The sequence below is a fragment of the Streptomyces taklimakanensis genome, assembly GCF_009709575.1.
GTDB classification, from domain to species: domain Bacteria; phylum Actinomycetota; class Actinomycetes; order Streptomycetales; family Streptomycetaceae; genus Streptomyces; species Streptomyces taklimakanensis.
In genome coordinates this window covers 5,716,320-5,773,990 of sequence record NZ_WIXO01000001.1, presented here as the reverse complement: position 1 = coordinate 5,773,990, position 57,671 = coordinate 5,716,320, and the positions used below count along the sequence as shown (strand labels likewise).

31 protein-coding genes (2 of these 31 cut by a window edge) are annotated in these 57,671 nt (G+C 74.3%); 14 read left to right on the top strand and 17 right to left on the bottom strand.

What is annotated here, in order from left to right; translation table 11 throughout:
- On the top strand, nucleotides 1-1,280 hold the 3' portion of the coding sequence (locus F0L17_RS25320; RefSeq protein ID WP_162466681.1) for a phytase. It extends 37 nt beyond the left edge of the window; only the last 1,280 of its 1,317 coding nucleotides appear in the window; its start codon lies beyond the left edge, outside the window; the stop codon is at nucleotides 1,278-1,280.
- A 209-nt stretch (nucleotides 1,281-1,489) separates the two neighbouring features.
- A complete protein-coding gene (locus tag F0L17_RS25315) occupies nucleotides 1,490-2,344 on the top strand; it encodes an SCO6745 family protein (RefSeq protein WP_162466680.1) in 855 nt (284 codons plus the stop codon).
- Nucleotides 2,345-2,475: 131 nt separating this feature from the next.
- Here F0L17_RS25315 and F0L17_RS25310 read toward each other — a convergent pair whose 3' ends face one another.
- Entirely contained in the window at nucleotides 2,476-3,480 is a 1,005-nt protein-coding gene (locus tag F0L17_RS25310) for a MerR family transcriptional regulator (RefSeq protein ID WP_162466679.1), read from the bottom strand.
- Nucleotides 3,481-3,486: 6 nt separating this feature from the next.
- Entirely contained in the window at nucleotides 3,487-4,158 is a 672-nt protein-coding gene (locus F0L17_RS25305; RefSeq protein WP_155072847.1) for a HEAT repeat domain-containing protein, read from the bottom strand.
- A gap of 449 nt (nucleotides 4,159-4,607) precedes the next feature.
- Between F0L17_RS25305 and F0L17_RS25300 the strand changes: the two genes are divergently transcribed.
- Nucleotides 4,608-5,129 (top strand): DUF4396 domain-containing protein, encoded by a 522-nt coding sequence (locus F0L17_RS25300; RefSeq protein WP_155072846.1) that lies wholly within the window; start codon nucleotides 4,608-4,610, stop codon nucleotides 5,127-5,129.
- A 110-nt stretch (nucleotides 5,130-5,239) separates the two neighbouring features.
- Nucleotides 5,240-6,268 (top strand): DUF4232 domain-containing protein, encoded by a 1,029-nt coding sequence (locus F0L17_RS25295; RefSeq protein ID WP_155072845.1) that lies wholly within the window; start codon nucleotides 5,240-5,242, stop codon nucleotides 6,266-6,268.
- A 303-nt stretch (nucleotides 6,269-6,571) separates the two neighbouring features.
- Here the strand turns inward: F0L17_RS25295 and F0L17_RS25290 are convergent, their stop codons facing one another.
- The 3 genes from F0L17_RS25290 to F0L17_RS25280 are packed head-to-tail and all read right to left on the bottom strand — an operon-like array spanning nucleotide 6,572 to nucleotide 16,500.
- Nucleotides 6,572-7,735: a ferritin-like domain-containing protein gene (locus F0L17_RS25290; protein ID WP_155072844.1), complete on the bottom strand. Its 1,164-nt coding sequence runs from the start codon at nucleotides 7,733-7,735 to the stop codon at nucleotides 6,572-6,574.
- A gap of 21 nt (nucleotides 7,736-7,756) precedes the next feature.
- Nucleotides 7,757-9,130, bottom strand: coding sequence for a hypothetical protein (locus F0L17_RS25285; RefSeq protein ID WP_155072843.1), 1,374 nt, complete (start codon nucleotides 9,128-9,130; stop codon nucleotides 7,757-7,759).
- Nucleotides 9,127-16,500, bottom strand: a complete 7,374-nt coding sequence (locus tag F0L17_RS25280; RefSeq protein ID WP_155072842.1) for a type I polyketide synthase — start codon at nucleotides 16,498-16,500, stop codon at nucleotides 9,127-9,129. The genes F0L17_RS25285 and F0L17_RS25280 overlap by 4 nt, the downstream gene beginning before the upstream one ends.
- A 358-nt stretch (nucleotides 16,501-16,858) precedes the next feature.
- Between F0L17_RS25280 and F0L17_RS25275 the strand changes: the two genes are divergently transcribed.
- From F0L17_RS25275 to F0L17_RS25265, 3 genes are all read left to right on the top strand, one after another.
- Complete coding sequence (locus F0L17_RS25275; protein ID WP_338018216.1) at nucleotides 16,859-18,100, top strand: class I SAM-dependent methyltransferase; 1,242 nt, start codon at nucleotides 16,859-16,861, stop codon at nucleotides 18,098-18,100.
- Between the two features lie 184 nt (nucleotides 18,101-18,284).
- Nucleotides 18,285-19,109 carry an SDR family NAD(P)-dependent oxidoreductase gene (locus F0L17_RS25270; protein ID WP_155072840.1) on the top strand — a complete coding sequence of 275 codons (825 nt, stop codon included), beginning with the start codon at nucleotides 18,285-18,287 and terminating at the stop codon, nucleotides 19,107-19,109.
- Between the two features lie 299 nt (nucleotides 19,110-19,408).
- Nucleotides 19,409-20,533: a phosphatidylinositol-specific phospholipase C gene (locus F0L17_RS25265; RefSeq protein ID WP_155072839.1), complete on the top strand. Its 1,125-nt coding sequence runs from the start codon at nucleotides 19,409-19,411 to the stop codon at nucleotides 20,531-20,533.
- A gap of 140 nt (nucleotides 20,534-20,673) precedes the next feature.
- Here the strand turns inward: F0L17_RS25265 and F0L17_RS25260 are convergent, their stop codons facing one another.
- A complete protein-coding gene (locus F0L17_RS25260) occupies nucleotides 20,674-20,952 on the bottom strand; it encodes a hypothetical protein (protein ID WP_155072838.1) in 279 nt (92 codons plus the stop codon).
- A 209-nt stretch (nucleotides 20,953-21,161) separates the two neighbouring features.
- Here F0L17_RS25260 and F0L17_RS25255 point away from each other — a divergent pair, with 209 nt between their 5' ends.
- The 5 genes from F0L17_RS25255 to F0L17_RS27885 all read left to right on the top strand — a co-directional run bounded on the left by F0L17_RS25255 (nucleotide 21,162) and on the right by F0L17_RS27885 (nucleotide 25,699).
- Nucleotides 21,162-21,956 carry an SDR family oxidoreductase gene (locus F0L17_RS25255; RefSeq protein ID WP_162466678.1) on the top strand — a complete coding sequence of 265 codons (795 nt, stop codon included), beginning with the start codon at nucleotides 21,162-21,164 and terminating at the stop codon, nucleotides 21,954-21,956.
- 255 nt (nucleotides 21,957-22,211) lie between these two features.
- Entirely contained in the window at nucleotides 22,212-22,874 is a 663-nt protein-coding gene (locus tag F0L17_RS25250) for a helix-turn-helix domain-containing protein (RefSeq protein ID WP_155072837.1), read from the top strand.
- Complete coding sequence (locus tag F0L17_RS27190; protein WP_202917936.1) at nucleotides 22,864-23,004, top strand: DUF6126 family protein; 141 nt, start codon at nucleotides 22,864-22,866, stop codon at nucleotides 23,002-23,004. Before F0L17_RS25250 ends, F0L17_RS27190 begins: the two co-directional genes overlap by 11 nt.
- 813 nt (nucleotides 23,005-23,817) lie before the next feature.
- Nucleotides 23,818-25,551 carry a sodium:solute symporter family transporter gene (locus tag F0L17_RS25245; protein ID WP_162466677.1) on the top strand — a complete coding sequence of 578 codons (1,734 nt, stop codon included), beginning with the start codon at nucleotides 23,818-23,820 and terminating at the stop codon, nucleotides 25,549-25,551.
- A gap of 16 nt (nucleotides 25,552-25,567) precedes the next feature.
- Nucleotides 25,568-25,699 (top strand): putative transporter small subunit, encoded by a 132-nt coding sequence (locus F0L17_RS27885; protein ID WP_338018215.1) that lies wholly within the window; start codon nucleotides 25,568-25,570, stop codon nucleotides 25,697-25,699.
- 153 nt (nucleotides 25,700-25,852) lie between these two features.
- On the opposite strand, the gene F0L17_RS25240 is transcribed toward F0L17_RS27885, so the two are convergent.
- Nucleotides 25,853-26,254: a DUF5997 family protein gene (locus tag F0L17_RS25240; RefSeq protein ID WP_155072836.1), complete on the bottom strand. Its 402-nt coding sequence runs from the start codon at nucleotides 26,252-26,254 to the stop codon at nucleotides 25,853-25,855.
- 58 nt (nucleotides 26,255-26,312) lie between these two features.
- On the opposite strand from F0L17_RS25240, the gene F0L17_RS25235 reads away from it, so the two are divergent.
- Nucleotides 26,313-27,086: a LysR substrate-binding domain-containing protein gene (locus F0L17_RS25235; RefSeq protein ID WP_162466676.1), complete on the top strand. Its 774-nt coding sequence runs from the start codon at nucleotides 26,313-26,315 to the stop codon at nucleotides 27,084-27,086.
- 98 nt (nucleotides 27,087-27,184) lie between these two features.
- Here F0L17_RS25235 and F0L17_RS25230 read toward each other — a convergent pair whose 3' ends face one another.
- Genes F0L17_RS25230 through F0L17_RS25205 form a run of 6 tightly spaced genes read right to left on the bottom strand, consistent with a single transcriptional unit; the run spans nucleotide 27,185 to nucleotide 32,008 of the window.
- Nucleotides 27,185-28,228 (bottom strand): NAD(P)/FAD-dependent oxidoreductase, encoded by a 1,044-nt coding sequence (locus F0L17_RS25230; protein WP_155072835.1) that lies wholly within the window; start codon nucleotides 28,226-28,228, stop codon nucleotides 27,185-27,187.
- A gap of 10 nt (nucleotides 28,229-28,238) precedes the next feature.
- Nucleotides 28,239-28,757 (bottom strand): isoprenylcysteine carboxyl methyltransferase family protein, encoded by a 519-nt coding sequence (locus tag F0L17_RS25225; protein ID WP_155072834.1) that lies wholly within the window; start codon nucleotides 28,755-28,757, stop codon nucleotides 28,239-28,241.
- On the bottom strand, nucleotides 28,754-29,842 hold the full coding sequence (locus F0L17_RS25220) for a type III polyketide synthase (protein WP_155072833.1): 1,089 nt from the start codon (nucleotides 29,840-29,842) through the stop codon (nucleotides 28,754-28,756). The genes F0L17_RS25225 and F0L17_RS25220 overlap by 4 nt, the downstream gene beginning before the upstream one ends.
- On the bottom strand, nucleotides 29,839-31,020 hold the full coding sequence (locus F0L17_RS25215; RefSeq protein WP_155072832.1) for an NAD(P)/FAD-dependent oxidoreductase: 1,182 nt from the start codon (nucleotides 31,018-31,020) through the stop codon (nucleotides 29,839-29,841). Before F0L17_RS25215 ends, F0L17_RS25220 begins: the two co-directional genes overlap by 4 nt.
- On the bottom strand, nucleotides 31,020-31,859 hold the full coding sequence (locus F0L17_RS25210; protein ID WP_162466675.1) for a UbiA family prenyltransferase: 840 nt from the start codon (nucleotides 31,857-31,859) through the stop codon (nucleotides 31,020-31,022). Before F0L17_RS25210 ends, F0L17_RS25215 begins: the two co-directional genes overlap by 1 nt.
- A complete protein-coding gene (locus F0L17_RS25205; RefSeq protein ID WP_238419611.1) occupies nucleotides 31,856-32,008 on the bottom strand; it encodes a hypothetical protein in 153 nt (50 codons plus the stop codon). The genes F0L17_RS25210 and F0L17_RS25205 overlap by 4 nt, the downstream gene beginning before the upstream one ends.
- A gap of 343 nt (nucleotides 32,009-32,351) precedes the next feature.
- On the opposite strand from F0L17_RS25205, the gene F0L17_RS25200 reads away from it, so the two are divergent.
- Nucleotides 32,352-32,912, top strand: a complete 561-nt coding sequence (locus F0L17_RS25200; RefSeq protein WP_155072831.1) for an RICIN domain-containing protein — start codon at nucleotides 32,352-32,354, stop codon at nucleotides 32,910-32,912.
- Between the two features lie 119 nt (nucleotides 32,913-33,031).
- Here F0L17_RS25200 and F0L17_RS25195 read toward each other — a convergent pair whose 3' ends face one another.
- The 4 genes from F0L17_RS25195 to F0L17_RS25180 all read right to left on the bottom strand — a co-directional run.
- Nucleotides 33,032-33,544, bottom strand: coding sequence for a GNAT family N-acetyltransferase (locus F0L17_RS25195; protein ID WP_155072830.1), 513 nt, complete (start codon nucleotides 33,542-33,544; stop codon nucleotides 33,032-33,034).
- Nucleotides 33,545-33,698: 154 nt separating this feature from the next.
- On the bottom strand, nucleotides 33,699-33,902 hold the full coding sequence (locus F0L17_RS25190) for an MbtH family protein (protein ID WP_155072829.1): 204 nt from the start codon (nucleotides 33,900-33,902) through the stop codon (nucleotides 33,699-33,701).
- Nucleotides 33,903-34,094: 192 nt separating this feature from the next.
- A complete protein-coding gene (locus F0L17_RS25185; RefSeq protein WP_155072828.1) occupies nucleotides 34,095-54,152 on the bottom strand; it encodes a non-ribosomal peptide synthase/polyketide synthase in 20,058 nt (6,685 codons plus the stop codon).
- Between the two features lie 13 nt (nucleotides 54,153-54,165).
- On the bottom strand, nucleotides 54,166-57,671 hold the 3' portion of the coding sequence (locus tag F0L17_RS25180; RefSeq protein WP_155072827.1) for a non-ribosomal peptide synthetase. The gene runs 15,223 nt beyond the window's last position; the window shows 3,506 of its 18,729 coding nt (coding positions 15,224-18,729); its start codon lies beyond the right edge, outside the window — the gene reads right to left on this strand; its stop codon occupies nucleotides 54,166-54,168.

Below are 57,671 nucleotides of genomic sequence, written 5' to 3'. Positions count from 1 at the left end.
TACTGTGCGCGGCCCTCGTCGCGTCCGCCGTGCCCGCTCACGCGGATGACGCCCGCCCGTCCCCCGAAGGCTTCGGCCTGCCCTCCGTCACTCCCCGAGCCGAGACCGCGGCGCTCTTCGACGACGAGCGGGGCGGCCACGCGGACGCCGACGATCCCGCGATCTGGCGCGACGACACCTCCCCGGGGCGGAGCCTGGTCGTCGCCACCGCGAAGGAGGGCGGGTTGCGCGTCTACGACCTCGCCGCCCGCCGGATCCAGTCGGTCCCCGCGCCCCCGCCCCCCGCCTCCGGGGACGCCCCGGGCCGCTTCAACAACGTCGATCTCCTCCACGGGGTCCGCCTGCCGAACGGGCGGGCCGACCTCGCCGTCGTCAGCGACCGCGGCCACGACCGGCTGCGGTTCTACCGCATCGACCGCGACCGTCCCGGCGGCCCCCTGGTCGACGTCACCGACCCCGCGGCGGCTCCGATCTTCTCCGTCGACCAGGAGGAGATCAACGAGGGGAGGACGGCCTACGGTCTGGCGACCTGGACCGACCGCTCCACGGGCCGTTCCTACGCGCTGGCCAGCCGGAACGACAGCACGGCCGTCGCCCTGCTGGAGGTCGTCGTCCGTCCTGGCGGCACGGTCGGCTACCGCGCGGTCCGCACTCTGGAGCTGCCCGCCTCGTTCCGGTTGCCCGACGGCACCTCCTGGACACCGTGCGGTGAGCCGGGCGAACTGCCGCAGGTGGAGGGCATGGTGGTCGATCCGGCCAATGGCATGCTCTACGCCGGGCAGGAGGACGTGGGAATCTGGCGCGTGCGCTCCGACCTCACCGGCGCCCCCGTGCTGATCGACCGGGTCCGCGAGTACGGCGTCCCCGCCGCGTACGACGAGGAGAGCGACGAGTGCCTGCCCTCCGGCGCCGATCCCGGCTTCGGCGGCGAGCACCTGTCGGCCGACGTCGAGGGGCTGACGCTGTTGACGGAGCCCGACGGCGACGGATACGTGCTGGCCTCCAGCCAGGGCGACGATTCCTTCGCCCTCTACGACCGTGAACTGGGCGACGACAACGAGTACGAGGGCGGCTTCCGCGTCACGGCCGCCTCGCGGAGGCTCGACGGGTCCGAGGAGTGCGACGGCGCCGCCGTGCTGAACGCACCTCTGGGAGCCGCGTACCCGAACGGCCTGCTCGTGGTGCAGGACGGCCACGAGACGCCGGTGGAGGACGGCCGCGAGGCGACCGACTTCACGTTCGTCGATCTCGGCGAGGTCCTGGACGCGATCGACGACTGAATCCCGGCCGGGCTCCGGGGCTCCCCCGCGGCGGGTGGGCCCCGCGAGGGCCGGCGGGTGTCCCGGTGGCCGACGGCGGGACCGTCGCGTCGAGATCGGCGGTCCCCTCGCCATCCGACTCCCGGGTTTCCCGACCGCCCCGCCACGGGCAGCACAAGGGGGGTGAACCGGGCGGTCGAGGCCCGGTGGGACGGTGGGGAGGCGGAGGCGTGGAGGACGCGGAGCGGTCGGCCCGCACGCTGTGGACGCTGATCGAACCGGTGCACGCGGTGACCTACTTCGCGCCGCAGGCCCGGGCCGCCTTCGAGGAGGCGGGACTGCGCGGTTTCTGGCGGGGTTACTTCGCCGGACGTGCCGCGCCGTTGGGGGAGGTCGGCCCGGGGCCGGTCACGGCCGCGTTCTTCGGCTTCGCACCGGCCATGGTCGCGCGGGCGGTGCCCGACGTCTGGTCGATGGCGACGCCCCGACGCGTCCTGGAGGCCCGGCGGGTCGGAGCCGGCGCGGCTTTGGAGCACCTGCTGTCCGGATACGACCGCCAGGTGGAGCGGGCCGCCGCCGTCCTGATGCCCGTGGCCGAGGGGGCGGACTGTGCCGGGCGGGTGTTGGCCGCCGCCAACCAGGCCCTCCCCGTTCCCCAAAGCGCCGTCGACCGCCTGTGGCATGCGACGACCGTCCTGCGCGAACACCGCGGGGACGGCCATGTCGCGGCGTTGGTCGCGATGGGGATGGACGGCTGTGAGTCCCTGGTCCTGCGGGCGGGCATCGACCTGCCGCGCACCGAACTCCAGCCCTACCGGGGGTGGAGCGACGACCGGTGGCAGGCCGCCCGGGACCGGTTGGCCGCTCGTGGTTGGCTGGCGCCCGACGGAACGGCGACGTCAGAGGGGCGCCGGGCGCACCGCGCGCTGGAGGAGGCGACCGATCGGGCCGCCGCGCGCCCCTGGCAGGCCCTCGGTCCCGCCACCACGGACCGGCTGCGTGGGCTGCTCACCCCACTGGCTCGTGCGTGCGCCGCCGCGTTGCGGTTTCCCAATCCGATCGGGCTCCCGACCCCGACCGGGTGAGGGGCCGCGCGGTCCGTCGCCCCCGGGCGGGCGGAGGCCCGGACAGGACGGTGGTCTCCCTCCACCGGGGCGATCGCGGCGGAGTCGCCGGAGCGAGCCGGTACCCACCCGCGGCGCCCGGGGAGGGTCCGTCATCGGGCGTCGCGTATCCCGAGGACGTAGGTCGCGGTGAGCGCGACGGCGCGGTCTTCGTCGTGTGACAGATCGGTGAGGGCACGTGCCGCTGTGATTCCCGGGATGTCCGCGAGCGCCTGTGCCAGCCGTCGGCGCACGGACGGTCCGACGGTGCCGTGGGCGAGGCGGTCGACGAGCCCGGTGGCGATCCGGTCCGCCAACGCCGGATCACTCGCCAACGCGCTGAGGGCGTCGGCCGCGTCGGCGTCGTTCGCCTCCTCGACGATCATGTCGATGAGCGTCGGGACCGCATCGGCTGCTCCGCGTACTCCGAGCGCCAGAGCCGCATGCCTGCGGACCACGGTGTCGGAGGTCGCCAGGGCATCCCGCAGCAGGGTGGTCGCCGCACCGTCCGGAAACTCGGCGATGGACAGGACGGCACGTTTCCGCACCTCGGCCACCGGTGAGCCGAGGCCCTCCGCCAACAGCGCCAATCCGTCGTCACCCGATTGCGCCAGAGCCCATCGGAGGGCTCCGGCGACGTTCGGGTCCGTCTCGTTCAGCACTGCCTCGACCAGTGCTTCCACCGGCACCAAAACCTCCTCGGCCGAGGACAGGGCCGCGCGCTGGCGTCTCCCGGCGCTCTTCGATCCCAGGGCTTGGAGGAGCGCGACGACCTGGAGGACGTCTTTCCAGTCGGCGGGTTCCGCGGCACCGATCCGACGAAGCCGTGTGAGCAGTTCCGTCTCACCCGCGATGCGTTCCCGCGTCCGGCGGGCGAGGTCATCGACGACCTCCGAGGGGTCGAAGCCGGGGTCGTCGAGCGCGCGCCGGACTTCACGCAGCGACAGCCCCAGTGACCGCAGGCTCTCGATGTGGAGGATCCGCCGGATGTCCTCGCCGGAGTACTCCCGATAGCCGGCGTCGGTACGGCCCGTCGGCCGCACCAGGCCGAGCGAGTCGTAGTGCCTGAGCATACGGGCGCTGACCCCGGACCGTCGTGCCACATCACCGATCAACACCGTCCGTCACCCCTCCCGACCGGCCGTGCCGAGGGCCACGGCGCGCTTCGCCTCCTCGATCGCGAACTCGAATCCGGCATCCGGGTTGTGCGACAGCCGCTCCGTGGCGAGCGCGTGCCGGCGCACCCGAGGGTCGGGATCCGTCATCGCGGCGCGCAGGAGCGGTGTGATCACCTCACCACCGAGCGCGATCAGAGCCCGGCTGAGACTCAACCGCGTCGCACGCTCGCCGCGTCCGAGCTGCGTCGCCAACGCTCCGGCCAACTCGGGCTCTTCGCCCTCGGGCACGAGTGCGACCGCTGCCCGCCAGGCGCTCCGTGCCACCTCGTCGTCGGCGTCGGTCAGAAGCGCCCGTGTGATCGCCGGCCACGCTCGCCGGTCCCCGATCTTGGACAGTGTGTGCAGCGCCTGACTTCGTGCCTGCGCGGCCTCCGAACGGAGCTCGTCGACGAGCTTCGGCACCGTCGTCGACGGCGAGTGGCGGGTGAGTGCCCATGTGAGCGCTTCGCGCACGTGGAACTCGGGCTCGATCGCGCATCGGTCGACGAGCTTGTCGACGAACCGCGGTTCGGGGGCCGTGCCGACCGCCAGGGCCGTCCGCAACCGCACCGACGGGTTGCCGTCCTCCAGCCCCTGGAGCGTTCGCCTCGCGTCCGTGTCATTCGTCGGCATGGTCATCGGGACCACCTCCTTGGCCACAGTGAAGACCTTGTCACCGTGTCAGGGTCAAGCGGAGCCATTCCGCAAGATCACCGGGAACCCCCTGGCGACCGCGTTCGGTGTTCGTCGAGCCGGACGAGGCGTGCGCGGCGCATAAGGCACCTCCACGGGAGCGCCGACGTCACGCGAGGTCACGCGTCGCGAGCGGTGACACCGGCACTCGGCCGTCGGCTTCCTCACCGTCGACATCGACCGTGTCCGAGGCGCCCGGGGAACACGGGCCTGCGCATCCGTCGGAGGTTCCGCCGGCCCGGCCGGGCCGTGACCGGCTTCGGTGATCACCCGAGGCCGGCCACCGGTTCACCCGACGGCAACCGTGAACATATACCCCGCAGGGGTATATGATTCCGGAAGGGTGGTCACACGACGACCCACTCGCCGAACGAGACGGGAACGAGGTGACGACCATGGACCACAGCGGCACGCACCACGGCCACGGCCGGCACGGCGAGCACACCCGACAGGCGGGGTCCCGCCCGGAGCACGGAGCCGGCGGAGCGTCCTGGAGCACCGCGGCGAAGGCAACCCTGCACTGCCTGACCGGCTGCGTCATCGGCGAGATCCTCGGCATGGCCATCGGCACCGCCCTCCGGTGGGGCAATGTGCCCACCATGGCCCTGGCGATCACGTTGGCCTTTGTCTTCGGCTACTCCTTCACCCTGTTCGCCGTCCGCCGAGCCGGCCTGGGCCTCGCCTCCGCGATCAGGGCGGCGTTGGCCGCCGACACCGTCTCCATCACCGTGATGGAACTGGTCGACAACGGCATCATCGCCCTCACCCCCGGTGCGATGGACGCCCACCTGGACGAGGGACTGTTCTGGGCCGCGCTACTGGGCGGATTCGCCGTCGCCTTCCTGGTCACCACCCCGGTGAACAAGTGGATGATCGGTCGCGGCAAGGGACACGCCGTCGTCCACGCCTACCACTGAGCTCCACCGAGCCGTCCCGAGCGCGAAGCCGCCCACATGTGACACGCCTGTGACCGGAAGTATGGCTTCCATCACGGTCCGAATCAGTCTGCTCCTGATCGACTCGGCGCATGCGCAGCATCCCCCTCGCCCTGCCCGCCGTCCTCGCCGGTGCCCTGCTGCTCACGGCGTGCGGATCACAGAAGGTCGTCCCGGGGAACGACGGCTCGACGCGGGCACGGGCGTCCGGCTCCCCGGGCCCTCCCGCCGATCCCTCCTGTGGACCCCGCCCCTCCGAGGAGTCGACCACCTCCGGCGCCCCGCCCCTGTTCGGAGACTCCCCCGCCCCGGAGGAGGACGGCATCAGGATCATCGATTCGAGCGGTGACACCCGCGGCTGTGTCACGTTCCAGGTCACCAACCACGAGGCCGAACCCTTCACCTACACGATCACCTTCTCGTTCCTGTCGGACTCCGGTGAGGCGCTGACGCGCACCGAGCGGACCGTGCTGTCCGTCGGGGCCCGCCAGACCGCGGAACACACCGTCTCCACGGACGGACTCCCCCCGGACGTGCCTGACACGGCACGCGTGCGGATCACCGAGGTGAGGACGGTCCCCACCGACGAGACGTTCCCCGAAGGGGGCCCCTGCCCACCCTCGGGAACACGCGTGTACACCGATGACGGTGACGCGGCCATGGGGCTCCGCGTCGTGGGCCTCCACCTGGAGAACTGCGGAACCCGCGCCATCCGACTCGATGGTTATCCGCGGGTACAGCCCCTCGACGAGGACCATGACCCCGTCACCACCGTGAGGGTCCTTCACGGCGGCAGCACCATCGCCACCGGCACCGGAATCGACGGCCCGCCCCGGCCGCTGGTCCTGGAGCCCGGCGAGCGCGCCCGCGCCGGACTGGTCTGGCGCAACACCGTCGAAGCCGGTGTCGGGGACCCCGTGGACGCCCCCTACGCGAGGGTGTGGGCGAAGCCCGGCGCCGCCCCGATGACGGTGACTCCCGAGTTCGATCTGGGCACGACGGGGAAGCTCGGCGTCGGCCCCTGGGAGAAGGACGGGACCAGCAGGTCGGCCACCGGCGGCGCGTCCGGCGGGTGGCCTCCCCGGCCGTCGTCCGGATCCACCGCCCCCGCCCGGCCGTGAGGGGCTCGGGGCCCCGCCCTTCGAGCCCGCACCGACCATTGGGCGTCCGGGCTCGAAGGACGTGCCCGGTGGTGTCGACGGCCTACTCGACGGTCTCGATCCCCACGGTATGCGCCGTGGATTCGGATGCGTGCCGATCGGGATGCCGCCCCAAGCCGGCTTGGGGCCAAGGCTCCTCTCACCCACGAGTCGCCGCACCGGCACAGGGTGGAAGAACTCCGTGCCCCACGCCGGGGCGGTCCGGCACGGGCGTCACGGGAGCCGGCGCGCTCGTGAGGAGGACACCGCGGAGGAACGCACACGTCATCCGGCCGGCGGGAGGGAGGCGTCGTCGCCGTCCACGGACCGATCCGGGATGCGGTCCTCAGCGCCGAGGGTGATCATCTCGGCGACCTCCCCGGCCCGTTCCCGTTCCTCGATGGCGAATCGCTCGGCGTCCAGTCGTTCGGCGACTTCCTCGTCCTGACGCATCAGCCGGTCCAGGTCGGTCTCACCGGCGCCCTGGTCGCACAGGTCGGCGAACGCCTCCTGCACCTCGGGACTCCACAGCCCGATGTCCTTGAGGCACGGGGCGATCCGGGAGAACAGCACGCGGCGGAAGAGCCTCAGATGGCCGCTTGCCTCGACGATCCTGGCCGCCGCCGTGCGAGGCACCCCGAAGTTCTCCAACACCTCCGTGCCGCGCAGCCGGTCGCGCATCAGATGGCACCCCTCGATCACGAACTCCTCCCGCTCGGCCAACTCGGCCGAGCCCAGCTGTCGGTAGTGATCCCGCAGCGCCATCCGGCCGAAGGCCACGTGCCGGGCCTCGTCCTGCATCACGTACGCGAGCAGTCGGCGTGGCAGAGGCTTGGTGGTGGTGTCCCGCAACGCCCCGAAGGCGGCCAGCGCCAACCCCTCGATCAGCACCTGCATGCCCAGGTACGGCATGTCCCAGCGGGAGTCACGCAGGGTGTCGTCCAGCAGCGAACGCAGACTGTCGTTGATCGGGTAACTCATGGAGAGCTTCTCGGACAGGAAACGGGAGAAAATCTCGACGTGTCGAGCCTCGTCCATGGTCTGGGTCGCGGCGTAGAACTTGGCGTCCAGATCGGGTGCGCTCTGCACGATCCGGGCCGAACAGATCATCGCGCCCTGCTCCCCGTGCAGGAACTGGCTGAACTGCCAGGCGGCGTGGTGCGCTCGAAGCTCCCGCCGGTCGGCCGGCCCGAGTCGGTCCCAGTACGGGGTGCCGTGCAGCGGCAGTGCCTCGTCCGGGGTGCCGAGCGGATCGGCCGGGTCCACCTCCAGGCTCCAGTCGATGCGGCGTACGGCGTCCCACTGCCGGTCCTTGCCGCGCTGGTACAGCGCGAGCAGACGCTCACGCCCGCCGTCGTACTCCCAGGTGAAGTCGGTGGTCCCCCCGGTGGGCACCGCCCACCGGTTCGGCTCGGGCTCGGGCACGGGCCGGGGCGGGTGCGTCTCCATCGTTGCTCTCCTGGCGTCGGATCAGAGCGGCTGGTCGATGTGGTCGGGGGTGTAGTGGACGGACCGTGCGTAGGTGTCCAGCAGCCCCTGGAGCGGCTGCTCCGGCAGGCCGGGCTTCCACAGCTCGACCGCCATCTCACCGTGGTAGAGCATCGGCCAGCGGACGTAACGGCGCGGGTCCCGCGGATCGTTGACGGCGCGCGACCTGGCGACGGTGTCGGCGGCGACCTCGGCCATCAGGTCGGTGCCGCAGCCGAAGCCGTACGGGTACAGCTCCCGATTGGGCGGAACGGACTCGATCACGTCGGAGTCGGCCCGGTCGACCCCGACATGGGCGTGCACGCCGCCGCGGACGACGGGGGCCTCGCGTTCGCCGTCCGGGTCGAGCACCCAGCCTCCGGAGGCACCGCGCCCCAACCGGACCTTGGGCACGGCGGCCAGGAGCGCGCAGACCTCCCAGGCCTCCACCGACGGCCCCTTGGGGTCGAGCCCCTCCGGAGCGAGCACCCGGAGGCGGCCGTCCACCGTCTCGCGCCCGAGCACGGTGGCCTCGTCCCGACGAAGGGTCCGCTTGTCGACGTCCCAACTGCCGGAGGCGGTGACCACCACAGCCTCCAGATCCGGGTCGTAGAGGAAGAGCATGCCCTCGCTCAGCCTCTTCCAGCCGAGGAACTCCCGGTAGAGAGAGGCGAGTTCACCGGAGACGTAGCGGTCCACCCGGACCGGTTCCGGAAGCAGACCCAGCCGGCCCATCCGACGACCGGCCGCCGCCAGGTGGTCCGGGGCCGGAGTGGCAGCCCAGGCGGTGGCGGACAGCGCGTCGGAGACCACGTCGTAGCGGTCGCCCACCTCACGGGCACAGGCGGCGGTCACCAGCCGGTCGCGGATCCGGTCGGCCAGTTCGGAGGTCTCGGTCGGGTGGCCGCCCTCCAAGGTGAGCAGGGTGGCCTCCCGCGCGTCCCGGCTGACCAGGACCACCCGGGGGGCCGCCGTCCGCCCCATGACGGCCCGTCCGATCTCGACCACCGCGGTGTGCGAGAGGCCGCCCAGCCGCTCCGGCACCTCGGCGAGCACCACCGTCCGGCGTGTCCCGACCCGCAGCCCGAGCTCACCGCAGATCCGGGCGCTCAACGGCGGGCTCTGCTCGGGCACCCGGTCGGGCAGCGGCTGCGGGCCGGTCGGGATGTGCGTGGTGATCAACAGCAGGTCGACGTCGCCCTTGGACGACTCGACGACGGTGTGTCCCTGCTCCTCGAAGGCCGCGGTCAGCTGCCGGACGAAGGCGGCCAGCACGGTGTCCTCCGGGTGCACCCGCCCGGCGAACTGCACCACCAGGGGCCGCCACCACGGCAGTCGGTCCAACTCCACCGTCGGGCGGTCGGGGACGGCGGTCATCGGACGCCTCCGGCGACCAGCGGGCGGATCCGGCGGGCCAGGTCGTCGAGGTTGCTCGCCGCGATGAGTTCCAGCGCCGGGACGTCGCACCCCAACAGTCGGTTGACCCCTACCGAGAGTTCGACCACCATCAGCGAGTCCAGACCCAGCCGATCCAGCTTGCACGTGCGGTCGATCCGTTCGGGGTCCGCCTGCAGCACTCCCGCCACCAGGTTCGCCAACTCGTCCGAGAGCACCGCCACCGCTTCGTCGTCCGACAGCGCGGAGAGCCGGGAGCGCAGTTCCTCGGCGCGGCCGGCGCCTCCCTGCCCGGCCGGTCGCCGGCAGGCCGCGAAGGCGGGTCGGTTCAGTCCGGCGAGCAGCTGCCCCAATCGCTCCCAGTCCAACCGGCCGAAGACACCGACCTCCGCCCCGGTGGCCGGCGCGACCTCGAACGCTCGCCACACCTCGGCCGGACCGACCATGCCGAGGCCCATCCGCTGCATGGCCTCCACCAGACCGGTACGCGCCACGAAGCCCGTCTCGCCGACGCCGCCCAGCGCCAACGCGGTGCCCGGCCGACCGTCGGCCCGGCGCCGACGGACCAACCCCTCCAGGTAGGCGTTGGCGGCGACGTACCCGCTCTGCAGCCGATTGCCCACCAGAGTCGCCGCCGAGGAGCAGACCAGGAAGAAGTCCGGTTCCCGATCCCGGAGGAGTTCGGACAACACGGCGGCGCCCCGCACCTTCGGATGCAGGACGGCGTCGATCCGCTCGGCGGTCAACTCCGTCAACGGCGCGTCGTCCAGCACCATCGCGGCGTGCAGTACGCCGCGCACCGGGTGCCCGGCCGCGTCCGCCGCGTCGAAGACCCGACGCATCGCCTCCCGGTCGCCGACGTCGGCGGCGATCGCGGTCGCCCGTACTCCCGCCTCCGCCAGGCGTGCCAGCAGTGCGGGCGCCTCGGGCGACTCCGCTCCCCGGCGGCCGACCAGTAGCAGGTGCCGCGCGCCGCGCTGGGCCAACAACTCCGCCAGAGCCGCCCCCAGCCCGCCCAGACCCCCGGTGACCAGGTAACCGGCGGTGTCGTCGAGGACGGCCTGCGGTACGGGCCGTTCCACCGGTACCGGCTCGCCGAAATCGATGACGATCTTCCCCAGGTGCTTGGAGTGGCGCAGCGAGCGGAACGCCTCGGCGATCCGGTCGGCCGGGTAGAGCTGGTACGGGAGCGGCCGGTAGCGGCCGTCGGCGACCCGGCGGCACATCTCGGCGAACTCCTCGGTGGCGACCTCGGGCATCTGCTCGGGCAGGGTCGCCACGTCGACACCGAAGTAGGCGATGTTCCGCCGGAAGGGGCCGAGTGACACCGGGGTGTTGGCGTAGAGGTCCCGCTTGCCCAACTCGACGAACCGGCCTCCCGGGCGCAGACACTCCAGTCCCCGGGCGATGGCCTCGCCGCTGAGCGAGTTCAGCACCACGTCGACGCCCTGGCCGTTCGTCAACGTGTGGACCTCCTCCGCGAACCGGAGGTCCCGCGAGTTCAGGACGTGCTCCACCCCGAGCAGCCGTAGCAGGTCGCGCTTGGCCGGAGTGCCCGCGGTGGCGACCACCTCGGCCCCCACCGACCGCGCGTACTGCAGGGCCGCCAGGCCGACCCCACCGGCCGCCCCGTGGACCAGCACCCGGTCCCCCGTGCCGAGCCGAGCCTGGCGCCCGAGGCCGTACTGGACCGTGAGGAAGACCGCGGGCAGGGTGGCCGCCTGGACGAACGTCATGCCGTCCGGGATCCGGCCCAGTTGCTCGGCCCCGACCAGGACGTGCGAGGACAGCCAGCCGACGCCCGAGCCGAAGACCCGGTCCCCCGGGGCGAGGTCGGTCACGTCCGGCCCGACCGCGAGCACCTCACCGGCCCCTTCCAGGCCCAGTGCCGGGCCTTCCGCACCCGGCACCGGCCGGTCGTCCGGGATCAGGCCGGTGGCCATCATGACGTCGCGGTAGTTGAGCGCGGCGGCTCGGACCGCGACCAGCACCTCACCCGCTGCGGGATCGGTGATCTCCTGTGGTTCCCAGACCAACCGGTGTGCCATGCCCGGGTCGCGGAGACCGAGCCGATAGCCGTCGGTCTGCCTCCGGGGCGGCGGCTCGACGGTGGTGAACCTGGGTACGAACCGGCCGGAACCGGTCAGGACGATCTCGCGTTCGGCACCCGGCTCCAGGAGTTCGTCGATCAGGCGCCCGACGTCCCGACCGGCGTCCCCGGTCCGTTCCAGGGAGACCATCCGGACCTCGATCCGGGGATGCTCACTGGCGATGGTCCGACCGAGCGCCCAGAGCGCCGCCGCCTCGGGCGACCGCGGCCGCTCGGGAGCCGGGAAGAGCCCGGTCGGAGGCGTGACCAGCCACAGCGCGGCGTCCTCGCGGCCGTTCAGTTCGGCGACCAGGTCACGCAGACTCTCGGCGCCCCGGGCGATGACGGTGGCCGGGTCCGCCCCCGGGCGGGACGGTTCGAGCAGGACGACCGCCCGTGTCGGGGAGCCCGGGTCGGTCGGCAGCGCCTCGGCCCAGTCCTGGCCGGCGAGCGGGACCAGCCGGGCACCGAGCCCCTCGGCGAGCTCGCCGGCGAGCCCGTTCACCGGCTCGTCCTCCACGGAGGCCGCCACCACCCACCGGCCGGCCACGGTGGGCCGGTGGGCGGGCAGGTCCCGCGCGGGGGCCGGAGCACGCCGGGCCAGGATCACCGAGTCGCTCGCACGCTCCGGATCCGGCGCCTCGCCCGTACAGGCCACCGCGTCGAATCCGTGCGCCGTGAGCAGTTCCTTCCAGCGCTCCCGCGTCAGCAGCGGCGATCCCCGCCGCAGCTCGGTGTCGGTGTAGTCCCAGTAGTCGTCCAACACGCCGAAGAAGCTCGAGACCCACGGCGAATCGTGACTCTCCAGCGCGAGCATCATGCCCCCGTCGGTCAGCAGCCCGGCGAGCCGGTCGACCGAGGCGGCCAGATCCTTGGCGGTGTGCAGCGCGTTGGCGGCGATCACCAGGTCGTACCGGTGGGGTTCGAAACCCTGCTCCGTCGGATCCCGGTCCAGGTCCAGCGTGCCGTACTCGACGAAGTCGTACTCGGAGAAACGGGCCTTCGCTCCGGCCAGGAAGGCGGCCGAGCGGTCGGTGAACAGGTAGCGGGTGCGTTCGGGCGGCAGCACGGGCAGCAGTGCGCCGGTCATGCCACCGGTCCCGGCTCCCACCTCCAGGATGTTCAGCGGCCGGTCGGGGGCCCAGCGTCGCACCACCGCACCCAGCAGCTCCGCGGCGAAGGCGTTGTGCAGTCGCAGGTGGGGGGCGTCGCTGTAGAGCCGTGAGATCAGGTGGCGGTCGGCCTCGCCGAAGATGATCTCGCGGGGGTCGGCCTCGCCCCGGAGCAACTCGGACATCCGGAGTCCGCAGCGCAGCCCCGGGAGGACCAGCGTCAGCGCGTCGGGCAGATCGGTGAGCAGAGCGCGGACCTGCTCCAGGGGATCGGGCACGGTGGTCGGACCGGTGAGTCGCCACCGGTCGGAACCGGGGGCGGGCTCCGCCAGCCCCGAAGCGCACATGAGGGCGGCCAGATGCCGAAGGTAGGGCACGGACCCGGGCGACATACCCGCCGCGCACAGTTCCTCGACCCCGAACTCGGCCCGGTCGGGGAGGAGCGTGCCGATCGCCCGCCGGGCGAACATCGCGCTGATCGTCAGGGTCCGTGCGGTCACTTCGCCGTAGTGGTCGTCGATCCGGTCACGGAGCCGAGCCCGGGCGGGGGCCGTCTCCGCCATCAGATCGGCGGGAGCGGGCAGCCGGACCGGTGCGGTGACACGCTGCGGCGCGGCCCGCAGCACCAGCTCCTGGAGCACCGCGGGGTCGGCCGTCCGCTGGTCGAACCGCCGCAGTCGGCACCCCTCCAACTCCATGCTGACCCGGCCGTCCGGGTCCGTCACCAGCACGTCCCAGATCGCCTCCCGGGCGCTCGCCCGGACCAACCGCACGTGCAGGTGGCCTTCGGGCGCCGGGGGGTGCCAGAGCCGCGCCGCCGCGATGTGGGCGGGCAGGAAGAGCGCGCCACCGGCCGATTCGGCCAGCAGCGGGGCTCCCGCCTGCATCGCACCGTCGGTGACCACGGGATGGGCGAGGTAGTCGTCCATGTCCTGGTCGGTGCGGTAGGAGGCCAGCAGTTCGCCGTCGCCCAACCGGAACTCGGTGAGTACCCGGAAGGCCGGGCCGTGGACGATGCCGCTGTCGACCAGGCCCCGGTAGTGCTCGGCGGCGGGCAGCACGGCCGGTCGGAGTCGGGCCCGCACGGCGGTGAGGTCCACATCGGTCGGTGCCGTGCGGAGCAGTCGGCGTACCCGGCCCCGGACGTGGGGCTGCCAGGGGGCGTCCGCCGCCGAGCGGCCGGCGATGGTCACCGTGCCGGTCTGTGGCTCGACACCGGTCTGCAGGAGCAGGTCGTCCGTGCTGTCCTCACCGGGCAGTACGCAGGCGCTGGTGATGGACAGCTCGGTCACCTCCAGCACGGTGGTGTCCAGGAGCCGGTGACCGGCCGCGAACGCGGTCTCCAGGAAGCCGGTCGCGGGCAGCACGGTGGTCCGACCGATCCGGTGGTCCGACAGCCACGGGGCACGCACGGTGTTCAACACGCCGTGCCAGGCGGGTTCGGCGGTGACGGCCCGCTGGCCGAGCAGCGGGTGGAGCGTCACGCCGTCGCTGCTGATCCCGGTCCACCAACTGGGCTGCCCCACCCAGTGCCGCTCCCGCTGCCAGGGGTAGGTGGGCAGGTCCACCGGCGGCATGGGGCGGGGGAAGTGCGCCCGGGGGTCGACGTCGACTCCGGCTGCCAGCAGGTGGGCGACCGCGCCCCTGATCGCGGCCGGTCCGTCGGCCCGCCGGGAGCCGGTCCGCACCACTTCCGCCGGCGATCCGCCGCTCTGGGCCAGACGACGCAGGTACGGCCCCAGAACGGCGTGCGGGCCGATCTCCACGAACACGTCGAAGTCCTCGGCCATCAGCGCCTCGACGGCCGGGGCGAACCGTACCGGCTGCCGCACGTTCCGCCACCAGTACTCGGCGCCCAGCCGCTCATCGCGCAGCACCTCGCCCGTCACCGTGGAGGCGAACGTCAGTTTCGGCCCGGTGGACCGAAGGCCCCTCAGCTCGGCCAGCAGCGGACCCCTGATCCGCTCCATGGCGACGCTGTGGAAGGCGTAGTCGAGATCCAGCTCGCGCGCGAACACCCCCCGGTCCTGCAGTCGCTCCTTGAGAGCGGTCACGTCCCCGGCCTGTCCGGCGACCGTGGTGTCGGTTCGGCTGTTCACCCCGGCCAGCTCCAGCCGGCCCCCGTAGCCGGAGATTTCCTCGGCCAGTTGCTCCTCGGAGAGGCCGACGGCCGCCATCCGTCCGCTGCCCGCCGTGGCCTCCTGGGCTCGGCTCCTGGCGGCCACCACCCGAGCGGCGGCCGCCAGGTCGAGCACCCCGGCGGTGTGGGCGGCCGCGATCTCGCCCACACTGTGCCCGACCACCGCCTCCGGCCGTACGCCGTGTGAGCGGAGCAGCTCGACCACGCCGAGTTGGTGGGCGAACAACAGGGGCTGCGCCACTTCCGTCGAGCGCAGCCGCTCCGGATCCCCGGTGGCCATCGCCTCCGTGATCGACCAGCCGAGCAACGGGTCGAGTTCCCGGCCGACGGCCTCGACCGTCCGCCGGAAGACCGGCTCGGTGCGCAGCAGCTCCGCTCCCATGCCGGGCCACTGCGATCCGTTGCCGCAGAAGGCGAACGCCACCCGACCGTGTGTCGCGGCCCGGGAGGTGGCCGAGCCCGGTGCCGGACGCTCGCCGCGGGCCGCTCCCTGCAGGGCGTCCGCCGCCTCCCGCGCGGTCTCGGCCAGCACCACCGTGCGGTGGTCGTGGCGGGCGCGGCGGTACGAACTGGTGTACGCGATTCCGTGGAAGGCGCTCGCGTCGGCGTTCTCCAACCGCTCGGCCAGCCGCTCGCACGCTTCGGCGAGGGCGGCCGGGCCGCGGGCGGTGGCCGTGACGGGCACCGGGCCCGCGGGCGGCGGCGGTGCCTGGCCGGTCGGAGCGGGCCCGAGCAGGATGTGTGCGTTGGCTCCGCCGAAGCCGAACGAGTTCACTCCGACCACCGCTCCGGCGGCCACCTCGACCTGCCGCGGCCGGGTGGTCGGGACGATGTTCAGCTCCCGGAAGTCGATGCGCGGGTTGAGGGGCTCGGCGTGCAGGGTGGGCGGCACCACGCCGTGCCGCAGCACCAGGATGGCCTTCAGCAGGCCCGGCACGCCGGAGGCCGGCTCCAGGTGTCCGAGGTTGGTCTTCACCGAACCGACCGGCAGCGGACCGACGGTGCGTCGGGTGCCCAGCGCCCGGCCGATGGCCTCGCACTCGACCGGGTCGCCGACCGGGGTTCCCGTTCCGTGCGCCTCCAGGTAGACCAGGCGGTCCGGATGGACCGACGCGCTGTCGTAGGCCTGGCGGAGGAGGTCTTCCTGGGCCCGTGTGTTCGGCAGGGCGATGCCCGAGGTACGGCCGTCGTTGTTGGCCCCGCTGCCGAGGATCACCGCGTGCACCCGGTCGCCGTCCGCCACCGCGTCCGTCAGCCGCTTGAGCAGCAGCAGACCGCCCCCTTCCGATCGGACGTAACCGTCGGCGTCGGCCGAGAAGGCCCGGCAACGGCCGGTCGGCGACAGCATCGAGGCGGCGGAGAACCCGGCGAAGACGCGCGGGTCGAGCAGGATGTTGACACCCCCGGCGAGGGCCAGTGCCGCCCGACCGGTGCTCAGGTGTTCGCAGGCCCGGTGCACCGCGGTCAGCGCGGAGGAGCAGGCCGTGTCGAGGGCGAAGCTCTCGCCGTGCCAGTCCAGCAGGTGGGAGATCCGGTTCGCGGTGTTGGCGACCGCGATCCCGGACATCGAGTAGACGTCGCCGATCGAGGGCCGGGCCTGGCGAAGCTGACCGAAGTCGTGGCTGGAGCAGCCGACGAAGACCGCACCGTCCGACCCGGCACAGGTCATCGGGTCGATCCCCGCGTCGTCCAGCGCCTCGACCGCCAGCTCCAGCAGCAGGCGCTGTTGGGGGTCCATGTGCAGGGCCTCGCGGGGCGAGATGCCCTGGAAGAACTCGCCGTCGAAGCCCTGGACGTCCGGGAGGAACCCGCCCTCGACGGTGTAGGTCCGACCGGGGCGACGTCGTCCGCCGTCCAGGAAGGCCGCCGCCTCGAACCGGTCCGGCGGTACCTCGCGGATCAGGTCCTCGCCCTTGGACAGTACCGTCCACAGCCCGTCGAGATCGCTGATCCCACCCGGAAGGCGGCACGCGATACCGACAACGGCGACGGCTTGAGCCGTTCCGGTCATAGAAGGCCTCCACGGTGGTTCGGCGGCACAGAGCCGCGGCGGTCTCCCACCATCCTTCGGCACCCCGAACGGCCTTCACTCCCATGGACTGGGACGACAACCCGTTCGTGTGAATTCGGCTTTCAAGCTCATCGCATATGGTTGCTTTCCGGCGATGATTCGTTCCGCCGTGAACCCGATCCGCCACCGACCGCGGTGGCTCTTCCCTGTCTCCGCCGGCCGCCCGCGGGTCGCTCGCGGGGCGCTCGCCGGCCGCCCGCCCATCGGCCGCCCCTCGATGACGCATTCCGGAGGAACCGTGACGGGAACGGAGACCCCAGGCGCCGCCCATCGGATCGCCGCTTTCGTGGAACGCGCGGTGGCCGCCCCGCTCGAGTTCGACATCCGCGCCTGGGACGGCAGCACCGCCGGGAACGGATCCGGGGCGACCTTGGTGCTGCGCACTCCCCGAGCGGTGCGTCGGATGCTCTGGCGGCCCGGTCAACTCGGTGCCGCCCGCGCGTTCGTGGCCGGCGACTGCGACATCGAGGGGGATCTCGTCGCGGTCGTACGACAGTTGGGTTCCGTGCTGGGAACCCCCTGGCCGGACCTGGCGGGTGCCGCGCTGCAGGGGCTCCGGAACGGGCCGGGCCGCGAGATCCTGGGGCCTCCCGTCGCCAGGCCCTCGGCCGAGGTCCGCCGGTACCGCGGTGCCCGCGCCGTTCGGCACCACTACGACGTGGGCGACGAGTTCTACCGGCTGGTGCTGGGGCCGTCCATGGTCTACTCCTGCGCGTACTGGCCCGACGGCGAGCGGTCCGGTTACGGGCCGACCGAGGCGCAACGGGCCAAGCTCGACATGGTCTGCCGCAAGCTCGACCTGCGGCCGGGCATGCGACTCCTGGACCTCGGCTGCGGCTGGGGCAGCCTGCTCCTGCACGCGGCGCGGCACTACGGTGTGGAAGGGGTGGGCGTCACCCTCGCCCGGAACCAGGCACGACTGGCCGCGCGGCGGATCGAGGAGGCGGGTCTGGCGGACCGGGTCCGGGTGCGGCTGCAGGACTACCGGGCGGTCCGGGACGGTCCCTTCGACGCGGTGGCCAGCATCGAGATGACCCACCACCTGTCCCGGTCCGGCCGGCGCGAGCACGCGGCCGCCCTGGCCCGGCTGGTGGCGCCGGGCGGCCGCGTCCTCAGTCACGAACTGTGCGTGCTGCCGGGCGGGCGGAAACTGATGCGCAGCCCGTTCCTGCTTCGCTACCCGCACCCGGACCTCGACCTCGGGACGGTCGGCCGCAGCGCGATGCTCGCCGAACGCCACGGTCTGGAACTGCTCGACGTGGAGAACCTCCGGGAGCATTTCGTGCCCACGATCCGGAGCTGGCTGACCAACCTGGAGCGGAACCGCGAACGCGCCACCGCGCTGGTCGGGTACCAGACGGTGGCCGTCTGGCGGCTCTTCTTCGCCGTCGGCCTGCTGTCCTTCGAAGCGGGTCTGGCCGGCGTCCAGCACCTGCTCTTCACCCGGCCCCGACCGGCCGGCCGGCACGTCTTCGCCGCACGACCGAGCAGGTACCGTCGCCCGCCGGCGGGCGACCCCCCGACCGGAACACCCACGTGACGAAGGCCCCCCGCCGGTCCGTCCCGCTCCCCGCACCGGCACCGGCACCGGCACCACCGGTGCGGCGTTCGCCCCGTCCCGCGCTCCGCCGTCGTCCGGTCGGGCGGTGGAGCGTCCGACGGTGCGGCCACACGTGGACGGGAACGCCTTCCCCATCGTCTCCGTCGACCGAGGACGTGTCACCATGCCAACCGCCGTCGTCACGGGTGCCGGTACCGGAATCGGCCTGGCCTTCGCCGAGGCCCTCGCGAGCCGCGGCTACCACCTGGTCCTGGTCGCCAGGGACGGTGCCCGGCTCGGCGCGCCGGCGGCCGCCCTGCCGGCACCGGGACGACCGCACCAGGTGATCCCCGCCGATCTCGCCACCACCGCCGGTTGTCGTGCGGTCGAACAGCGGCTGGCGGATGCCACGGACCCGGTCGACCTGCTGGTCAACAACGCCGGTGCCGCACCATCGCGCCCGTTCCCGGAGAACCCCGTCGAGGCGGAGGAGGCCGTCTTGGACCTCAACGTCCGGGCGGTGCTCCGCCTCACCCACGCCGCGTTGCCCGGCATGATGGCGCGGCGCTCGGGCGGCGTGCTCAACGTGGCCTCGGTGGCGGCCCTCGGGCCCGGCTGGCTCGCCAGCACCTACCCGCCGAGCAAGTCCTGGGTCCTCGCCTTCACCGAGTCCGTCGGCCGTTCCGCCCCGGTCCGGCGGGCCGGTGTCCGGATGACCGCGGTACTGCCCGGCTACACCAGGACGGAGTTCCACCGGCGGGCCGGCATCGACGCCTCGGAGTTCCCCGCCTGGATGTGGCTCTCCGCCACCAGGGTCGCGGCCACGGCGCTGCGGGACCTCGACCGGGGGCGGGCGGTCAGCATCCCCGGCGTCCGCTACCGGTTGGCCGGTTGGGCCTTCCGACACCTGCCCCGCCCCATGGTGATGCCGTGGTGCTGGGATCCGAGCCGCCGCTCCGGCACCGGCACCGCGGCAGGACACCACGCCGACCGACGGGACCCGTCCTGAGGTCGCACGACGGTTTCGCCCCGGGCCGCCTCGCGAGCCGGGGGCCGGGGGCCGGGGTCCACGAGGGGAGCGAATCGGCCACCGGACGGGAGTTGTTCACCTTCGGAACCCGCGGCGACGGAAGCCGGGCGGAGGTGACCGTTCGGTGAAAGGGTCCTTCCGGACGGTTCCCCGAGTGCGCCCCCGACGGAAGGATGGGACACATCCGTGCCCGCGAGGACCGCCCGCTGTCCGCGCCGTCGCGGCCCGTCGGCTCGGGCCGGTGCCCGCGGGCGGTACCGCGACCCCCGAGGAGAGCGATGCGGAGACTGCCGGCCCTGTTGGCCCCCCTGCTGACGGCGGTCGCCGTCACCGTGTGCGGGCCGGGGGACACGGCTCGGGCGTACAGCGACCCCGAGTCCTACCGAAGCCTGGAAGCGAACGCGCACCCCGCCTGGATGGCGGCCGTCCGCGGTGACGCGAGCCTGGCCGAACTCTCCGTCCCCGGTACCCACGACACCCTCGCCGTGTACGGCGGTGCCCCGACCGAGACCCAGGAGAGGCACGAGCGCGGTGACGGCAGGGGCGGTGGCTCCCTGGCCCACCAGCTCCGGGCGGGTATCCGCGCCATCGACATCCGTGTGCGGATCGTCTCCGACGACCGTGGCAGGGCCAGGTTCGCGATCCACCACGGCGCCGTGTACCAGCGCGCCAACTTCGACGACGTGGTGCGCGAACTCGACACCTTCCTGCGGGAGCATCCCACGGAGACGGTCCTGCTCCACCTGCACGCGGAGTGCGCGGGAGGGCTCACCGGCTGCACGGACGCCGACCCGTGCCCGGAGTGCGGCACCGACCACAACCACCGGCGCCGGCAGATCTTCGACGCGTACGTCGACGCCAACCGCGAGCTGTTCTGGCAGCCGTCGGTGACCGGGGCGGCACACGTGCCGACCCTGGACGAGGTGCGCGGCAAGGTGGTCCTGGTGAACTGGAGCGGCCCGCACGGCGGCAACTACACCGACTACGGTCTGCAGCAGCTCAACTACGCGGACTGGCCGGACGAGTGGGGCCCGCAGAAGAACTGCTACGTCCAGAACTCCTACCGGGTCGACGGCATCTCCCTGATCGACGACAAGTGGGAGAAGGTCCACGCGCAGCTCGACCGGACCAACCGGGCCGCGGACTGCCGGGATCCCGGGCGGCCGAACCACGACAGGATGTACGTCAACTGGACCAGTGGGGCGAGTTTCTGGGCCTACCCGTACACCGTCGCGGGCGGCACTCCGACCGCGACCGGTGTGAACGGTTTCCTCCACCAGTGCCTCACCGGGCGGAACAACCGGTGTGACACGCCGTCCGTCAGGCGCACCGGCGTGCTGATGATGGATTTCCCCGGTCACGGACTCGTCGACGAGATCATCCGGCGCAATCCCACCGGATGATCTCGTCGGCCCGTGCGGCGGCGCGGGGGGGAACCGTCGGGGGCGTGCCCCCTGGGCGGCGGAGACGCGAAACGCCGGCCGGGCACGGTCCGCTCCCTCACCGTGTCCGGTCCCTGGCCGGTATCCGGCCGAGGAGTACGTCAGTCCGAGCCGGTGGAACGGTCCCGAGGAGAGGATCCGCCCGGCTTCCGGTCGTCGGAGCCGTCCGGCTCCCGGAAGCTCGGCGCCAGGGGCCCGCGGTCCTCCTCGTCCTCCGTGGCGAGGACGGTGGCGGTGTTGTCGTCGGTGATGGCGCGCCGGACCGCCGGGTCCTCCTCGACCGGGGTCCGTTCCGTGTTCCGCGTCCGGTCCCGCTCCTCGTCCCCCGGTCGGTCCGGCCGGCCGCGGGGGGCGGGGGGCGTCGCATCCTGGTCGGGCATGAGGTCCGCTCCCTTCTCCTCGCCGCGCGGGTGCGCCCCCGCCGGGTACCCCCGCTCCGGGCGTGGACACCGGCGGCCTGGTCCGTGCCTCCTCCTGGCGGTCACCCGTTCCGTCCCGCCCCCGCGGCGGCGGGCATGGTCGGCGACCGTGGGGAGAAGAAGTTCCGTGGTGGCGTGACGGCCACGGCGACCGCATCGGAGGAGAACACGTGCGCCTCGATCTCACGGGACGGACCGCCCTGGTCACGGGTTCGACACAGGGCATCGGAGCCGCGATCGCGGCCGGACTCGCGCGGGCCGGAGCCCGGGTCGGGGTCAACGGGCGCGATCGGGCCAGGGTCGAGGACTCCATCGAGCGACTCGGGGCCGACGTACCGGGCGGCGAGTTCCTCGCGGTCGCGGCCGATGTCGCCACCGCGGAAGGCGCTGCCCACGTCCGCGAGGCGCTGCCGGAGGTGGACATCCTCGTCAACAACCTGGGCGTCTTCGGCGCCGAGGACCCCTTGGAGATCACCGACGACGCGTGGCGCCGCTACTTCGAGGTGAACGTGCTGGCCGCCGTCCGCCTCACCCGCGCGTACCTGCCGCGGATGATGGAGCGGGGATGGGGGCGCGTCCAGTACATCGCCAGCGACTCGGCGGTCGCGATCCCCGCCGAGATGATCCACTACGGCATGTCGAAGACCGCTCTGCTCGCCGTCGGCCGTGGTTTCGCCAAGCGGGCCGCGGGGACCGGTGTCACCGTGAACTCGGTGATCGCCGGTCCCACCCACACCGGCGGCGTGGAGAAGTTCGTCTACGAACTGGTCGACCGTGACCTGCCCTGGGACGAGGCACAGCGCGCCTTCATGCGCGAGCACCGGCCGCAGTCACTGCTGCAGCGCCTGATCGAGCCCGAGGAGATCGCCAACATGGTGGTGTACCTCGGTTCCGACCTGGCCTCCGCGACCACGGGAGGCGCGCTGCGGGTCGACGGAGGGTACGTCGACGCCATCCTCCCCTAGGACCTGTCCGGGCGGTCACCAGTCGGATGGCCGCCGGACGACCAGGGCGGCGGGGGCGGCGGCACCGGGGAGGAGGCGGTCCCGTGTTCGTCATGGCGAGTGGCCGCGGTCCGGGAACGCTTCGGTCGGTCGGTCGCCCGTTCGTTCGCCGTGTCCTCGCCCGCGGCACCGTGGGGATGGTGGGGGTCGGGCCCGGATTTTGCCAGTGAGGCAAATTTCTTGCCCCTGGGGCATTCCCATGGCTCAATGGAGGGCATGGGACCAGCACCCTCCGACGCGAGCGCGGATCTCCCCGGTATCGCGCCGCACCTACGCGACCTGCGCAAGCGCAGCGGTCTCACCCTGGAGACGGCCGCCCGGCGGCTCGGCCTGTCCCCCGCTCACCTGTCCCGTCTGGAGACGGGACAACGGCAGCCGTCGCTGCCCCTGCTGCTGGCGCTCGCCCGCGCCTACGGCACCACGGTCTCGAACCTGCTGGGCGAGACACCGCCCGAGCGGGACCGTGTCATCCGGGGCGGGCGCGTGGAGGCGGCCGAGGCGGGCGGCTGGGTGTACCGGCAGGCCGGCGGATCGCGGCGGGCCATGCAGGCGCTGCGGGTGCACGTGCCGCCCGGCGCCCAGAGCGACCTGGTGCGGGCCCACGCCGGCGAGGAGTGGTTGTACGTCCTCGCCGGACGCCTCGCCCTCTTCCTGGGGCGGGAGGAGCACGTCCTCGAGCCGGGCGACTCGGCCCACTACGACAGCCTCACCCCCCATAGGATCTCCGCCGTCCCCCCGGGGGGAGCCGACCTGCTCTTCGTCCACACCCTGATGCGGAGCCCCACCGGGGAGCTGTGCCTGGGCGACGGAGACCACCCGGTTCCGCGCGGTACGGAACGACACACCGATCCCTTTGAAGGTGACACCCATGTTGAGTGAGAACACCGGCGTCGAGCGCGGCGACGGCCGTTTCCCCCGCGGACTCGCCCTGCGCCTGTTCGCCTACGTCGTGGCGGGCCACGTCTTCGCGTTCTTCCTCTACCTGCTGTTCACCCTGGGAGCCGAGTGACCTCGGCGGGCCTTTGCCCACGGGCTCCCGTCCTCGCCCTCCCGAAGAGGCGCCCCTGACGCCGACGGTGCCGACGCCCGGCCGGCCGACAGCGCCGTCGGAGACGCCCGCCCCTTCCGGACCGACGAAGCCGGAGGCACCTGCTCGCGACGGGGCGCTCGCCGCCCCCTCCCCCGTCGTCGAGCGCGTCGGTGCGGTGATCGCGCGGGTGGGTGTCCGCCGGCGGCCGGCGGTCCGTCGTGGGGCACGGGGTCTGTACGCGCCGCTTCCCGGCGCGGTGGAGAAGGCCCCACGGACCGGGGTCGGCGACTGGTGACGCGGTTCCGGGAGGCGGGCACGGGCCGGGAAATCCCATCGCCCCGTTCGCCCTGTTTCGACGTCTTTCACGCATGATGCCGGATGAATTCCACCGGTGATCTCCGCTACGCGCCAAAGAGGTTGACGTCGCAGTTGCGACTTGTAAAGAAGCACCTGCAAACGGACAGTACGGACACGACAAAAAAGACAAACCCCCCTCCGAATAAGCGATCTTCACCCATTATCCCTGCCAAACGGTAGATAACGCACAGAGCAAATTTTGAGCCAACCGAGGATCGTGGTGACTCAAAGGAGCTGTTACCGTGCCGAAGGTTTGCGGGCCCAAAGGGCCTGCCTTTCTTGTGAACACCCCGGCTCCAGCGATGAAGCTGCCGTTCCGGGGCCGGAGCCCTTTCCTGCCGCCCACGGCGTGCGGGACGCGTCCACAGGCCCCCGGATGGCACCCCGGGCGGTGCGGCCGACGCCGGGCTCCCTGAGACGAAGGAGGTGGCGCGCGTGGACGGGGTGGAAACAGCCCAGTTCAGCGCCGTGGTGGTACTCGGTCTGCTGGTCCTCTTCTACGGGGGGACCTTTCTGATATCGGCCCGCATCGGCAAGAAGGACGAGAACGCCGACGGGTACATGACCGGCGGCAACAACATCGGCTTCGGGATCTCCGCCGCCAGCATGACGGCAACGTGGATCTGGGCCTCCTCGATGTACGCGTCGGCGACGTCCGGCTACACCTACGGCATCTCGGGGCCCGTCCACTACGGGCTCTGGGGCGCCCTGATGATCCTCTTCATCTATCCCTTCGGCAAGCGCATCCGCTCCGTCGCCCCGAAGGCGCACACGCTGGCCGAGGTCATGTACGCGCGGCACGGCCGCTCCAGCCAGCTGATGCTCGCCGGCTCCAACCTCGTCGGCAGCCTCATCAGCCTGATGTCGAACTTCATCGCCGGCGGCGTGCTGATCTCGATGCTGTCGCCGTTCACCTTCACCCAGGGTGTCTTCACCGTGGCCGCGGGCGTGTTGCTCTACACCCTGTGGTCCGGTTTCCGCGCCTCGGTGCTGACCGACTTCGTACAGGTCGTCGCGATGCTCGGCGCGGTGGTCGTGATCGTCCCGGTCATCTTCTTCGCCGCCGACTTCCCGGCGGCGTTCGAGAACGGCGCCGGGAACCTCACCCCGCAGCAGGGCGATTTCTTCTCCAGTGACGCCTTCATGAACCAGGGAGCCCCCTACATCGCCGCGGTGCTGGCCTACGCCATCGGCAACCAGACCATCGCGCAGCGGCTCTTCGCGGTGAGGCGGGACCTGATCAAGCCGACCTTCGTCACCGCGACCGTCGGCTACGGCGCCATGGTGATCGGCGTCGGCATGCTCGGCGTGCTCGCCCTCTACCTGGGCTTCGAGCCGACCGGCGGCGACGTGAACAACATCATCCCCGAGATGGCCGCCGACTACCTGCCGCCCGTGCTGCTGGCGGTGTTCTTCATCATGATCGTCGGCGCGCTGTCCTCCACCGCCGACTCCGACCTCTCGGCCCTGTCCTCGATCATGATGGCCGACGTCTACGGCCAGAACATGGCGGGCCGGGAGAAGGCCGACCCCAAGACGATGCTGCTGGTCGGACGCATCACGATGGTGGTGGCGACCGCGGCGGCGGTGGCCTTCGCCAGTCTCCGGCTGAACATCCTGGACCTGCTGGTGTTCGTCGGCGCGCTGTGGGGTGCCCTGGTCTTCCCGGTGCTGGCCAGTTTCTACTGGGAGAAGGTCACCAACAGGGCGTTCACCTCCTCGGTGCTCGCGGCGCTCGCGGTCTTCCTGCCGGTCCGCTTCGGCTGGATCCCCACCGACGGCGCCTTCGGCATCGTCGTGGACGTGCTGTCCGTCATCGGCATCGGCGTCGTCCTCGGCCTGATGGCGTTCGGCTTCTTCGGCACCAAGACGGCGAAGGTCGTCGGCTTGGTGGCGACGGTGGTCTCCGCGCCCTTCGCCATCGGGTCCCTGCACGAGTACGCGACGCTGTGCGGCTCCCTCGTCGCCTACTCCGTGAGCACCGTCGTCTGCTGGGCGATGTCCGTGGGGCAGAGCGAACGCTTCGACTTCGCCGTCATCGCCCAGCGCACCGGTGACTTCGACGACGGTGCCGCACGGACACCCGTCGGCGCCGCCGGCGGGGCCGGTGTCCCACGGCCGGCGGGAGGCACGGACGGCGAGCCCGAGCCCGCCACGGGCACGAAGTGAGGAAGCAGGAGGAACAGTGACCACCTTCGCCCTGAGCGCGTACGTCCTGATGTGGCCCGTCATCGTGGCCGGCGTCCTGTTCGTGATCGGCCGTGCGTTCTTCCGCGAGTGGGCCGAGGCCCGCCGCAACGGACAGCGCATGATCTGACCCCGGTGTCGCGGGCCGGCCCGTGGGCCGGCCCGCGGGTCGGGCGCCCGTGGCCGGAATCGGCCCCGGAGCGTGCCCGTCGAGGGTGGCGAGCCCGGCCGAACCCGATGGCGCGGGCGGAGGAGGCCCGGACGTCTCCGCCGGGAGTGGGAGTCAGGAACCCGGTCGACGGGTCTCGTGTCGCTGCGCGTTCTTCTCCCTGACGCGTGCCGCTTCCCTCCGGACCTCGGCCTGGGTGGCGCGTTCCTTCCTCAGCCACTCGGGGTCTTCCGCCTTCAACGCGTCGATCTGCTCCGTGGTGAGGGGCTCGGTGATGCCGCCCCGCGCGAGGCCCGAGATCGAGACACCCAGCTTCGTCGCGACCACCGGCCGGGGGTGCGGGCCGTTGCGCCGCAGCTCCCGCAGCCACGCGGGCGGGTCGGCCTGCAGTTCGTTCAGTTCGGCGCGCGAGACGACGCCCTCCCGGAACTCCGCGGGGGTGGCCTGGAGGTACACACCCAGCTTCTTCGCCGCGGTGGCGGGCTTCATCGTCTGGGTGTTCTGGTGCGACTTCATGGTGTCCAGGGTAGCGAGCGGGTGCGCCGCCCTCCGCCGCGCCCGGTAGCCTGGCGCGGTGACAGGCTCGGAGACATCCCCTTCGTTCCGGCTCGCGTATGTCCCGGGAGTGACGCCCACCAAGTGGGTGCGGATCTGGAACGAGCGCCTGCCCGACGTCCCGCTGACCCTCGCCCAGGTGTCCGCCGCCGAGGCGGCCGGAGTGCTGCGGGGCGGTGGCGCGGACGCGGGTTTCCTGCGGCTGCCGATCGACCGGGCGGACCTCAGCGTGATCCCCCTCTACACCGAGACGACGGTGGTCGTGGTCCCGAAGGACCACATCGTGACCGCGGTCGACGAGGTGTCCGTCGAGGACCTGGCCGACGACATCGTGCTGCACCCCCTCGACGACACCCTCGACTGGGAGCGCCCGCCGGGGCGTCCCGCGGCCGAGCGCCCCGCCACGACGGCGGATGCCGTCGAGCTGGTGGCGGCTGGGGTGGGGCTGCTCGTCGTGCCGCAGTCGCTCGCCCGTCTGCACCACCGCAGGGACCTGACGTACCGGCCGGTCACGGGCGTCCCCCAGTCGCGCGTCGCGTTGTCGTGGCGGGAGGACGCGACCACCGACCTGGTGGAGGACTTCATCGGGATCGTCCGCGGGCGGACCGTCAACAGTTCGCGGGGCCGTCGCCCGTCCGCCCCGGCGGAACCGAAGCGCGAGCGCCCCGACAAGGGCGACGCGCGTCGGAAGCCCCCGGCCGGCAAGTCGGCCGGGAAGGGTGCCCGGAGCGGTTCGGGAGCCTCCAGGGGAGGCAGGCGCGGCAAGCGCGGCGGGCCTCGACGCCGATCCTGACGGGCGCGGGCGGGCCGGTCGCGTTCCGCCCGGGGGCGACGGGAGACCGTGGAGTTCGCCGACGGTGTCCACACCGGCCTCGGAGGGCCGGAGACCTCCTACGGCCACCGGACGCGGTCGGCCACCGGGCGCGCCAGCGCGTCGACGGTCGCGGAGAACAGCCATGGCAGCCGCTGCGCCGCGGGCACCAGCGCCGCGCGGGTCGGGGCCGCCCTCGTCGCGCCGAGCAGCGCGTGGGTCAGCCAGCGGTAGCGCCGGGTGAGTCGCCACCACTCCCGCTCGTAGACCGTCGCATCGCCGCCGACGAGCGCCCGCACCGCCGCCGACGCCTGCGCGAGCGCCAGCGCGACGCCCTCGCCGGTCAGCGCGTCGACGTAGCCGGCGGCATCGCCGACGAGCAACACCCGGCCGGCGGTGCGGACGCTCGCGTCCTGGCGGAGCGGGCCCGCACCGCGCACCGGTCCGGCGGGCTCGGCACCGGCCAGCCGCTCCCGCAGCTCGGGGAAGGCGGCGAGGTGGTCGTCATAGGGCCCGCGGCCGGCGGTGAGCACCGCGACGCCCACGAGGTCGTCGGCCACCGGGGTCACGTAGGCCTCCGCGCCACGGGCCCAGTGCACCTCGACGTGGTCGCTCCAGGGAGTGAGCACGTAGTGGCGCCGCAGCCCGTGCCGCCGACGGCCCCGGCACGGCCGGTCCAGCCCCAGGGCCCGACGGATCGGCGAGTGCAGGCCGTCGGCCGCGACGAGGTGACCGGCACGGGTTCCGTCGACCACCACGCCGTCCTCGTCCTGTTCGACGCGGCGCGCGGTGCGCTGCTCGACCCGCACGCCCTCGGCCAGCACCGCCTCGCGCAGCGCCGCGTGCAGCACCGTGCGGCGCACCCCGCGGCCCGGCCCCGCCCGGAAGTCGGCGTCGACCCGGCGCGGCCCGGCGACGTACCGGATGCCCCGCAGGTCGTGCCCCGGCGGGTGGACGCCGAGCGCCGTCAGGGCGGCGACGGCCCCCGGCATCAGTCCCTCGCCGCACGCCTTGTCGACGGTGCCGGCGCGCTGCTCCCAGACGGTCACCTCCAGCCCCGCCCGGACCGCGTGCAGGGCCGTGGCCAGGCCCGCGGGCCCTCCGCCCACGACGAGCAGGTCCATGCGCGTCCCCTCAGGCCAGCCGCGCCAGGGCGGCGTCCTCGGCGCGGATGCGGGTGGCGAGCAGGAATCCGTTCAACGTGGTGAAGACGACCGCCGTGACCCACGCCGAGTGCACCAGCGGGAGCGCGAGCCCCTCGACGACGACGGCGACGTAGTTCGGGTGCGGGAGAAGACGGTAGGGGCCACCGGTCACGCGCGGAGCGCCGGGCACGACGATCACCCGGGTGTTCCACTGCCGCCCCAGGGTGGCGATGCACCACCAGCGCAACGCCTGCGAGGCCACGACGAGGGCGAGCATGGTCCCGGCGAGGACCGGTACGGCGTCCGGCCGGCGCACCCACACCTCAACGAGCGCGCCGACCAGCAGACCGGTGTGCAGCGCCACCATGAACGGGTAGTGCCCCCGTCCGGACTCCACGCCGCCCCGCGCGAGACTCCAGGCGGCGTTGCGGCGGGCCACGACCAGCTCGGCGACCCGTTCCAGACCGACGGCCACCACCAGGGCGGTGAACAGGACCTGACCGCTCATCCCTCGCCTCCCGGGGCGCGCAGGAGCACCAGTTCGGAGCAGAAGCCCGGCCCCATGGCGAGCATGAGCCCGTGGGAACCGGGCCGGGGCGGGCGGTCGGCGAGCGTGTCCGCCAGGACGTGCAGCACCGAGGCGGAGGACAGGTTGCCGACCCGGCGCAGCGAGTCCCAGGTCATGCCCAGGGCCTCCCGCCCGACCCCGAGGGCGTCCCGCAGCGCCTCGATGACCTTGGGGCCGCCGGGGTGCGCGACGTACCAGTCGAGGTCGTCATCGGTCAGTCCGTGGTCGGCGAGGAAGCCGCGGACGTCGTCGCCGACGTACCGGCGCACCAGGTCGGGGACCGAGGAGTCGAGCACGATCCGGAACCCGCCGGAGCCGACGTCCCAGCCCATCGTGCCTTCCGAGTCGGGGTAGAGACGGCTGCGCGAGGCGAGCACCTCGGGGCGGGCCGGGTCGTCAAAGCGCGCGAGCGGGTGCTCCGGGCCGACGGCGACCACCGCCGCGGCGCCGTCCCCGAACAGGCCGCTCACCACGAGGTTGGCGACCGAGGTGTCATCGCGCTGGAGCGTGAGCGAGCACAGCTCGACCGACATCAGCACCGCGACCCCGTCCGGGCGGCCGCGCAGCAGGTCGTGCAGGCGTGCGAGGCCGGCCGCGCCGGCGACGCAGCCGAGGCCGACCAGCGGCAGGCGCACCACGTCGGGGCGGAGCCCGATCTCCGCCGCGACGCGGGCTTCGAGCGTGGGGACGGCCACGCCGGTCACCGTGCACGACACGATGTAGTCGACGTCGGCCGGTGTGAGGCCGGCGTCCTTGAGCGCGTCGACGACCGCGCGACCGCCGAGCTCGACACCGGCCCGGATGAAGACGTCGTTCGCCCGGCCGAAGTCCCCGAGCCGGGCGTACTCCTCCAGCGGGAGCACGGTGTGTCGGGTCTCGACGCACGCGTTGCGGTGGAACCGCTCGACGACGCCGCGGTCGATCGCGCCCTCGACCAGCGTGGTGGTGAAGGACTCGGTGATCTCCTCCTGCCGGTGGCGATGCTCGGGCAGGACGCCGCGGACGCTGAGGACACGCATGGTCATGCTGGCTCCCGGGGTCGGCCGGTCGGATGGGTGGGGACGAGGAGCGCCCGGCCGAGACCGAGCGCGACGGTGGGGGTGAGCCGGCCACGGGCCAGACCGAGCTCGACGAGGTCGTCGAAGACGCGCTGGTCGGCGGCTGCGGCGCGCAGCCCGGCCTCGACGACGCGCGCGCTGCGGGCGAGCCGGGCGGCCAGGGCGGTGTGGCGCAGGTGGGCCTGCAGAATCCGGCGGGTGGCGCGGGCGTGCCGCTCCCCCGCCCGCTCGGGCCGTCCGTCGCGCAGGGCCGCGGCGGCGGCGCGACCGGCCGCGATTCCGGTGGCCACGGCGTGGTGGATGCCCTCGCCGGTCAACGGGTTCACCATGCCGGCGGCGTCGCCCACCAGCAGCACGCGGCCGGAGGGAGGACACCGACGCGCCGTCGAGAGCGGCAGGTGGTGCCCCATCCAGTGCCGCCCGCCCTCGGTCGCGCCGGGCAGGAGCGCCTCAAGGCGCTCCAACAGCCGGGCGCGGGACGGCGCCGGGCGGCCCTCGTGGAGGAACTCGCCGTACCCGACGTTGGCGTGGCCGTCACCGCGGTCGAAGGACCAGGCGTACGACGGCTGGTACCGGGTGCCGAACTCGATGACCTGCGCACCGCGCCGTCCGGGGGCGACCGGGGCGTAGCCGCGCAGTGCCAGGGCCATCGGTCCGCGGGGCCGGCCGAGCGCGCGGCGGACGGCCGAGTGGGCGCCGTCGGCGCCGACGACGACCGCGGCGGAGACCTCCCCGTCCAGGACCACCGCGTCGGCGTACCGCCGCAGGTCGCGGACCCGGTGCCGCAGGAGCCGGGCGCCGGCGGCGACCGCCGCGTCGACCAGCCGGGCGTCGAGGACCCGGCGCGGCACCACCCACGCCGGGCGGGCCGTCCGCCGCTCGACGGTCAGGCCGCCGCGGCCGAGGCGGAGACGGTCGACCGGGACCCGGTCGTCGACCAGGCCGGTGACGCCGACCTCGGCGAGGAGGTCGAGGACGTGCGGGGCCACCCCGTCGCCACAGGCCTTGTCCCGCGGGAAGTCCGCCCGGTCCAAAAGGACGACGCGCAGGTCCGGATCGGCGTGCAGCGCGCCCAGGGCGGTGGCGGCACCGGCCGGTCCGGCACCGACCACCGCGAGGTCCCAGTGGACGCGTGCCGGCGCCATCAGCCGGCCGCCACGAGCAGCACGACGTCGAGCAGGGCGATGGCCATCGCCGCCCGGAAGGGGGCACGGCCGCGGGCGACCAACGTGAGCACCGCGAGGACGGCCACCAGCGCGAGGACCGGCCACGCCCACACCGGTGGGCGCCCGGCGGGCCCGAGCGCGGCGAGCAGCGAGGCGGCGGGCAGCAGCACGGCGGCCAGGACGCGCGCGGGGCGTTCGCCGATCCGGTGCGGCAGGCCGCGGACGCCGGTGCGCTCGTCGTCGGCGAGGTCGGGCAGCGTGTTGAGCAGGTGCGCCCCGACGCCGAGCGCGGCGCCGGCGCCGGTCGCCCACAGCGGCGCCCAGGCCGGGTCGGGGCCGGCGAGGGTCACCACCGAGGGCAGCGTCCCGAAGGTGCAGGCGTACGGCGCCCAGGACCACCAGGTGGCCTTGAGCCCGAGGTTGTAGGCGTGTCCCGCGCCGACCCCGAGGACGACGTTGACCAGCGCGCTGCGTCGGCCGGCGAGTGCGGACAGCACGAGGCAGGCGAGTGCGGCCACGACCAGGGCGCGTACCACCCGGTCGACCGGGAGGTCTCCGGTGGCCAACGGCTTGTCGGTGCGGCCGACGGCACGGTCGCGGGAGAGGTCGCGCAGGTCGTTGCCCCAACCGATCGTGAGCTGGCCGGTGAACACCGCCGCGGTGACGACGGCGGCGTCGGACGGGGGCAGGTCGCCGCGGAGCGCGAGCAGGCCCGCGACGGCGGTGACCGCCAGGGCCGGGCCGCCGTGGGCGGCGGCGAGCAGCGCGCGCACGGGTGACGGTCCGGGGCGGGCCGGGGCCGCTTCGCCGGCGGTCACGGGCGTCGCCGCGCGGGCGCGGAGGTGTCGGCGCCGAGGACGGGGGGCCGCCGGGCCGGGCCGGCAGGGGCGTGCGTGTCCTCGACCCACTGGTGTCGGACGAGGACGGAGCCGATGTTCCCGGTCGCCCCGGTGACCACGATGCGCATGCAGGACCGGTGCCCCGTCATCTGAACCCTCACACAGGGCACTCCGGCATCCGGTGGACACCGCGGCGGGCACCGGGCCGATGTTGCCGCGCGCCGCGCGTGCCCTCCGTCCCGGCGGCGGGGCACGCCCCACGGGCTCCGTTCCGCGCGAGGCGGCCGGCCGCACCCCTCACTCCCGCGTGCGACCGGCGTGCGTGCCGCTCCCTTCTCGCCCCGTGCCGCCGGATCCGTCGTTCAGGGGGTTTGGTCGCCGCGCGGTGTTCCGAGCGTCGCTCTCCCCCCGACTCTGGTTCCGCACCGTCACGCCTCCACGGCGGACGGCCCCATCCTCGAAGGAGACGGCATGCCTTTCGTCCGACAGACGGCTCTCGGCGGCGCGGCGCTGCTGGCCCTGACGCTCACCGGCCTGTCCGGGACGCCGGCCGCCGCCGCGGAACCCGCCGCGGAACCCGCCGCGTCGACCGCCCAGGTGGCCCCGCAGACTCTGGTCATCCGCACGGTGAAGGACCCGAACCTCGTGCTCGACATGGCCTACGGCTCGCCGGAACCGGGCAATCCGGTCACCCTCTACCCCGCGCACGGCGGACAGAACCAGGCGTGGGAGGTGGTTCCCGTCCAGGGCGACTGGTTCCAACTCCGGAACAGGGCGTCGGGAACGTGCCTGGTCAACGGCTACCACAGCGTGGAGAACGGCCACAGGCTGGCCGGTTACGGCTGCAACAGGGGCTACGAGGACCAACTCTGGGCGCGCGTCGGCGTCGAGAACGGCAACCAGTTCACGTTGGTCAACAAGTACAGCGGCAAGTGCATGGACCAGACCCTCGACGGCACCACGCTCACCCAGGTCACCCAGTGGGACTGCCACGGGCAGGTACAGCAGCGCTGGACGGCCACGGTGGTCTGAGGCGGTCCGACCCGAGGGTCCGACACGGGCTTCCACCCTCGCCCGCTGCCCCGACGCCGACCGTCCGGGCAGCGGGCGCACTCCCGTTCGGCGGCGCGGTCCCGCCGCGGAACGGGGCGTCAGATCGCGTCGGCGGTGGAGATCACCAGCATCTTCGTCACCGTGCCGTCGTCGCCCACCACGTCGCGCACGTGCCGGAAGCCCAGGCGACGGCACATCGCCAGACTGGCGGTGTTCTCCGCCCCGACCATGCCGTAGGCCTCCTCCAGCCCCAGGTTGTCGGCGGCGTGACGCAGCAGGCCGCGGACCGCTTCGGTGCCCAGTCCCCTGCCCCAGAACTCCGGGGCGAGCGCGGTGACGAGTTCGTGACCGTCGACGTTGCCGGTCTTCTTCACTTCCGCGTGCCCGACGTACACCCCGTCGCACCACACTCCCCAGATGTCGAACAGGCGCTTGGGGTACACGTCGGTGAGGATGGCGCGGAACAGCACCCGGATGTCCGCCTCGGGTATCCGTTCCTGCCCCATCCAGCGGCACACCTCCTCGTCGCGCAGGAGAGCGACGAAGGCGTCCTCGTCCTGGGGTCGGTAGGGCCTGAACTCCAGCCGTTCGGTGCGCAGGGTGGGCGTCATGGCGACTCCTCGTGATGGAGCGGTGCGGGGCGGAGCGGCCTCGTCGCGGTGGGGCGCGGCTCGGCGGTGCGTGGGGGCCGGACCGATGCGGTGGTGTGGCACAGGACGGTGCCGGGGCGCGGCGTTCACCGCGCCCCGGCACCGGGGGCACGGGTCAGGCCCCGGCGTTCTCCATCCGTTCGCGCAGGCTGCGCGGGCGCATGTCGGTCCACACCTCGTCGACGTAGGCGGAGCACTCGGCCTCCGTGCCCTCCTTGCCGACGGGGTGCCAGCCGGCGGGCACCTCGACGTCGACCGGCCACAGCGAGTACTGCTCCTCGTCGTTGCGCAGCACCTGGTAGCGGGTGTTCTCGTCCATGTCACGCTCTCCCGTCGTGGGTTCGGTTCTCCGGCCGGCCCGGAGCGGCCGGCCCTGTTCGGTCCGTCGGCGGTGTGGGTCTCGCGGGGAGGCCCCCGGAGGGCCCGGCGCGGTCGGCGCACGGCGCCCGGGGCGCCGCCGGGGTGTGCCGGGCGCGTCCCGGCGGCACCCCGTCGGGACGGTGGGTCCTCCTCACCGGCGGCCCCGGGCGTGCCGGGCGATGTGGCGCAGGGCCTCGGCGAACTCCTCGGCGACCCTCCGCACGGTCTCCGTGGCGTGGTGGCCGGAACGGTGGTGCCAAGTGAAGGCGAGGCGTCCGTCCTGCACCGCGCCCACCACTTCCAACGGGTGCGATCCGCTGTCCCGGGGGTCGTGGTCCTGACCGAGGGAGCCGTGCTCGGCGCGCACCAGACCACCGTCGGAGGACTCCGGGCGGGAGTCCCACTGTCCGAGGTAGTTGAACACCACCTGGCCGTGGGCCGCCGCGCCGAGCCGCTCGCGCACCTCGGGCGGGCCGAAGGTGCGCAGGGCGCCGAAGCCGATCCCGTTGCCGGGCACGGTGCGCAGTTGGCGGCGCACCGACTTCACCAGGGCCCGCCAGTCGCGGGAGGGGCCGAGGTCGTCCGGTTCGGGCACCCGGAGGGCGACCGGGTGGACGGTGGTGAACCAGCCGACCGTGCGGGACAGGTCCACACCGTCGAGCAGGTCCTCGCGGCCGTGCCCCTCGAGGTCCAGTCGAACCCGGTCGTGGCCGGTCCAGCGGGCCAGGGCCAGGGCCAGGGCGGCCAGCAGGACGTCGTTGACACGGGTGCGGTAGGCGGTCGGCGCGGCGCGCAACAGCGCCGCCGTGTCCTCCTCCGCCAGCTCCACCGTGAACGTGCGGGCCTCTCCCGGGTCCGCTTCGGTCCCGAGGTCGGCCGGCGGCGGCTCGGCGGCCACCGCCTCCTCCCAGTACGGCAGTTCGTGGTCCAGGGCGCCGTCGGCGACGTGCGCGGCCAGTCCTCGGGCCCAGTCCCGGAAGGAGGTGGAGCGTTCCCCCAGCGTGACGGACTCGCCCCGCGCGGCCTGTCGGTAGGCGACCTCCAGGTCGTCCCGCAGGATCCGCCACGACACCGCGTCCACGACCAGGTGGTGGGCCACCATCAGCAGGAAGGCCCGCCGATCCGCGTCACCGGTGAACAGCGCCGCCCGCAGCAGCGGTCCGCGCCCGATGTCGAAGCCGGTGTGCAGGTCGTCGGCGGCCTTCTCCATCGCCGCGTCGGCCTCCGCGGGCGACAGTCCCGCGAGGTCGTACCGGACGAGGACGCCGTCCCCGCCGGACGGCGGCGGGTTGAACTGGTGCCAGCCGTCGCCGTCCCGGGTGAACCTCATGCGCAGGGCGTCGTGGTGCTCCAGCAGGGCGTCCAGGGCGGCGCGCAGGGCCTCCGGGTCGGGCGAGCCGTCGAGTTCCAGCAGCACCGACTGGTTGAAGTGGTGGTGATCGGCGCGCGGCGTGGTCAGGAACCACTCCTGGATGGGGGTGAGCGGCACCTCACCGGTGACCGGGCCGCTGCCGGCGCGCTGCGGCGCGGTGCCCACGACGGTGGCCAGCTCGGCCACCGTCTGGTGGGTGAACAGGTCGCGGGTGGCCAGGTGCAGGCCGTCCCGCCGCAGCCGTGACACCACCTGCATGCTCAGGATCGAGTCGCCGCCGAGGTGGAAGAAGTTGTCGTTCGCGCCGACCTCCTCCACCCCGAGGACGTCGGCCCAGATGCGGGCGATGCGGCGTTCGGTCTCGGTGCGCGGTGCGGTGCGCGGTCCGTCGGCGGTGTGCGCGGGCCCGGGGTCGGGCAGGGCGCGCCGGTCGGTCTTGCCGTTCGGGGTGAGCGGCAGTCGCTCCAGCGACACGAACGCCGACGGAACCATGTGCGGCGGCAGCAGTCCGGCGAGGTGCTCGCGCAGTTCCGCCACGGGAAGCCGCTCGGGGGCGCCCTCGGCGGGGACGGCGTAGGCCACCAGCCGCCCGGACCGCACGGCGACCACCGCGTCGCGCACCCGGGGGCTGCGGCGCAGGGCGCTCTCGATCTCGCCCGGTTCGATCCGGAAGCCGCGCACCTTGACCTGGTCGTCGGCCCGCCCGGCGAAGCGCAGTTCGCCGTCGGCGCCCCAGCGCACCAGGTCACCGGTGCGGTACATCCGCTCCCCCGGCGCGCCGAACGGGTCGGCGACGAACCGGCTCGCGGTCAGCCCCGGGCGGCCGAGGTAGCCGCGGGCGAGCCCGGGGCCCGCCACGTACAGCTCCCCGGTCACGCCGGGTGGGACGGGCCGCAGGGCGGAGTCGAGGACGTAGACACGGGTGGCACCGGCCGACCGGCCGATCGGCGGGGCGCCCGACCCCGGGACCAGGGGACCGGTCCAGGTGGCGACCACCGTGGCCTCGGTGGGTCCGTAGGAGTTGATCATCCGGCGACCGGGGGCCCACCGCCGGACCAGGTCGGCCGGGCACGCCTCGGCACCGACGATCAGGGTGCGCAGGTGCGGCAGGGCGCCGGCCGTCTCGGGCGGCACGGTGGCCAGGGCCGCCGGGGGGATCAGCGCGTGGCTGACGCGCCGCTCGGCGAGCACCTGGGCCAGCCGCTCGCCGACCAGCGGTCCCTCCTCCCCCGTCACCAGCGCGGCGCCGGAGAGCAGGGAGACGCACAGCTCCAGCACGGAGGCATCGAAGCTGGGCGAGGCGAACTGGAGCACCCGGTCGCCGGGACCCGCCGCGTAGTGCTCCGCGGCGGCCGCGGCGAAACCGGCCAGTCCGCGGTGCGGCACCACCACGCCCTTGGGCGTCCCGGTGGACCCGGAGGTGTAGATCACGTAGGCCGGGTGGTCGGGGGTGAGCGCGGCGGTGCGGTCCGCGTCCGTGGGAGCAGTGTCCGGCCCGTCCGCGGCCATGACCTCCGCGGGGTCGTCCAGGACCGTCCAGGCGCCCGCGTCGCGCGCCATGAACTCCCGCCGCTGCTCGGGGTAGGCCGGGTCCACGGGCAGGAAGGCGCCACCGGCCTTGGCGACGGCGAGTTGCGCCACCACCGTCTCCGCTGCGCGGGGCAGGGCCAGGGCGACGACGCGCTCGGGGCCGACGCCACGGTCGATCAGCCGGTGGGCCAGCCGGTTGGCCGCGCGGTCCACCTCCGCGTAGGTCAGCCGCCGGGCGCCGTCCACCAGCGCCACCGCGTCGGGCAGGCGGGCCGCCTGCCGCTCGAACAGCTCCGGCAGCGTCGCCGGCACCGGCCGCGCCGTGCCCCGCCCGTGGTCCAGCAGGACCTTCAGCGCCTCGTCGGAGGCCAGGGGCAGGACGCCCAGGGGGCGGTGCGGGTCCTCGGCGATGGCGGTCAGCAGCGTGCCGAGTTGGTCGGCCATCCGCTCGGCCGTGGCCGCGTCGAACAGGTCGGTGTTGTAGGTGAGCAGGCCGTGCAGCGCTCCGGAGTCCGTCTCGGCGAACTCCAGGGTGAGGTCGAACGCCGCGTGGTGGAGGTCCGGCTCGATGTCGTCGACGACGAGGCCGGGCAGGTCCAGATCGGCCACCGGCGCGTTCTGCAGGACCACCATGACCTGGAAGAGCGGGGTGCGGCTGGTGTCGCGCACCGGCTGCACCTCGTCCACCACCCGCTCGAACGGCGCCTCCTGGTGGGCGAAGGCGTCCAGCACCGTGTCGCGCACCTCGGCGAGGAACTCGGGGAAGGGCCGTTCCGGTTCCACCCGCGAGCGCAGCACCAGGGTGTTGACGAAGAATCCGATCAGGTTCTGGACCTCGGGCCGGTCCCGGCCGGAGGTGACGGTGCCCACGGCGATGTCCCGCCCGCCGGACAGCCGCGCCAGGAAGGTCTGCGCGGCGGCGACGAGCGTGGTGAACAGGGTGGCTCCCCGGTCCCGGCCGACCCGGGCGAGACGGCGGGCCACCGAAGGGGGCAGGACCACGCGGGTGGTCGCGCCGTCGCGGGTGCGCACCGCCGGGCGCGGCCGGTCGGTGGGCAGGTCCAGCGGCTCGATCCCGGCCAGTCGTTTCTTCCAGTACGCCAGGTGTTCGTCGGTGTCGCCCGCGGCGCGCTGCCAGTGGGCGTAGTCGGCGTACTGCACCGGCAGCGGCGGCAGTTGCCCGGTGCCGTCGCCCAGCGCGGCCCGGTAGAGGTGGGCCAGGTCGCCGGTGAGCACGGCGGTGGACCAACCATCGGTGACGATGTGGTGCAGGGTCAGGGTCAGCACGTGCTCGTCGCCGGCCAGCCGCACCAGCCCGACGCGCAGCAGCGGGCCGCAGCGCAGGTCGAAGGCGCGGGTGCGCTCGGCCGCCAGCAGCCGTTCCAGCTCCGCCGCACGGTCGGTCTCGGGCAGCTCGGACAGGTCGTGCAACGGCAGCGGCACGTCCTGCGGCGGGTGGACGATCTGCACGCCCCGGCCGTCGACCGTGTCGAAGGTGGTGCGCAGCGACTCGTGCCGGGCCACCAGGGCGCGCAGGGCCTCGCCGAGGGCGCCGGTGTCGAGCCGGCCGCGCAGGCGCAGGGCCAGTGCGGTGACGTACTCGGTGCCGCCGGGCGCGAACTCCTCCAGGAACCACAGGCGCTGCTGCGCGTAGGACATCGGGGCCGTCGCGTCGCGGGCGACCGGGACGACGGCGGTGCCCCCCGTGCCGTCGGCCCGGTGCCGCGTGAGCAGTCCGGCCAGTGCCGCCGGCGTGGGGTGGGTGAACACCGCCCGTGGCGACAGGTCCGTCCCGAACGTCTCGGCCAGGCGCGAGGCGAGGCGGATGCTGAGGATCGAGTCGCCGCCGAGGGCGAAGAAGTCGTCCTCCACCCCGGGCCCGTCCACGCCCAGCACCTCGGCGAAGACCTCCACCGTGCGGCGTTCGGCCTCGGTGCGCGGCGGGGTGGGGGTGTCGCGCTCGGCGACGGTGTCCGCCGCCGGCGCCGGCAGCGCCGCCCGGTCCACCTTGCCGTTGGCGCTCAGCGGGAGGGCCGCCAGCGGGACGAACGCCGAGGGAACGAGGTAGTCGGGCAGCGTACGGCGGGCGAACGTCCGCAGCTCCTCGCGGTCCTCCCCGGCCGGCCCGACCACGTAGGCCACCAGCCGCCGGGAGCCCGGCCGGTCCTCGCGGGCCACCACCGCCACGTCCACGACGCCGGGGTGGTCCGCCAGCGCGGCCTCCACCTCGCCGGGCTCGACCCGGAACCCGCGGATCTTCACCTGGTCGTCGGCGCGGCCCAGGAACTCGACCGTGCCGTCCGGGCGGCGCCTGGCCAGGTCGCCGGTGCGGTACATCCGGGCGCCGGGCGGCCCGCAGGGGTCCGCGAGGAACCGGGCGGCGGTGTCGCCGGGACGGCCCAGGTAGCCGCGCGCCACGCCCTCGCCCGCCAGGTACAGCTCACCCGCGCAGCCCGGCGGGACGGGCCGCAGGCGGGCGTCGAGGACGTGCGCCCGCATGTCGTCCAGGGGCCGGCCGATGGGCACGGTGTCGGGCACCGCCGCCGCGTCCGTGAGGGGGAAGGCCGTCGCGAAGGTCGTGGTCTCGGTCGGCCCGTAGCCGTCCACCACGGTCAGGCCGGGGCAGGCGGCCAGCACCCGGCGCACGGCCGCGGCGGGGACCACGTCGCCGCCGGTCCACACCTGACGCAGCCCCGCGAAGCAGTCCGGCGCGTCCTGGGACAGCAGCCGGAACAGGCCGGCCGTCAGCCACAGCGCCGTCAGCCCGCCGTCGCGGACCAACCGGCGCAGCAGGGCCGCGTCCACCGGCTGTTCGGGGGCCACCACCACGCGGCCGCCGTTGAGCAGCGGTGCCCACACCTCGAACGTGGCGGCGTCGAACGCCACCGGCGAGTGCAGCAGGACGCCTGCGCACACTCCGTCCGCGAAGCGGCCGTCGGTGGCCAGCGACGCCACGTCCCGGTGCCGCACCGCCACCGCCTTGGGCCGTCCGGTGGATCCGGAGGTGAACATCACGTAGGCCAGTCGGTCGGGGTCCGCGGGCGGGAGGGCCGACCCCGCCGGCGCGGCGGTCCGCGCGGCGGCCACCTCCTCGGCGGTGAGGCGGGCCGTGGCGTCCACCTGGGCGAGCAGGAGGTCGCGTCGTTCCCGGGGGGCACGGGTGTCCACCGGCACGTAGACTCCGCCCGCCTTGAGGACCGCGAGCTGCGCGACCACGAGTTCGGCGGAGCGGTCCATGAGCAGCGCCACCCGGCCCTCGGCCGCCAGACCGCCGACCACCAGGCGGGAGGCCACGCGGTCCGACCAGTCGGCCAGCTCCCGGTAGGTCACCCGGCGGTCGCCGTCGCACAGGGCGACCGCGTCGGGGGTGCGGCGGGCCCGCTCGGCGAAGAGGTCCACCGGGGTGCGGGCCGGTGCCCGCCGCGCGGTGGTGTTCCACCGCTCCAACAGCTCCCGGTCGGCGGTGGTGAACAGCTCCAGATCGTCCACGCCGTCCGCGCCGTCCGCGCCGCCGTCGATGCCGTCGGCGAACGCGGTGAGCAGGACCGCCAGGCGGGCCGCCGCGCGCTCCACCGTGGCGCGTTCGAACAGCGCGGCGTCGTAGGCCAGGTCGAAACCGAGCCGGTCGGCCAGGTGGGCGCGCAGGCAGAGCGGGAAGGTCGTGGCGTCCTCGGCGCGCACCTCCTCGACGCGCACGCCCGTCCTGGCCGTGGCCGACTCGTCGACGGGGTAGTTCTCGAACACCACCATGCTGTCGAACAGCGTCTCGCCCGTCGGGACCTCGCTCAGGGCCTGGATGCGGGACAGCGCGAGGAAGTCGAAGCGCCGGGCGTCGCTCTGCTGGTCCTGGAGGCCGCGCAGCCAGGGCAGGACGCCGCTCCCCGCGGGCACGCGGACCCGGGTGGGCACGGTGTTGATGAACATGCCGACCATGGACTCCACGCCCGGCAGTTCGGCCGGGCGGCCGGAGACGGTGGTGCCGAACACCACGTCGCGGCGTCCGCTGTGACGGGCCAGCAGCAGCGCCCAGGCGCCCTGCACCACGGTGTTGACGGTCAGACCGTGGCGGGCGGCCGCCTCCCGCAGCCGCAGCGAGACCCGCTCGTCCAGCTCGTGGTGGACGGCCTCGCCGGAGCGGGCGCGGTGCGCCTCGGCGGGCGTGCGGTCGTACGGCAGCGGGGTGCGCGCGGTGAAGCCGGCGAGGGTGTCGGCCCAGTACCGTTCGGCCGCGTCGTCGTCGTTGTCCTCCCGGTCGCGCAGCCACCGCAGGAAGTCCGCGAACGGCCGCCTCACCGGCGGCGCGGCGTCCGGACCGCCGGTGAGCGCCGCGTAGCGCTCGCACACCTCGGTGAGCAACTGCCCGGTGCTCCAGCCGTCCAGGACCAGGTGGTGGGAGGTCCACAGCAGCAGGACCTCGTCGTCGGGCAGGGCGGCCAGCGTGACGCGGGTGAGCGGCGCCGCGGTCAGCTCCATGCCCGTCGCGCGGTCCCGTGCCAGCAGGTCCTCGGTGGCCGTCGCGCGCTGCTCGGGCGTCAGACCGCGCCAGTCCAGGTGGGTGACGGGCAGTTCCACGCGGTGGCGCACCACCTGCACCGGGTGTGGCAGGCCCTGCCAGTGGACGGAGGTGCGCAGCGCCGGCGTGCGGTCGGCGACCTGCTGCCAGGCCGCGGCGAACGCGCGGGGGTCGGCCACTCCCGACAGCCGTACCGCCGTCCGGTTCAGGTAGGCGTCCGCCGTGTCGACCAACCCGTGGAAGAGCATCCCGGCCTGCAGGGGCGTCAGCGGCAGCACGTCGGCCACCTGCCGCCCGTCGCCGACCAACCGGTCCAGCTGTTCCTGGGTGAGCGAGGCGAGCGGGAAGTCGGACGGGGTGCGGCCGCCCGCGTCCGGCCGGGCGCAGTGCGCCACGATCTCGCGGAGCGCCGTGCGCATCTCCTCGGCCAGGTGCCGCACGGTGGCCTCGTCGTAGACGGCCGTGGGGTAGGTCCAGCCGAGTTCGAGGCGGCCGCCCTGGACCACGCCGGTGACGTCCAGCAGGTAGGGGCGGGGCTCGTCCGGGTCGGTGTCGCGGCCGACCGGCGGCAGCGCGGCGCGGTACAGGCCGTCGGCCTCCGGACCGGCGGCGCCGGCGTCCCACCGCCCGTGGTAGTTGAAGCCGACCCGCGGTGTCGGGGTGTCGGCCAGCGGGCTGTCGGGCAGCAGCCGGCGCAGCGCGCCGTGGCTCAGGCCGCGCAGCGGCACCGCCCGCAGCCGCTCCTTGACGGATCGGAGGGTGTCGCGCCAGTCGGCGTCGGGGGCGGCGGTCAGGGCGAGGGGGAACTCGGCCGTGAACCAGCCCACCGTCCGTGACAGGTCCAGGTCGTCGAAGAGGTCCTCGCGGCCGTGCCCCTCCACCCCGATCAGGACGGTGTCGCGTCCGCACCAGCGGGCCAGGGTGCGGCCCAGGGCGCTGAGGAGCACGTCGTTGACCTGGGTGCGGTAGACGTCGGGGACCTGGCGCAGCAGGGCGTCGGTCTCCTCCGGTTCCAGGGCCACGGTGACGGTGGCGGCTGTGCCGTGGGTGTTGGGACCGGGCCGGCCGGCGGGCAGGTCGGCCGGGGCGGCGCAGGTGCGCTCCCAGTGGGCCAGGTCGGCGTCCAGGGCGCCGGAGCGGGTGTGCCGCTCCAGCCGGGCCGCCCAGTGGCCGTACGCGGTGCCGATCGGGGGCAGTTCGACGGGCCGGCCGGCCGCGGCGGCCCGGTAGGCGGTCTCCAGGTCCGCCAGCAGGATCCGCCAGGAGACCCCGTCGACCACCAGGTGGTGGACGGTGATCAGGAGCTGCGCCGGTCGGCTCGGGCCCCGGTCGAGGAACAGGGCCCGTACCACCCGTCCCTGGGTGGGGTCGAGCGAGGCCCGCGCGGCGTCCGCCGCGCGCCGCGCCTCCTCCTCCAGCGCCGGGGCGTCCAGGTCCGCCGCGTCGTGGCGGGTGAGGACACCGTCCGGCGCGTCCGGCAGGACTTCCTGGTGCCAGCCGCGGTCGGTGTGGCGGAACCGGGTGCGCAGCGCCGCGTGGTGGGCCACCAGCGTGTCGATCGCCTGCCGCAGGGCCGCCGGGTCGGTGCCCGGGGCCAGTTCCAGACGTTGGGTCATGGTGAAGCGCAGCGCGTCGCCGGGGCGGCGACCGTCGAGGTACCAGCGCTGGATGGGAGTGAGCGGCGCCTCGGTGGGCGCGGTGCCGTCCGTGGCGGCCTGCCGCGGGTCCGCCTCCGCGGTGCGCAGGGCGAGCTCGGCGACGGTCTGGTGACGGAAGACGTCCTTGGTGGTGAGGGCGAGTCCGGCGGCGCGGGCCCGGGAGACGATCTGGATGGAGAGGATCGAGTCGCCGCCCAGGGCGAAGAAGTTGTCCCGCGCGCCCACTCGTTCGACGCCCAGGACCTCGGCCCAGACGGCGGCCAGGGTCTCCTCGGTGCCGGGGCGCGGCGCCACGTACGGCGTGGCGCTGTCGGGCTGCGCCGGCGGGGCGGGCAGTGCGCGCCGGTCGGTCTTGCCGCTGCTGGTGCGCGGGATGCGCGCCAGCGGGACGAACGCCGCGGGCACCATGTGGTCCGGCAGGGTCCGCCGCAGCCTCACCCGCAGTTCGTCGGCCGGCGGGGTGCGGTCCCCGGCGGGCACCAGATAGGCCACGAGCATGGTGCGGCCGGCGTGCTCGCGGGCGACCACCACGGCCTCGGCGACGTCCGGGTGGTCGCCGAGGGCGGCCTCCACCTCGCCCGGTTCGATGCGGAAGCCGCGGATCTTGACCTGGTCGTCGGTTCGGCCCAGGAACTCCAACAGTCCGTGCGCGTCCCAGCGGGCGCGGTCGCCGGTGCGGTACATCCGCTCCCCCGGCGCGCCGAACGGGTCGGGCAGGAAGCGCGCGGCGGTCAGCCCCGGGCGGTTCAGGTAGCCGCGGGCCACCTGTGCCCCGGCCAGGTACAGCTCGCCCGGTGTGCCGGGCGGGACCGGTCGCAGCGCGCCGTCGAGCACGTAGGCGCGCAGGTTGCGGCCGGGGCGGCCGATGACGGGGCGCTCCGGCCGCTCGGCGCAGCGGCCGTAGACGGCGTCGACGGTGCACTCGGTGGGCCCGTACATGTTGTGGGCGACGACGCCGAGGCCCGCCTCGGCCGCGCACAGCTCCCGCCACGCGGCGCTGTCGATCGCCTCGCCGCCCACCAGCAGCAGGCGCGGGTGGTGGCGGCCGGGCGCGAGGAGCCCGGCGGCGGTGAGTTCGCGCAGGAAGGACGGGGTGACGTTCACCAGGTCCAGGCGCCGCTTCGCGACCAGGGCGCAGAAAGCCTCCGGGTCCAGCCGCACGTCCTCGTCGACCAGGTGCACCTCCTGGCCCAGGGCGAGCAGCAGCGGCCCCTCCCAGGAGGTGTCGAAGGAGAACGACGCGCTGATCGCGGCGCGCAGCCGCCGCCCGTCCGCGGTGTGCGGCGCGACGAGCCCCTCCCGGTGGTCGTGACAGAGGTTGGCCAGGTGGCGGTGTTCCACCGCGACGCCCTTGGGGCGGCCGGTGGAACCGGAGGTGTAGACGATGTAGGCGGTGTTCTCCGGGTGCAGCGGGGCGAGCCGGTCGGCGTCGGTGGGGTCGTGGGCGGGCAGCCGGTCCCAGGGCACCTCGCGCAGGGCGGCCTCGTCCAGCACCACAGCCGGTCCGGCGTCGGCCAGGAGGAACGCGACGCGCTCGGCGGGCAGGTCGGGGTCCAGGCCGAGCAGGGTGCCGCCCGCCTTGAGGACGGCGAGCAGCGCCGCGTACGCCTGGGAGGTGCGCGGCAGGCGGGCGGCGACCACGGTCTCGGGGCCGACGCCGGAGGCGATGAGGTGGTGGGCCAGCCGGTTGGCCCGGTCGTTGAGGGCGGCGAAGTCGAGCGTGGCGTCCCGGGCCACCAGGGCGGTGGCGTGCGGGGTGCGGGCGGCCTGCGCCTCGAACAGGGCCGTCAGGCTCGTGGGGGCGGCGTCCGCGGCCGGCAGCCCGGCGCCCTGCCACCGGTGGAGCACCCGGTCCCGCTCGGCGGCGGTCATCAGCGGCAGCGCGCCGGTCTCCCGGTCCGGGTCCTCGGCGGCGGCCTCCAGCAGCAGTCGCAGTCGGGCCGCCAGCCGCTCGGCGGTGTCCGCGTCGAACAGGCCGGTGTTGTACTCCAGGTAACCGGTGACGCCGCCGTCTCTCTCCACGAAGTCGAAGGAGAGGTCGAAGCCGGCGTACCGGACCGGCGGTGTCACCGGTTCGACCTCCAGGCCCGGCAGGCGGGGCGCCTCGGCGCCCAGGTTGTGCAGCGCCACCATGACCTGGAACAGGGGGGTGCGGCTGGTGTCCCGCTCGGGTTGGAGGGCGTCCACCAGCTTCTCGAAGGGCACCTCCTGGTGGGCGAACGCCTCCAGGACGGTGGCCCGCACCCGGTGCAGCAGCTCGCGGAACGTCATGCCGGGACGCACCCGGTTGCGCAGCACCAGGGTGTTGACGAACATGCCGACCATGTCGTGGAGTTCGGGGCGTTCGCGCCCGGCGGTCACCGTGCCGACGGCGACGTCCTCCTGGTCGGCCCAGCGGGAGAGCAGGACCGTGCAGGCGGCCAGCAGCGTCATGTAGAGGGTGGCGTCGGCGTCGCGGCCCGTCTCGCGCAGCCGCTCGGTCAGGGCGGTGGGGAGGGTGAAGGTCACCAGCGCCCCGTCGCGGGTGCGCACGGCGGGTCGGGGCCGGTCGGTCGGCAACTCCAGCGGGGCCAGGCCGTCCAGCGCCTCGCGCCAGTGGGCGAGTTGCTCGTCGACCCGCTCGGTGCGGGCGCGCTGCCAGGCGGCGTAGTCGGCGTACCGCACGGGCAGTTCGGGCAGTTCGGGCCGGCGGCCCTCCCGCGCCGCCGCGTACAGCTCCCCCAGGTCCCGGCCGAGGACGGCGACGGACCAGCCGTCGGTGACGATGTGGTGGACGGCCAGGACCAGCACGTGCTCGTCGGCGGCCAGGCGTGCCAGCCGGGCGCGCAGCAGGGGCCCGGTGCCCAGGTCGAAGGGGGTGCCGGCCTCGCGTTCCAGGAGCGCGTCCAGGGCGGCCCGGGTGTCCCCGGCCGAGGGGCCGGTGAGGTCCTCCAACGGCAGGTCCACCGGGTGGGGCGGGTGTACGAACTGCCGGGCGCGGCCGTCGGTCTCGGCGAACGTGGTGCGCAGCGCCTCGTGCCGGGCCACCAGGCCGTCCAGGGCGCCGCGCAGGGCGGCCTCGTCGAGCCGGCCGCGCAAGCGCAGCACGGACAGGGTCGTGTACTCGGTGCCGCCCGGTTCGAAGCGGTCGAGGAACCACAGGCGCTGCTGCGCGTACGACAGCGGGAGCGGGGTGTCCGGGTCGGCGGCCGGTATGGCGTCGGCCGACCCGGCCGGTTCGCCGTCCGAGGGCTCGGCCGGTTCGCCGAGGGCGGCGGCCAGGTCGGCCACCGTGGGGTGGGTGAACAGCAGCCGGGGCGAGACGTCCGCGCCGAAGGCCGTGCGCAGCCGGGAGGTGACGCGGACGGCGAGGATGGAGTCGCCGCCGAGGGCGAAGAAGTCGTCGCCGGCTCCCACGTCGACCGCGTCCAGGACATCGGTGAAGGCGGCGGCGACCGCGCGCTCGGCCCGGGTGCGCGGCGGGGTGCGGTCGGTGCCGGCGGCGAAGCCGTCCGGTCCGGGCGCCGGCAGGGCGCGCCGGTCGAGTTTGCCGTTGACGGTCAGCGGCAGCGCCTCCATCGGCACGTAGGCGGCGGGCACCATGTGCGCGGGCAGCAGGCGCTCCAGGTGGGCGCGGAGTTCGGCGGCGGGCGGCGGGGCGGCGGCCTCCCCACCGCCCGCGCCGACGACGTGCGCGACCAGCCGCCGCGTCCCGGCGGTGTCCTCGTACACGCCCACCGCGGCGGCGCCGACGCCCGGGTGGGCATGGAGGGCGGCCTCGATCTCGCCGGGCTCGATGCGGTAGCCGCGGATCTTCACCTGCTGGTCGGCGCGGCCCAGGTACTCCAGCGTGCCGTCGGCCCGCCACCGGGCCCGGTCGCCGGTGCGGTACATGCGACCGCCGGGCGACCCGAAGGGGTTCGCCACGAAGCGGGACGCGGTCAGACCGGGCCGGCCCAGGTAGCCGCGGGCCAGGCCCTCCCCCGCCACGTACATCTCGCCGACGGCGCCGGGCGGCACGGGGGCCAGGGCGTCGTCGAGCACGTACACCCGCAGGTCGGGTATGCCGGTGCCGATGGGACTGGCGGCGCCCGTGCGGGCCGTCGCGCGGTCCAGGGGTTCGTAGGTGACGTGCACGGTGGTCTCGGTGATGCCGTACATGTTCACCAGGCGCGGAGCGGTGTCCGGGTGGCGCGCGTACCAGTCGGACAGCCGCTCGACGTCCAGCGCCTCGCCTCCGAAGATCACCGTGCGCAGGGCCAGGCGCGCGCTCGGCTCGGGGTGCTCGGCGTCCGCACGCACCAGCGGGTAGAAGGCGGACGGGGTCTGGTTGAGGACCGTGACCCGCTCGTCCGCCAGCAGACGCAGGAAGTCCTCCGGGGAGCGGGCGGTGTCGTCGGGGACGACGACGAGCCGACCGCCGTGCAGCAGCGCGCCCCAGATCTCCCACACCGAGAAGTCGAAGGCGTAGGAGTGGAAGAGCGTCCACACGTCCGTCTCGTCGAAGGCGAACCAGTGGCGGGTGCGGTCGAACAGCCGCACCACGTTGGCGTGCGGCACCACCACGCCCTTGGGCCGGCCGGTCGAGCCGGAGGTGTAGATGGCGTAGGCCGGGTTCCGGGGCAGCGGTCGGCGGGCCGGGGCCGGTCCGCCGGGCGGGCGGTGCGCGAGGTCGGCGCGGACCGCGGCGTCGTCCAGCGGCAGGACGGGCACGGCGGTGCCCTCCGCCCGTCCGGCGGCCGGGGCGGTGGTGACCAGCATCACCGGCGCGGCGTCCCGGAGCAGGTGGGCGACGCGCTCGGCCGGCAGTTTGGGGTCGATCGGCAGGTAGGCCGCGCCCGTCTTCAGCACGGCCAGGATCGCCACGACCAGCTCCGTGGAGCGGGGCAGGGCCAGCGCCACGAAACGCTCGGGCCCGGCACCGGCCTCGGCCAGTCGGTGGGCGAGCCGGCCGGCCCGCGCGTCGAGTTCGGCGTAGTCGAGGTGGTCGCCCGCGCAGGTGACGGCGGTGGCGCCGGGGGTGCGGGCGGCCTGGGCCTCGAACAGGTCCACCAGGGTCCGCTCGGGGCTGCCGTGCTCGGTGCCGTTCCAGTCCTCCAGCATCCGCCGCCGTTCCTCGACGGTGGTCCAGGCCAGCGCGCGCAGCGGCCTGCCGGGATCGTCGGCGATCCCCGTCAGCAGCAGGCACAGCCGGTCGGCGATCGCCCGGACGGTCCCGACGTCGAACAGCTCCGGGTCGTAGGCCAGGTCGAAGCCGACCCGCTCGCCCTGGTAGGCGCGGAGCACGAGCGGGTAGTTGGTGGCGTCCCGGGAGGCGACGTCGACCAGGCGCACGCCCGAGCCGGCCGTGCGTGCCTCGTCGAAGGGGTAGTTCTCGAAGGCGACCATGCTGTCGAACAGCGCGGCGCCCGACGGCACGTCGCTCAGGCCGGTCAGTTCGGCGAGGGAGACCGACGCGAAGCGCCGTGACTCGGCCTGGGCCTCCTGGAGTTCCCGCAGCCACTCGACGGCCGTGCGCCGGCCGTCCACCCGGACCCGGGTGGGCAGGGTGTTGATGAACATGCCCACCATCGACTCCACGCCGGGCAGGTCGTCGGGGCGCCCCGAGACGGTGGTGCCGAACACCACGTCCCGTTCCGCGCTGTAGCGGGACAGCAGCAACGCCCAGGCGCCCTGCACCACCGTGCCCAGGGTGAGCCCGGCCTCCCGGGCGGTGCAGGCCAGCCGCCGGGACGCCTCGTCGGACAGGCCGGACGCGAGGACGTCCGCGGACCGGGCCCGGTGCGCCTCGCGGACGGGGCGGTCGGCGGGCAGCGGGGTCGGCGTGGCGAAGCCGTCCAGGACCTCGCGCCAGTGGTCCCGCGCGGCGTCGGCGTCCTGGTCGGCCAGCCACCGCACGTAGTCGCCGAAGGGCCGGCGCACCGGCGGGCGCGCCTCGCCTCCGGCGGTGAGGGCCGCGTACTCCTCGCACACCTCGGTGAGCACCTGGGCCAGGCTCCACCCGTCCAGGATCAGGTGGTGGGAGGTCCACAGCAGGTGCAGCCGCGCGTCGGGCAGCCGCACCAGGGTGAGCCGCATCAGCGGGGCCACGGTGAGGTCCACTCCGCGCGCCAGGTCGTCGGAGCGCAGCCGGGCGAACTTCTCCTCGCGCTCCCGTGCGTCCACCTCGCGCCAGTCCAGGTGGGTCACCGGCACCCGGACGTCCCGGTGCACGACCTGGAGCGGAGCGGGCACGTCCTCCCACACCACCGAGGTCCGCAGCGCGGGGGTGCGGTCGGTCACCCGCTGCCAGGCGAGGGCGAAGGCGTGCGGGTCCGACACGCCCTCCAGCAGCAGGGCGGCCTGGTCCACGTACACGTCGTCCGGTCCGCCGACCAGACGGTGGAAGAGCATGCCCTCCTGGAGCGGGGTCAGCGGGAGGAGGTCCTCCACCCCGCGGCCGTCGCCGACCAGCCGGTCGACGCCGGCCTGGTCCAGGCCGGCCAGGGGGAAGTCGGAGGGGGTGCGGCCGCCGGCGTCCGGCCGGGCGCAGTGCTCGGTGATCGCGGCCAGCGCCCGGACCATGCCGTCCGCGAGGTTTTGGACGGTGTCCGTGTCGTGCACCCGGTCGCTGTAGTGCCAGGTGAACTCCAGCTCCCCGTCGGCCACCACCGCCGAGACGTCCAGCAGGTGGTCCAGCGGCTCGTCGGCCGCCACCTCCCGTCCGGGTGCCTCGCCGGCCGGGGCGAAGTCCCCTCCGGCGGGCGTGTCCCACTGCCCGTGGTAGTTGAAGCTCACCTGGGGCAGCGGCAGGTCCCGCAGGGCGCGGGCGGACGGGTCGGGCGAGCCCAGGCGGGCCGGCGCCTCGTAGCTCAGGCCGCGCCGGGGCACGGCCCGCAGCCGCTCCTTCACGTCCTTCAGCGTGGCGCCCCAGTCCGGCGCGTCCGACGGTCCGACCGGGGCGAGGGTGACGGGATACTGGGTGGTGAACCAGCCGACCGTCCGCGACACGTCGATCGGGTCGTCGGCCTCCGGGCCGGCGGGGCCGACGAGCTCCTCCCGGCCGTGGCCCTCCAGGGCGACGGTGACCCGGTCGGTGCCCGCCCAGTCGGCGAGCACCCGGCCCAGGGCGGTCAGCAGTACGTCGTTGACCTGGGTGCGGTAGACCCCGGGGACCCGGCGCAGCAGCGCCTCGGTGCCGGCGCGGTCCACCCGGGCGCGGACGGTGCGCACCGATCCGGCGAGCGGCGTGCCGGGCCGGTCGACGGGCAGCGGGGTGCGCGGCCGGGCGGCCTCGGCGGTCCAGTACGGCAGGTCGTCGTCCAGGTCGCCGGCCCGCACCCGCCGGGACAGGTGCGCGGCCCAGTCGGCGAACGGTGTGGTGGCGGGCTCCAGGCTGATCGGTTCGCCCGCGACCGCCTGCCGGTACGCCCGTTCCAGGTCGGCCAGGAGGATGCGCCAGGAGACGCTGTCCACGGCCAGGTGGTGGGCCGTCAGGAAGAGCTGGGGCCGCCCGCCGTCCGGGGACGGCAGCAGGACCGCGCGCAGCAGGGCGCCGGAGGCCGGGTCCAGGGCCGCGCGGGCGGCGTCGGCGACCCCGGTCCGTGCCGACTCCCGGTCGTCGCCGGTGGTGGTGCCGGTGGCGGGCGGGTCGTGACGGGTCAACAGCCCGGTGACCGGCCCCTCGCCGGGGTGCTGTCTCCAGGTGTCCCCGACGCGTTCGAATCGGGTGCGCAGCGCGGGATGGTGGGTGACCACCGCTTCCAGGGCCTGTCGCAGGGCCCGTTCGTCGAGGTCGCGCGGCAGGTCGAGCAGCATCGACATGCCGAAGTGCCGCAGCGGGCCGTGGGTGGCGAAGAACCACTCCTGGACGGGGGTCAGCGGGGCCGGACCGTCCTCGCGCGGCCGTCGGGGGGCGGGCGTCCGGACGGCCCGGTGGGACGCGGCGGCGGCCAGGTCGGCCACCGTCTGATGGCGGAAGACGTCCCGTGAGGTCAGGTGCAGGCCCGCAGCGCGGGCCCGGGAGACGGCCTGGATGGAGAGGATGGAGTCGCCGCCCAGCTCGAAGAAGTTGTCGGTGACGCCCACCCGGGTCACGCCCAGCACCTCGGACCAGATGCCGGCCAGTGTCTCCTCGTCGGGGGTGCGCGGGGCGACGAACTCCCGTTCGCGCGGGGCCGCGTCGAGGTCGGGGGCGGGCAGGGCCCGGCGGTCCAGCTTGCCGCTGGTGGTCAGCGGCAGGGCGTCGAGCACGGTGAAGGAGGAGGGCACCATGTGGTCGGGCAGGACCCGCCGGCAGGCCGCCCGCAGTTCGGATGCGACGGGCCGCGCGGCGCCCGCGGCGGGCACGAGGTAGGCGGCCAGCCGGGTGTGGCCGTGGGGGTCGGCCACCGCGACGACGGCCGCGGCGGCGACGTCCGGCAGGTCCAGCAGGACCGCCTCGATCTCGCCCGGCTCGATGCGGTGGCCACGCACCTTGACCTGGTCGTCGGCGCGACCGAGGTAGTCCAGCCGTCCGTCGGCGGTCCAGCGGGCCAGGTCGCCGGTGCGGTACATCCGCTCCCCCGGCGCGCCGAACGGATCGGGCAGGAAACGGGCGGCGGTCAGACCCGGGCGGTTCAGATAGCCGCGGGCCACCTGCTCACCCGCCAGGTACAGCTCGCCGCCGACACCGGGCGGCACGGGCTGGAGCCGGTCGTCGAGGACGTAGGCCCGCACGCCCGGCAGCGGCCGGCCCACCAGCGGGGGGCCGGCCCCCTCGACGCGGCAGGCCAGGGCGTCGACCGTGCACTCGGTGGGGCCGTAGAAGTTGTACGCGGTGACGTCGTCGCGGCCGGCCAGCTCGCGCCACAGGCCGGGACCGATCGCCTCGCCGCCGAGCATCAGCACCCGGGGGCGGTGGCGCGGGTCGGTGAGCAGCCCGGCGGGCAGCAACTGTCGCAGGTAGGACGGGGTCAGGTCCAGGAAGTCGATGCGGTGTTCGACGACGTACTCGACCAGGGCGGCCGGATCCAGCCGGGTCGTCTCGTCGACCAGGTGCAGCCGGTGGCCGTCGGCCATCAGCAGCACGCCCTCCAGCGAGGTGTCGAAGGAGAACGACGCGGTCAGCGCCACCCGCAGCGGGCCGCCGCCCGCCTCGGCGACGAACCCCTCGCGGTGGCCGGCCAGCAGGTTGGTCAGGGAGCGGTGCGCCACGACCACGCCCTTGGGACGGCCGGTGGAGCCGGAGGTGTGGATGACGTACGCGGTGTTCTCCGGGCGCAGCGGGGCGAGCCGGTCGGCGTCGGTGGGGTCGTGGGCGGGCAGCCGGTCCCAGGGCACCTCGCGCAGGGCGGCCTCGTCCAGCACCAGGGCGGGTTCGGCGTCCCGGAGCAGGAACCGTATGCGCTCCTCGGGCAGTTCGGGGTCGATGGGCAGGTAGCCGGCGCCGGACTTCCACACGGCGAGAGCCGCCACGATCATGTCGGCGGTGCGCGGCAGCCGCAGCGCGACCAGCCGCTCGGGGCCGGCGCCGAGGGCGATGAGGTGGTGGGCCAGCCGGTTGGCGCGGGCGTTGAGCGTCGCGTAGTCCAACCGCGTCTCCCCCGCGACCAGGGCGATGGCTTCGGGGGTGCGGGCCGCCTGCCGCTGGAAGACCTCGGGGTAGGTGGTGGCGGGGGCCGGGCGCGCGGTGGTGTTCCAGTCGACCGTCACCCGCCGCACCTCCCGGGGGGAGAGCAGCGGCAGGGTGCCCAGCGGCCGGTCCGGTTCGGCGACGGCGCCCTCCAGCAGCCGCAGCAGTTGGTCCGCCATCCGCCGCGCGGTGTCCGCGTCGAACAGGTCGGTGCGGTACTCCAGCAGGCCGGTCAGCCGCTCCCCGTCCGGCACGAACTCCACGCTCAGGTCGAAGGTGGCCGCCTGCCGCGGCACGGTGACCGGTGAGGTGGCCAGGCCCCGTGGCGCGGGCGCCGCGGGTGGGGCCGGGTGGAGCAGGACCATCACGTCGAACAGGGGGTTGCGGCCCGCCTCCCGGGTCGCGCCCACGGCCTCCACCAGCCGCTCGAACGGCGTGTCGCCGTGGGCGAAGGCATCGTTGACGGTGTCGGCGGCGGCCGTCAGCAGGTCGCGGAAGGATCCGCCGGCCTCGACGGGGGTGCGCAGCACGACGGTGTTGGCGAAGAAGCCGACGGCCCGCTCCAGGTCGGTGCGGGGACGCCCGGGGGTCAGGGAGCCGACGGTGACGTCGCCCTGTCCGGACCAGCGGGCCAGGAGCGCCTGGCAGCCGGCGACCAGGGAGGTGAACAGCGTGGTGTGCCGCTCCGTCGCGAGTTCGCGCAGCCGGGCCACGGTGTCGGCGGGAACGGTGAAAGTGTGGACCGCGCCCGCCCCGGACTCCTCGCCGCGGCGCGGACGGTCCAGCGGCAGTTCCGGCGGTACGGCGCCGGACAGCTTCTCGGACCAGTGGTCCAGATCCCGCTCCAGACGGGAGCCGGACAGCTGTTCGCGCTGCCACACCGCGAAGTCCGGGTACTGCGTCGCCACCGGCGCCAGGTCCGGTGCGGCGCCGCGGGCCAGGGCCTCGTAGGCGGTGCACAGCTCCTCCAGCAGCACGCCCATCGACCAACCGTCGGTGACGATGTGGTGCGCGGTCAGCAGCAGCACGTGCGAGGTGTCCGACTCCCGCAGCAGCAGGGCGCGCAGCAGCGGGCCGGTGCGCAGGTCGAACGGGCGAGAGTACTCCGCCAGCAGCGCCGCCTCCAGGGCGGGCGCCCCGTCGTCGGTGGCGACGGTGGGACGCCGCGCGTCCGGCGCGACGTCCCGGACCGGCAGCGGTACCGGACCGGCCGGGCGCACGGTCTGCACCGGCCCTCCGTCGACCTCCTCGAACGTGGTGCGCAGCGCCTCGTGGCGCTCCACCACGGTGGCCAGGGCTCGGGAGAGGGCCCGGTGGTCCAGTGAGCCGGTGAACCGCAGCGCGACCGCGCTGTTGTAGCGGGGGTCGCCGGGCCGCAGCCGGTCCAGGAACCACAGCCGCTGCTGGGCGAAGGACAGCGGCAGGGGCCGCGTCCGGTCCGCGTGCGGGATGCCCTGTCGGGCCTTCCCCTCCGGTGTGCCGGCGCGGCCGGCCAGTCGGCGGCGCAGCGCCTCCTGGAGGTCCTGGGGCAGGGCCTGGGCACGGTTTCGCTTCGAAGACGTCATGGTTGTTCGGTCCTCACCGCTCGTCGTGGTCGCTGTCGCCGCGTACGGCGTCTTCGAGTTCGCTCAGCACCTGCTCCTCCACCTGTTCCGCCAGTGCGGCGACGGTGCGGGAGACCAGAACGTCGCGGGGCGTGAGGGTCACGCCGAAGGCCTCGCCCGCGCGCGAGGCGATGCGCAGGGCGCGCAGGGAGTCGCCGCCCAGGGAGAAGAAGTCGTCCTCCGCCCCCACGGTCGTGTGCAGGGCCTCCTCCCAGATGGCGGCCATGGCCTCCTCGGTGGGGGTGCGGGGGGCGACGTGGCCGGCCGCCGCCTCCTCCCCGTCGGGCGCGGGCGCGGGCAGGGCGGCCCGGTCGGTCTTGCCGTTCTCGGTGAGCGGGAAGCGCTCCAGCACGACGAAGGCCGAGGGGACCATGTGTCCGGGCAGGGTGCGCGCGGCCAGCGCCCGCAGCTCGGCGGCGGCGGGGGCCTCGGCGTCGGGTGCGGCGAGCACGTGGGCCACCAGGCGCGGCAGTCCCGGCTCGTCCTCCCGCACGGACACCACGGCGTCCAGCACGGCCGGGTGGCGCACCAGGGTCGCCTCGACCTCTCCCGCCTCGATCCGGTGGCCGCGCAGCTTGAGCTGGTGGTCGGTGCGGCCCAGGTAGTGCAGCTCGCCCCGGGCGTCGCGCCGCACCAGGTCGCCGGTGCGGTACATGCGGCTGCCCGGCTCCCCGAACGGGTCGGCCACGAAGCGGGACGCGGTCAGACCGGGCCGGCCCAGATAGCCGCGGGCCAGGGCCGGGCCGCTCAGCCACAGTTCGCCCGCCACGCCATCGGCGACCGGCCGCAGCCGCGCGTCGAGGACGTAGGCGCCGGTGGCGGGCAGCGGGCGGCCGATGGGCGGCGCGTCGCCGTCCGGCTCCAGCGGATCCGACCAGGTGGCGACCACCGTGGCCTCGGTGGGCCCGTAGGAGTTGATCATGCGGTGGTGCGGTGCCCAGCGGGCGACCGCTTCGGGGCCGCACGCGTCGGCGCCGACCACCAGGGTCTTCAGGTCCGGCAGGGTGCCGGGGGTGTCGGGCGGCAGGGTGGCGAGCGCGGCCGGCGGCAACAGGGTGTGGGTGACGCGTTCGCCGCGCAGCACGTCCGCCAGCTCCGCGCCGAGCAGCGGGCCGGGGCGGGGCACGACCAGGCGGGCGCCGCTGGGCAGGGCCATGCACAGTTCCAACACCGAGGCGTCGAAGCTGGGCGTGGCGAAGGCCAGGACCCGGTCGCCGGGGCCCACCCGGTAGTGCTCGGCCTCGGCGGCGGCGAAGCCCGCCAGGCCCCGGTGGGTGACGACCACGCCCTTGGGCGTCCCGGTGGAGCCCGAGGTGTAGATGACGTACGCCGGGTCGTCGAGGTCGAGCGGACGGACGCGGTCGGTGTCGGTGGGACGGTGCCCGGGCACGCCGTCCGATCCCGCCGCGAGCAGGTCGGCGACCTGCTCGGCGTCGAGGGTCACGGCGGGCGCCGCGTCGCGCAGCATCAGCGCGACCCTCTCGTCCGGGTAGCCCGGGTCCACCGGCAGGAACGCGGCGCCCGCCTTGGCCACCGCCAGTTGGGCCAGGACCATGTCCGCCGAGCGCGGCAGGACCAGCGCGACGATGTCGCCGGGGCCGGCGCCCCGGGCGATGAGCCGGTGCGCCAGGCGGTTCGCCCGCTCCTCCACCTCCGCGAAGGACAGCAGCAGCCCCGAAGCGCTCAGCGCCGGTGCCGGCGGCCGACGGTCCACCGCGGCCTCGACCAGCTCGGGCAGGGTCGCCGGGGGCACCGACCGGGACCGCGGGCGCGCGGGCCCCCGGACCAGCCGGGCCCGCTCCTCCGGCGGCAGCACGTCGACCTCGTCCAGGCGGACGGCCTCCCCCGAGTCGGCCAGGGTGCGCAGGGTGTGCAGGAGCTGACCGGCCAGGGAGCGTGCCGTGGCCTCCTCGAAGTACCGGGGGTCGTAGCCGAGCTCGACGCCCAGCCGGTCACCGGGTGAGATCACCACGGTGAGCGGGTAGTTGGTGGCCTCCCGGGCGTCGAGGTCCCGCACTCGCACACCGTGCTCCCCGGCCGTCGCGTCGCCGACCGGATAGTTCTCGTGGACCAGCAGGCTGTCGAACATCGTCGCCCCGGCGGGCAGCCCGCTCCACGCGTGCAGGTCCGTCAGCGGCACGTGGTCGAACCGGCGGTCCTCGGCCCGCGCGGACTGCACCTCGCGCAGCCACGCGTCGCAGGGCGCTCCGCCGTCCACGGTGATCCGGGCGGGCAGGGTGGTGATGAACAGGCCGGTGATGGTGTCGGCTCCGGGCAGGTCCGCCGGCCGGCCGGAGACGGTGGTGCCGAAGCACACCTCCCGCTCGCCGCTCCAGCGCGACAGCAGCAGCGCCCAGGCGCCCTGCACCACGGTGTTGAGGGTGAGGCGGTGACGGCGGGCGAAGTCCGCCAGCCGGGCCGTCTCGGCCTCCCCGAGCCACCGTGACAGCCAGGTCCCGGAGCGGGCCGCGGCGCCCTGGGCGGGCCTGCGGTCGTAGGGCAGTGCCGTGGGGGCGGTGAGGTCCGCCAGGACCCTCCTCCAGTGCTCCTCGGCCCGGTCGGTGTCCCGGGCGGCGAGCCAGGCGGCGTAGTCCGCGAACGGCCGGCGGTCCGGCAGCCGCGGTTCGTTCCCCCGGGCGAGCGCCGCGTGACAGGCCATGACGTCCGACAGCACGTGGAAGACGCTCCATCCGTCCAGCAGGAGGTGGTGGAAGGTCCACACCACCCGCACCTCGTCCGGGCCGAGCCGGATCAGGGCGACGCGCAGCAGCGGCGCGCTGTCCAGGGCGATGCCGCGGGCCCGGTCCGCCTCCAGCAGCCGCTCCAGTTCCGCGTCGCGCTCCGCCCCCGTCAGGGCGCTCCAGTCGTGTTCGGTGACGGGCAGGTCGGCGCCGCGGCGCACGACCTGGAGCGGGACGGGCACCCCGCTCAGCACCACGGCGGTGCGCAGCACGGGGGTCCGGTCGACCACGTGCTGCCAGGCCGCGGCCAGCAGACGCGGGTCGCGCACCCCGTCCACCACGAACGTGATCTGCTCGACGTACATCCCCCGGCCGGGGTCGTCCATGCCGTGGACGACCATGCCGGTCTGGGTGGGGGTGAGCGGGTAGACGTCCACCACGTCGCGGCCGGTGCCCACCAACCGGTCGACGGTCGCCTGGTCCAGCGGGGCCAACGGGAAGTCCGACGGGGTGCGGCCCCCGGCGTCGGGTCGGGCGCAGTGCCGCACGATCTCCCGCAGCTCGTCGGCCATCTCGGCCGCCAACCGGGCGACGGTCTCGCGCCGGTGCACCCCGCGCGAGTACGCCCAGGTGAACTCCAGTCGCTTGTCGACGACCCGGCCGACGACGTCGATGAGGTGCGGCCGGTCCGCCGCGCGGTCCATGCCGCCGGTCAGTCCGTCGCGCGGGGCGTGCAGCAGACCGTCCGCGGGCACGTCCCAGTCCTGTTGACCCAGGTAGTTGAAGCCGATCTGCGGCA

Excerpts from the sequence above, each read along its gene's own strand:
- F0L17_RS25295 (WP_155072845.1), top strand. The coding sequence starts at position 5,240 with ATGCGCAGCATCCCCCTCGCCCTGCCCGCCGTCCTCGCCGGTGCCCTG.
- F0L17_RS25215 (WP_155072832.1), bottom strand. The coding sequence starts at position 31,020 with ATGGCGCCGGCACGCGTCCACTGGGACCTCGCGGTGGTCGGTGCCGGA.
- F0L17_RS25200 (WP_155072831.1), top strand. The coding sequence starts at position 32,352 with ATGCCTTTCGTCCGACAGACGGCTCTCGGCGGCGCGGCGCTGCTGGCC.
- F0L17_RS25190 (WP_155072829.1), bottom strand. The coding sequence starts at position 33,902 with ATGGACGAGAACACCCGCTACCAGGTGCTGCGCAACGACGAGGAGCAG.
- F0L17_RS25195 (WP_155072830.1), bottom strand. The coding sequence starts at position 33,544 with ATGACGCCCACCCTGCGCACCGAACGGCTGGAGTTCAGGCCCTACCGA.
- F0L17_RS25250 (WP_155072837.1), top strand. The coding sequence starts at position 22,212 with ATGGGACCAGCACCCTCCGACGCGAGCGCGGATCTCCCCGGTATCGCG.
- F0L17_RS25290 (WP_155072844.1), bottom strand. The coding sequence starts at position 7,735 with ATGGAGACGCACCCGCCCCGGCCCGTGCCCGAGCCCGAGCCGAACCGG.
- F0L17_RS25285 (WP_155072843.1), bottom strand. The coding sequence starts at position 9,130 with ATGACCGCCGTCCCCGACCGCCCGACGGTGGAGTTGGACCGACTGCCG.
- F0L17_RS25205 (WP_238419611.1), bottom strand. The coding sequence starts at position 32,008 with ATGCGCATCGTGGTCACCGGGGCGACCGGGAACATCGGCTCCGTCCTC.
- F0L17_RS27190 (WP_202917936.1), top strand. The coding sequence starts at position 22,864 with ATGTTGAGTGAGAACACCGGCGTCGAGCGCGGCGACGGCCGTTTCCCC.
- F0L17_RS25305 (WP_155072847.1), bottom strand. The coding sequence starts at position 4,158 with ATGACCATGCCGACGAATGACACGGACGCGAGGCGAACGCTCCAGGGG.
- F0L17_RS25230 (WP_155072835.1), bottom strand. The coding sequence starts at position 28,228 with ATGGACCTGCTCGTCGTGGGCGGAGGGCCCGCGGGCCTGGCCACGGCC.
- F0L17_RS25265 (WP_155072839.1), top strand. The coding sequence starts at position 19,409 with ATGCGGAGACTGCCGGCCCTGTTGGCCCCCCTGCTGACGGCGGTCGCC.
- F0L17_RS25240 (WP_155072836.1), bottom strand. The coding sequence starts at position 26,254 with ATGAAGTCGCACCAGAACACCCAGACGATGAAGCCCGCCACCGCGGCG.
- F0L17_RS25280 (WP_155072842.1), bottom strand. The coding sequence starts at position 16,500 with ATGACCGGAACGGCTCAAGCCGTCGCCGTTGTCGGTATCGCGTGCCGC.
- F0L17_RS25220 (WP_155072833.1), bottom strand. The coding sequence starts at position 29,842 with ATGACCATGCGTGTCCTCAGCGTCCGCGGCGTCCTGCCCGAGCATCGC.
- F0L17_RS25270 (WP_155072840.1), top strand. The coding sequence starts at position 18,285 with ATGCCAACCGCCGTCGTCACGGGTGCCGGTACCGGAATCGGCCTGGCC.
- F0L17_RS25185 (WP_155072828.1), bottom strand. The coding sequence starts at position 54,152 with ATGACGTCTTCGAAGCGAAACCGTGCCCAGGCCCTGCCCCAGGACCTC.
- F0L17_RS25300 (WP_155072846.1), top strand. The coding sequence starts at position 4,608 with ATGGACCACAGCGGCACGCACCACGGCCACGGCCGGCACGGCGAGCAC.
- F0L17_RS25225 (WP_155072834.1), bottom strand. The coding sequence starts at position 28,757 with ATGAGCGGTCAGGTCCTGTTCACCGCCCTGGTGGTGGCCGTCGGTCTG.
- F0L17_RS25260 (WP_155072838.1), bottom strand. The coding sequence starts at position 20,952 with ATGCCCGACCAGGATGCGACGCCCCCCGCCCCCCGCGGCCGGCCGGAC.